The 54,315-nt window shown below is 67.3% G+C and carries 62 protein-coding genes, 3 tRNA genes and 1 pseudogene (2 of these 66 running past the window's edge); 38 read left to right on the forward strand and 28 right to left on the reverse strand.

Annotated elements, in window-relative coordinates; all coding sequences use genetic code 11:
* The 10 genes and pseudogenes from dnaN to ACZY1G_RS00585 all read left to right on the forward strand — a co-directional run.
* Positions 1-960 carry the 3' portion of a DNA polymerase III subunit beta gene (gene dnaN, locus ACZY1G_RS00540; protein ID WP_463821237.1) on the forward strand. 234 nt of this gene lie to the left of the window's left edge, so only the last 960 of its 1,194 coding nucleotides appear in the window; its start codon lies beyond the left edge, outside the window; the stop codon is at positions 958-960.
* A 19-nt stretch (positions 961-979) separates the two neighbouring features.
* Positions 980-1,885, forward strand: a pseudogene (gene gnd / locus ACZY1G_RS00545) (phosphogluconate dehydrogenase (NAD(+)-dependent, decarboxylating)); the annotation flags it as partial.
* 13 nt (positions 1,886-1,898) lie between these two features.
* A complete protein-coding gene (gene recF, locus ACZY1G_RS00550) occupies positions 1,899-3,059 on the forward strand; it encodes a DNA replication/repair protein RecF (protein ID WP_463821239.1) in 1,161 nt (386 codons plus the stop codon).
* Positions 3,056-3,616, forward strand: coding sequence for a DUF721 family protein (locus tag ACZY1G_RS00555; protein ID WP_463813077.1), 561 nt, complete (start codon positions 3,056-3,058; stop codon positions 3,614-3,616). Before recF ends, ACZY1G_RS00555 begins: the two co-directional genes overlap by 4 nt.
* Positions 3,617-3,831: 215 nt before the next feature.
* On the forward strand, positions 3,832-5,859 hold the full coding sequence (gene gyrB / locus ACZY1G_RS00560; protein WP_463813078.1) for a DNA topoisomerase (ATP-hydrolyzing) subunit B: 2,028 nt from the start codon (positions 3,832-3,834) through the stop codon (positions 5,857-5,859).
* A 22-nt stretch (positions 5,860-5,881) separates the two neighbouring features.
* Positions 5,882-8,407 (forward strand): DNA gyrase subunit A, encoded by a 2,526-nt coding sequence (gene gyrA, locus ACZY1G_RS00565; protein WP_463813079.1) that lies wholly within the window; start codon positions 5,882-5,884, stop codon positions 8,405-8,407.
* 10 nt (positions 8,408-8,417) lie between these two features.
* Complete coding sequence (locus tag ACZY1G_RS00570) at positions 8,418-9,380, forward strand: DUF3566 domain-containing protein (RefSeq protein WP_463813080.1); 963 nt, start codon at positions 8,418-8,420, stop codon at positions 9,378-9,380.
* A 70-nt stretch (positions 9,381-9,450) separates the two neighbouring features.
* Positions 9,451-9,524, forward strand: a tRNA-Ile gene (locus ACZY1G_RS00575).
* 134 nt (positions 9,525-9,658) lie between these two features.
* Positions 9,659-9,731, forward strand: a tRNA-Ala gene (locus ACZY1G_RS00580).
* 113 nt (positions 9,732-9,844) lie between these two features.
* Positions 9,845-11,278: an alpha/beta hydrolase fold domain-containing protein gene (locus ACZY1G_RS00585; protein WP_463821241.1), complete on the forward strand. Its 1,434-nt coding sequence runs from the start codon at positions 9,845-9,847 to the stop codon at positions 11,276-11,278.
* 7 nt (positions 11,279-11,285) lie between these two features.
* Here ACZY1G_RS00585 and cwsA read toward each other — a convergent pair whose 3' ends face one another.
* Positions 11,286-11,690, reverse strand: coding sequence for a cell wall synthesis protein CwsA (gene cwsA / locus ACZY1G_RS00590; protein WP_463813082.1), 405 nt, complete (start codon positions 11,688-11,690; stop codon positions 11,286-11,288).
* A 106-nt stretch (positions 11,691-11,796) separates the two neighbouring features.
* Between cwsA and ACZY1G_RS00595 the strand changes: the two genes are divergently transcribed.
* Positions 11,797-12,324: a peptidylprolyl isomerase gene (locus tag ACZY1G_RS00595; RefSeq protein WP_046365545.1), complete on the forward strand. Its 528-nt coding sequence runs from the start codon at positions 11,797-11,799 to the stop codon at positions 12,322-12,324.
* Between the two features lie 3 nt (positions 12,325-12,327).
* On the opposite strand, the gene ACZY1G_RS00600 is transcribed toward ACZY1G_RS00595, so the two are convergent.
* Both ACZY1G_RS00600 and crgA read right to left on the reverse strand, forming a co-directional pair.
* Entirely contained in the window at positions 12,328-12,699 is a 372-nt protein-coding gene (locus ACZY1G_RS00600) for a PH domain-containing protein (RefSeq protein ID WP_463821768.1), read from the reverse strand.
* A gap of 209 nt (positions 12,700-12,908) precedes the next feature.
* Entirely contained in the window at positions 12,909-13,190 is a 282-nt protein-coding gene (gene crgA / locus ACZY1G_RS00605; protein ID WP_046365546.1) for a cell division protein CrgA, read from the reverse strand.
* A gap of 116 nt (positions 13,191-13,306) precedes the next feature.
* On the opposite strand from crgA, the gene ACZY1G_RS00610 reads away from it, so the two are divergent.
* Positions 13,307-14,068 (forward strand): DUF881 domain-containing protein, encoded by a 762-nt coding sequence (locus tag ACZY1G_RS00610; RefSeq protein WP_463813084.1) that lies wholly within the window; start codon positions 13,307-13,309, stop codon positions 14,066-14,068.
* A gap of 22 nt (positions 14,069-14,090) precedes the next feature.
* On the forward strand, positions 14,091-14,765 hold the full coding sequence (locus ACZY1G_RS00615; RefSeq protein ID WP_463821243.1) for an aminodeoxychorismate/anthranilate synthase component II: 675 nt from the start codon (positions 14,091-14,093) through the stop codon (positions 14,763-14,765).
* Here ACZY1G_RS00615 and pknB read toward each other — a convergent pair.
* The 7 genes from pknB to ACZY1G_RS00650 form a co-directional block, all read right to left on the reverse strand.
* Complete coding sequence (gene pknB, locus ACZY1G_RS00620; protein ID WP_463821245.1) at positions 14,743-16,602, reverse strand: Stk1 family PASTA domain-containing Ser/Thr kinase; 1,860 nt, start codon at positions 16,600-16,602, stop codon at positions 14,743-14,745. The two genes, ACZY1G_RS00615 and pknB, sit on opposite strands and share 23 nt — an antisense overlap.
* Positions 16,599-17,879 carry a protein kinase domain-containing protein gene (locus tag ACZY1G_RS00625; RefSeq protein ID WP_463821247.1) on the reverse strand — a complete coding sequence of 427 codons (1,281 nt, stop codon included), beginning with the start codon at positions 17,877-17,879 and terminating at the stop codon, positions 16,599-16,601. Before ACZY1G_RS00625 ends, pknB begins: the two co-directional genes overlap by 4 nt.
* Positions 17,880-17,945: 66 nt before the next feature.
* On the reverse strand, positions 17,946-19,421 hold the full coding sequence (gene pbpA / locus ACZY1G_RS00630; RefSeq protein WP_463813088.1) for a D,D-transpeptidase PbpA: 1,476 nt from the start codon (positions 19,419-19,421) through the stop codon (positions 17,946-17,948).
* On the reverse strand, positions 19,418-20,830 hold the full coding sequence (locus ACZY1G_RS00635) for an FtsW/RodA/SpoVE family cell cycle protein (RefSeq protein WP_463813089.1): 1,413 nt from the start codon (positions 20,828-20,830) through the stop codon (positions 19,418-19,420). Before ACZY1G_RS00635 ends, pbpA begins: the two co-directional genes overlap by 4 nt.
* Positions 20,827-22,371 carry a PP2C family protein-serine/threonine phosphatase gene (locus tag ACZY1G_RS00640; RefSeq protein WP_463813090.1) on the reverse strand — a complete coding sequence of 515 codons (1,545 nt, stop codon included), beginning with the start codon at positions 22,369-22,371 and terminating at the stop codon, positions 20,827-20,829. Before ACZY1G_RS00640 ends, ACZY1G_RS00635 begins: the two co-directional genes overlap by 4 nt.
* Positions 22,368-22,832, reverse strand: coding sequence for an FHA domain-containing protein FhaB/FipA (locus ACZY1G_RS00645; RefSeq protein ID WP_463813091.1), 465 nt, complete (start codon positions 22,830-22,832; stop codon positions 22,368-22,370). Before ACZY1G_RS00645 ends, ACZY1G_RS00640 begins: the two co-directional genes overlap by 4 nt.
* A 128-nt stretch (positions 22,833-22,960) precedes the next feature.
* Positions 22,961-24,355, reverse strand: coding sequence for a DUF3662 and FHA domain-containing protein (locus tag ACZY1G_RS00650; protein ID WP_463813092.1), 1,395 nt, complete (start codon positions 24,353-24,355; stop codon positions 22,961-22,963).
* A 228-nt stretch (positions 24,356-24,583) separates the two neighbouring features.
* On the opposite strand from ACZY1G_RS00650, the gene ACZY1G_RS00655 reads away from it, so the two are divergent.
* Positions 24,584-24,666: transfer RNA gene (locus ACZY1G_RS00655), tRNA-Leu, on the forward strand.
* 132 nt (positions 24,667-24,798) lie between these two features.
* Here the strand turns inward: ACZY1G_RS00655 and ACZY1G_RS00660 are convergent.
* The 3 genes from ACZY1G_RS00660 to ACZY1G_RS00670 form a co-directional block, all read right to left on the reverse strand.
* On the reverse strand, positions 24,799-25,197 hold the full coding sequence (locus ACZY1G_RS00660) for a DUF6841 family protein (RefSeq protein WP_463821249.1): 399 nt from the start codon (positions 25,195-25,197) through the stop codon (positions 24,799-24,801).
* 107 nt (positions 25,198-25,304) lie between these two features.
* Positions 25,305-26,315: a serine hydrolase domain-containing protein gene (locus ACZY1G_RS00665; RefSeq protein ID WP_463821251.1), complete on the reverse strand. Its 1,011-nt coding sequence runs from the start codon at positions 26,313-26,315 to the stop codon at positions 25,305-25,307.
* A 78-nt stretch (positions 26,316-26,393) separates the two neighbouring features.
* Positions 26,394-26,762, reverse strand: a complete 369-nt coding sequence (locus ACZY1G_RS00670; RefSeq protein ID WP_463813095.1) for a MerR family transcriptional regulator — start codon at positions 26,760-26,762, stop codon at positions 26,394-26,396.
* A gap of 84 nt (positions 26,763-26,846) precedes the next feature.
* Between ACZY1G_RS00670 and ACZY1G_RS00675 the strand changes: the two genes are divergently transcribed.
* Entirely contained in the window at positions 26,847-27,557 is a 711-nt protein-coding gene (locus ACZY1G_RS00675) for an SDR family oxidoreductase (protein ID WP_463813096.1), read from the forward strand.
* A 33-nt stretch (positions 27,558-27,590) separates the two neighbouring features.
* Here the strand turns inward: ACZY1G_RS00675 and ACZY1G_RS00680 are convergent, their stop codons facing one another.
* The 3 genes from ACZY1G_RS00680 to ACZY1G_RS00690 all read right to left on the reverse strand — a co-directional run bounded on the left by ACZY1G_RS00680 (position 27,591) and on the right by ACZY1G_RS00690 (position 29,705).
* A complete protein-coding gene (locus tag ACZY1G_RS00680; RefSeq protein WP_463821253.1) occupies positions 27,591-28,034 on the reverse strand; it encodes a MarR family winged helix-turn-helix transcriptional regulator in 444 nt (147 codons plus the stop codon).
* Positions 28,035-28,103: 69 nt separating this feature from the next.
* The gene (locus tag ACZY1G_RS00685) at positions 28,104-29,171 is read right to left on the reverse strand and encodes an FAD-dependent monooxygenase (protein ID WP_463813098.1); all 1,068 of its coding nucleotides are present in this window, start codon (positions 29,169-29,171) and stop codon (positions 28,104-28,106) included.
* 72 nt (positions 29,172-29,243) lie between these two features.
* Positions 29,244-29,705 carry an Lrp/AsnC family transcriptional regulator gene (locus ACZY1G_RS00690; protein WP_463821255.1) on the reverse strand — a complete coding sequence of 154 codons (462 nt, stop codon included), beginning with the start codon at positions 29,703-29,705 and terminating at the stop codon, positions 29,244-29,246.
* A gap of 93 nt (positions 29,706-29,798) precedes the next feature.
* On the opposite strand from ACZY1G_RS00690, the gene ACZY1G_RS00695 reads away from it, so the two are divergent.
* Together ACZY1G_RS00695 and ACZY1G_RS00700 are read left to right on the forward strand one after the other, a co-directional pair.
* Complete coding sequence (locus ACZY1G_RS00695; protein ID WP_463821257.1) at positions 29,799-30,242, forward strand: rhodanese-like domain-containing protein; 444 nt, start codon at positions 29,799-29,801, stop codon at positions 30,240-30,242.
* A gap of 78 nt (positions 30,243-30,320) precedes the next feature.
* The gene (locus tag ACZY1G_RS00700; RefSeq protein ID WP_463821259.1) at positions 30,321-31,070 is read left to right on the forward strand and encodes a dienelactone hydrolase family protein; all 750 of its coding nucleotides are present in this window, start codon (positions 30,321-30,323) and stop codon (positions 31,068-31,070) included.
* Positions 31,071-31,075: 5 nt separating this feature from the next.
* On the opposite strand, the gene ACZY1G_RS00705 is transcribed toward ACZY1G_RS00700, so the two are convergent.
* Positions 31,076-31,741 carry a cyclase family protein gene (locus tag ACZY1G_RS00705; RefSeq protein WP_463813102.1) on the reverse strand — a complete coding sequence of 222 codons (666 nt, stop codon included), beginning with the start codon at positions 31,739-31,741 and terminating at the stop codon, positions 31,076-31,078.
* A gap of 137 nt (positions 31,742-31,878) precedes the next feature.
* On the opposite strand from ACZY1G_RS00705, the gene ACZY1G_RS00710 reads away from it, so the two are divergent.
* The 6 genes from ACZY1G_RS00710 to ACZY1G_RS00735 are packed head-to-tail and all read left to right on the forward strand — an operon-like array spanning position 31,879 to position 35,247.
* A complete protein-coding gene (locus tag ACZY1G_RS00710) occupies positions 31,879-32,409 on the forward strand; it encodes a GNAT family N-acetyltransferase (RefSeq protein WP_463821261.1) in 531 nt (176 codons plus the stop codon).
* Positions 32,410-32,430: 21 nt separating this feature from the next.
* On the forward strand, positions 32,431-32,880 hold the full coding sequence (locus ACZY1G_RS00715; RefSeq protein ID WP_463813104.1) for a helix-turn-helix transcriptional regulator: 450 nt from the start codon (positions 32,431-32,433) through the stop codon (positions 32,878-32,880).
* A gap of 5 nt (positions 32,881-32,885) precedes the next feature.
* Positions 32,886-33,296, forward strand: coding sequence for a VOC family protein (locus ACZY1G_RS00720; RefSeq protein WP_463813105.1), 411 nt, complete (start codon positions 32,886-32,888; stop codon positions 33,294-33,296).
* Positions 33,293-33,664: a DUF1801 domain-containing protein gene (locus ACZY1G_RS00725; RefSeq protein WP_463813106.1), complete on the forward strand. Its 372-nt coding sequence runs from the start codon at positions 33,293-33,295 to the stop codon at positions 33,662-33,664. Before ACZY1G_RS00720 ends, ACZY1G_RS00725 begins: the two co-directional genes overlap by 4 nt.
* 33 nt (positions 33,665-33,697) lie before the next feature.
* The gene (locus ACZY1G_RS00730; RefSeq protein ID WP_463813107.1) at positions 33,698-34,276 is read left to right on the forward strand and encodes a hypothetical protein; all 579 of its coding nucleotides are present in this window, start codon (positions 33,698-33,700) and stop codon (positions 34,274-34,276) included.
* Positions 34,273-35,247 (forward strand): dipeptidase, encoded by a 975-nt coding sequence (locus tag ACZY1G_RS00735; protein WP_463821263.1) that lies wholly within the window; start codon positions 34,273-34,275, stop codon positions 35,245-35,247. Before ACZY1G_RS00730 ends, ACZY1G_RS00735 begins: the two co-directional genes overlap by 4 nt.
* An 18-nt stretch (positions 35,248-35,265) precedes the next feature.
* Here the strand turns inward: ACZY1G_RS00735 and ACZY1G_RS00740 are convergent, their stop codons facing one another.
* Both ACZY1G_RS00740 and ACZY1G_RS00745 read right to left on the reverse strand, forming a co-directional pair.
* Entirely contained in the window at positions 35,266-36,333 is a 1,068-nt protein-coding gene (locus ACZY1G_RS00740; protein WP_463813109.1) for a GGDEF domain-containing protein, read from the reverse strand.
* Between the two features lie 8 nt (positions 36,334-36,341).
* Positions 36,342-36,704 carry a hypothetical protein gene (locus tag ACZY1G_RS00745; RefSeq protein WP_463821265.1) on the reverse strand — a complete coding sequence of 121 codons (363 nt, stop codon included), beginning with the start codon at positions 36,702-36,704 and terminating at the stop codon, positions 36,342-36,344.
* A gap of 142 nt (positions 36,705-36,846) precedes the next feature.
* On the opposite strand from ACZY1G_RS00745, the gene ACZY1G_RS00750 reads away from it, so the two are divergent.
* Together ACZY1G_RS00750 and ACZY1G_RS00755 are read left to right on the forward strand one after the other, a co-directional pair.
* Positions 36,847-37,476 carry a pyridoxamine 5'-phosphate oxidase family protein gene (locus tag ACZY1G_RS00750; protein WP_463813111.1) on the forward strand — a complete coding sequence of 210 codons (630 nt, stop codon included), beginning with the start codon at positions 36,847-36,849 and terminating at the stop codon, positions 37,474-37,476.
* A gap of 4 nt (positions 37,477-37,480) precedes the next feature.
* Positions 37,481-37,750, forward strand: a complete 270-nt coding sequence (locus tag ACZY1G_RS00755; protein WP_463813112.1) for a YdeI/OmpD-associated family protein — start codon at positions 37,481-37,483, stop codon at positions 37,748-37,750.
* On the opposite strand, the gene ACZY1G_RS00760 is transcribed toward ACZY1G_RS00755, so the two are convergent.
* Both ACZY1G_RS00760 and ACZY1G_RS00765 read right to left on the reverse strand, forming a co-directional pair.
* Entirely contained in the window at positions 37,747-38,166 is a 420-nt protein-coding gene (locus ACZY1G_RS00760; protein WP_463813113.1) for a ChaB family protein, read from the reverse strand. The two genes, ACZY1G_RS00755 and ACZY1G_RS00760, sit on opposite strands and share 4 nt — an antisense overlap.
* Before the next feature lie 82 nt (positions 38,167-38,248).
* Positions 38,249-38,920 (reverse strand): cutinase family protein, encoded by a 672-nt coding sequence (locus ACZY1G_RS00765; RefSeq protein ID WP_463814792.1) that lies wholly within the window; start codon positions 38,918-38,920, stop codon positions 38,249-38,251.
* 114 nt (positions 38,921-39,034) lie between these two features.
* On the opposite strand from ACZY1G_RS00765, the gene ACZY1G_RS00770 reads away from it, so the two are divergent.
* On the forward strand, positions 39,035-39,643 hold the full coding sequence (locus tag ACZY1G_RS00770; protein ID WP_463821267.1) for a hypothetical protein: 609 nt from the start codon (positions 39,035-39,037) through the stop codon (positions 39,641-39,643).
* Between the two features lie 7 nt (positions 39,644-39,650).
* On the opposite strand, the gene ACZY1G_RS00775 is transcribed toward ACZY1G_RS00770, so the two are convergent.
* On the reverse strand, positions 39,651-39,857 hold the full coding sequence (locus ACZY1G_RS00775) for a DUF3072 domain-containing protein (RefSeq protein WP_463821269.1): 207 nt from the start codon (positions 39,855-39,857) through the stop codon (positions 39,651-39,653).
* Between the two features lie 191 nt (positions 39,858-40,048).
* Here ACZY1G_RS00775 and ACZY1G_RS00780 point away from each other — a divergent pair, with 191 nt between their 5' ends.
* Positions 40,049-40,546 carry a pyridoxamine 5'-phosphate oxidase family protein gene (locus tag ACZY1G_RS00780; protein WP_463821271.1) on the forward strand — a complete coding sequence of 166 codons (498 nt, stop codon included), beginning with the start codon at positions 40,049-40,051 and terminating at the stop codon, positions 40,544-40,546.
* 3 nt (positions 40,547-40,549) lie between these two features.
* Here ACZY1G_RS00780 and ACZY1G_RS00785 read toward each other — a convergent pair whose 3' ends face one another.
* From ACZY1G_RS00785 to ACZY1G_RS00800, 4 genes are read right to left on the reverse strand one after another with little or no spacing between them, the layout of a single operon-like run.
* Positions 40,550-40,882, reverse strand: a complete 333-nt coding sequence (locus ACZY1G_RS00785) for a GNAT family N-acetyltransferase (RefSeq protein WP_463813117.1) — start codon at positions 40,880-40,882, stop codon at positions 40,550-40,552.
* Positions 40,879-41,181: a GNAT family N-acetyltransferase gene (locus ACZY1G_RS00790; RefSeq protein ID WP_463813118.1), complete on the reverse strand. Its 303-nt coding sequence runs from the start codon at positions 41,179-41,181 to the stop codon at positions 40,879-40,881. Before ACZY1G_RS00790 ends, ACZY1G_RS00785 begins: the two co-directional genes overlap by 4 nt.
* A 7-nt stretch (positions 41,182-41,188) precedes the next feature.
* On the reverse strand, positions 41,189-42,166 hold the full coding sequence (locus tag ACZY1G_RS00795; RefSeq protein ID WP_463821273.1) for a pirin family protein: 978 nt from the start codon (positions 42,164-42,166) through the stop codon (positions 41,189-41,191).
* The gene (locus ACZY1G_RS00800) at positions 42,163-42,606 is read right to left on the reverse strand and encodes an EVE domain-containing protein (protein WP_463813120.1); all 444 of its coding nucleotides are present in this window, start codon (positions 42,604-42,606) and stop codon (positions 42,163-42,165) included. The genes ACZY1G_RS00795 and ACZY1G_RS00800 overlap by 4 nt, the downstream gene beginning before the upstream one ends.
* Before the next feature lie 81 nt (positions 42,607-42,687).
* Here ACZY1G_RS00800 and ACZY1G_RS00805 point away from each other — a divergent pair, with 81 nt between their 5' ends.
* Together ACZY1G_RS00805 and ACZY1G_RS00810 are read left to right on the forward strand one after the other, a co-directional pair.
* On the forward strand, positions 42,688-42,957 hold the full coding sequence (locus ACZY1G_RS00805; RefSeq protein ID WP_463813121.1) for a DivIVA domain-containing protein: 270 nt from the start codon (positions 42,688-42,690) through the stop codon (positions 42,955-42,957).
* Positions 42,950-44,494, forward strand: a complete 1,545-nt coding sequence (locus ACZY1G_RS00810; protein ID WP_463821275.1) for an acyl-CoA carboxylase subunit beta — start codon at positions 42,950-42,952, stop codon at positions 44,492-44,494. Before ACZY1G_RS00805 ends, ACZY1G_RS00810 begins: the two co-directional genes overlap by 8 nt.
* A gap of 148 nt (positions 44,495-44,642) precedes the next feature.
* Here ACZY1G_RS00810 and ACZY1G_RS00815 read toward each other — a convergent pair whose 3' ends face one another.
* Positions 44,643-44,936, reverse strand: coding sequence for a WhiB family transcriptional regulator (locus tag ACZY1G_RS00815; RefSeq protein ID WP_463813123.1), 294 nt, complete (start codon positions 44,934-44,936; stop codon positions 44,643-44,645).
* Between the two features lie 313 nt (positions 44,937-45,249).
* On the opposite strand from ACZY1G_RS00815, the gene ACZY1G_RS00820 reads away from it, so the two are divergent.
* The 3 genes from ACZY1G_RS00820 (at position 45,250) to ACZY1G_RS00830 (ending at position 47,829) form a co-directional block, all read left to right on the forward strand.
* Complete coding sequence (locus ACZY1G_RS00820) at positions 45,250-45,978, forward strand: transcriptional regulator (protein WP_463821277.1); 729 nt, start codon at positions 45,250-45,252, stop codon at positions 45,976-45,978.
* A gap of 74 nt (positions 45,979-46,052) precedes the next feature.
* Positions 46,053-47,057, forward strand: coding sequence for a methylenetetrahydrofolate reductase C-terminal domain-containing protein (locus ACZY1G_RS00825; protein WP_463821279.1), 1,005 nt, complete (start codon positions 46,053-46,055; stop codon positions 47,055-47,057).
* Positions 47,058-47,061: 4 nt separating this feature from the next.
* On the forward strand, positions 47,062-47,829 hold the full coding sequence (locus ACZY1G_RS00830) for a class I SAM-dependent methyltransferase (protein WP_463821769.1): 768 nt from the start codon (positions 47,062-47,064) through the stop codon (positions 47,827-47,829).
* Here the strand turns inward: ACZY1G_RS00830 and ACZY1G_RS00835 are convergent.
* A complete protein-coding gene (locus ACZY1G_RS00835; RefSeq protein ID WP_463821281.1) occupies positions 47,811-48,956 on the reverse strand; it encodes a MinD/ParA family ATP-binding protein in 1,146 nt (381 codons plus the stop codon). The genes ACZY1G_RS00830 and ACZY1G_RS00835 overlap by 19 nt on opposite strands.
* 289 nt (positions 48,957-49,245) lie before the next feature.
* Between ACZY1G_RS00835 and ACZY1G_RS00840 the strand changes: the two genes are divergently transcribed.
* The 6 genes in view from ACZY1G_RS00840 to eccB are tightly spaced (at most 23 nt apart) and all read left to right on the forward strand, a layout consistent with a single transcriptional unit that may run on beyond the window.
* Positions 49,246-50,394 carry an EspA/EspE family type VII secretion system effector gene (locus ACZY1G_RS00840; protein ID WP_463821283.1) on the forward strand — a complete coding sequence of 383 codons (1,149 nt, stop codon included), beginning with the start codon at positions 49,246-49,248 and terminating at the stop codon, positions 50,392-50,394.
* Positions 50,395-50,417: 23 nt separating this feature from the next.
* On the forward strand, positions 50,418-50,720 hold the full coding sequence (locus tag ACZY1G_RS00845; RefSeq protein ID WP_463821285.1) for a type VII secretion target: 303 nt from the start codon (positions 50,418-50,420) through the stop codon (positions 50,718-50,720).
* A complete protein-coding gene (locus tag ACZY1G_RS00850; RefSeq protein WP_463813129.1) occupies positions 50,720-51,577 on the forward strand; it encodes an ESX secretion-associated protein EspG in 858 nt (285 codons plus the stop codon). Before ACZY1G_RS00845 ends, ACZY1G_RS00850 begins: the two co-directional genes overlap by 1 nt.
* A 15-nt stretch (positions 51,578-51,592) precedes the next feature.
* A complete protein-coding gene (locus tag ACZY1G_RS00855; protein WP_463821287.1) occupies positions 51,593-52,120 on the forward strand; it encodes a hypothetical protein in 528 nt (175 codons plus the stop codon).
* On the forward strand, positions 52,113-53,837 hold the full coding sequence (eccA, locus tag ACZY1G_RS00860) for a type VII secretion AAA-ATPase EccA (RefSeq protein ID WP_463813131.1): 1,725 nt from the start codon (positions 52,113-52,115) through the stop codon (positions 53,835-53,837). The genes ACZY1G_RS00855 and eccA overlap by 8 nt, the downstream gene beginning before the upstream one ends.
* Positions 53,838-53,840: 3 nt before the next feature.
* Positions 53,841-54,315, forward strand: the beginning of a protein-coding gene (gene eccB, locus ACZY1G_RS00865) for a type VII secretion protein EccB (RefSeq protein ID WP_463821289.1). 995 nt of this gene lie beyond the right edge of the window; the window shows 475 of its 1,470 coding nt (coding positions 1-475); the start codon lies at positions 53,841-53,843; the stop codon falls past the right edge of the window.

A 54,315-nucleotide genomic window follows, 5' to 3' on the forward strand; every position in this document is an offset into this window, starting at 1 on the left:
GTGTCCGGTCGGTTGTTGTCCGACATCGTCCGGGCCTTGCCCGCCAAACCTGTCGATGTCAGCGTCGAAGGCACCCGCGTCGCGTTGACCTGCGGAAGTGCCCGCTTCTCACTGCCGACCATGGCAGTCGAGGACTACCCGACGCTGCCCACCCTGCCCGACGAGACCGGTGTCGTCGCCACAGATGTCTTCGCCGAGGCCATCGGCCAGGTCGCCGTCGCCGCCGGCCGCGATGACACGCTGCCGATGCTGACCGGGATCCGCGTCGAGATTTCCGGTGAGAAGGTGGTTTTGGCGGCCACCGACCGGTTCCGCCTCGCCGTTCGCGAACTGACATGGTCGACGGCCACCCCCGGCGTGGAAGCTGCAGTCCTGGTGCCCGCGAAGACTTTGTCGGAGGCCGCCAAAGCGGGCAGCGACGGCAACGAAGTGCATCTCGCGCTCGGATCCGGCCCCACCGTCGGCAAAGAAGGCCTGCTGGGTATTCGCAGCAAGGGCAAGCGCAGCACCACTCGCCTGCTCGACGCCGAATTCCCGAAGTTCCGCCAGCTCCTGCCGACCGAACACACCGCGGTGGCCACCATCGGGGTCGCCGAGTTGACCGAGGCGATCAAGCGTGTCGCCCTGGTGGCCGATCGTGGTGCCCAGGTGCGGATGGAATTCTCCGATGACGTGCTGCGGCTCTCGGCCGGCGCCGACGACGTCGGTCGCGCCGAGGAGGATCTGCCGGTCGAGTTCTCCGGTGAACCACTGACCATCGCGTTCAACCCGACGTATTTGACCGACGGGCTGGGCTCGCTGCATGCCGACCGGGTCACTTTCGGTTTCACGACGCCCAGCCGGCCTGCGGTGCTCCGCCCCGCGGGCCAGGATGATGTGAGTAGCGACGGTGCGGGACCGTATCCGGCGGCACAGACGGATTACGTCTATCTGCTGATGCCGGTGCGCCTCCCCGGCTGATCGCACTCACCGACTACAGGAGGGCGCTGACATGCAGCTCGGTCTCATCGGCCTGGGCAAGATGGGCTTCAACATGCGGGCTCGCCTGCGTGATGGCGGACACGAGGTCATCGGGTACGACCCGCGGCCCGAGGTGTCCGACGTGGCCACGCTGGCCGACCTCGCGGCAGCATTGCAGGCTCCTCGGGTGGTCTGGGTGATGGTGCCATCCGGATCCATCACCGATCAGACCATCACCGAGCTGGCCGGCGTGCTCTCGCAGGGTGACCTCGTCATCGACGGCGGCAACTCCCGCTACACCGAAGACAAGCCGCACGCAGAACTGTTGGCGCAGAAGGGCATTGCCTTCATCGATGCGGGTGTATCCGGCGGTATCTGGGGTTTGACGGAGGGCTACGGCCTGATGGTGGGAGGCAGTGACGACGATGTCGCGCGGGCAATGCCCATCTTCGACACGCTGCGTCCACCGGGACCGGTGGAAGACGGCTTCGTCCATGTCGGTCCCGTCGGTGCCGGGCACTTCGCCAAAATGGTGCACAACGGCGTGGAGTACGCCCTCATGACGGCATACGCCGAGGGTTACGAGATGTTGGCTGCCGAGGATTTGGTGAAGGATCCGCAGGCCGTTTACCAGGCGTGGACCAACGGCACCGTGGTCCGCTCGTGGCTGCAGCAGCTCCTCGCCAAGGCGCTGAAGGAAGATCCGAACCTCAACGAGATCAGCGGTTACACAGAGGATTCCGGTGAAGGGCGGTGGACGGTCGAAGAAGCCATCCGGCTGCGGGTACCGGTTCCGAGCATCGCCGCGTCGCTGTTTGCGCGGTTCCTGTCCCGCCAGGATGACTCGCCGACGATGAAGGCCGTCGCGGCACTGCGGAACCAATTCGGTGGGCATGCGGTGAAGAGGGTGAGCGAGTCCGGGTGAGCGAGGCGAACCGGTGTACGTACGTCGCCTCGCGCTGACGGATTTCCGGTCGTGGCCGCGGGTGGAGTTGGATCTCGACCCGGGACGCACCGTCTTCGTCGGATCCAACGGCTTTGGTAAGACGAATCTCATTGAGGCACTGTGGTATTCGTCAACCCTCGGCTCGCACCGTGTGGCCACTGACGCCCCGCTGATCCGGGAGGGCGCCGACCGCGCGGTGATCTCCACCATCGTCGTCAGTGACGGGCGTGAGCTCGCCATCGACCTCGACATCACCTCGGGGCGCGCCAACAAGGCACGCCTGAACCGCTCCCCCGTCCGATCGGCCCGCGAGATTCTCGGTGTGTTGCGCGCTGTGCTGTTCGCACCCGAAGATCTGGCGCTGGTCCGGGGTGACCCGGGGGAGCGCCGGCGCTATCTCGACGAGCTGGCCACCATCCGTCGTCCTCGTATCGCGGGCGTCCGCGCAGATTACGACAAAGTCGTGCGGCAGCGCACCGCGCTGCTGAAAACCGCGTCAGCAGCCCGCTTTCGGGGAGATCGTGGGGCGTTGGAGACTCTCGACGTATGGGATGGCCACCTCGCGTCGCACGGGGCGCAGCTGATCGCGGCGCGGGTCGACCTCGTCAATGAATTGGCGCCCGAAGTAGAGAAGGCCTACCAGTTGTTGGCCCCTGCGTCGCGGCCAGCGGCGGCTCGGTACCGCAGCGGCGTGGAGGTCGTGGAAGCTGAAGCGGCTGTGGGGAACACCGATGTGGGGGTGTTCGAAGCCGCGTTGCTCGATGCGCTGAGTCGGCGCCGCGACGCCGAATTGGAGCGCGGCGTCTGTCTTGTCGGACCCCACCGGGATGATCTGGACCTGAGGTTGGGTGAACAGCCTGCGAAGGGTTTCGCCAGTCATGGCGAGAGCTGGTCGATGGCGTTGGCGTTGCGGCTGGCCGCCTACGAGCTGCTCCGGACAGAGGGGGGAGATCCCGTGCTGCTGCTCGACGATGTGTTCGCCGAACTCGATACCGCACGCCGTGACGCGCTCGCTCGTGTCGCGGCGACCGCGGAACAGGTTCTGGTGACAGCGGCGGTGCCGGAGGACATTCCGCGAGAGTGGGACGCGCGGCGTATTGAGATCACGATGGGCGACGGCGATCAGGGGCGGGTATCGGAGGTGGTGTCATGACCGACGCAGAGGATCAGCCTGTCGAACCGCCCGCACATCTGGCCCATGTCAAAGGGATGGATCTCGTACGGCGGGCACTGGAAGAGGCCCGGGGCGCCGCTCGGGAACAAGGAAAGAACGTGGGTCGCGGCCGCACCTCCTCTGCGCCGCGGCGCACCGGGGCCTCCAGCCGTCGTCGATGGTCAGGTCCCGGACCTGATGAGCGGGATCCTCAGCCGCTGGGGGCGGCGACCAGTGCTGTGGCGCGCAACCGCGGATGGACGGGCCGGGTTGCCGAGGGTGCGGTGTTCGGTCGGTGGCGTGAGGTGGTCGGGGCCCAGATCGCCGACCATGCGGTACCGGCGTCACTCACCGAGGGTGTGCTGACGGTGACGGCGGAATCGACAGCATGGGCGACACAGTTGCGGATGGTCCAGGCACAGCTGTTGGCCAAGATCGCCGCGGCCGTCGGAGACGGCGTGGTCACCTCGGTGAAGATCGTCGGCCCGGTCGGCCCGTCATGGCGGAAAGGCCCGTATCGGGTACCGGGTCGGGGGCCTCGCGACACCTATGGCTGAGAGCCGCGAGAACGCCATCGGCGGCTCTGCGAAGCGTCTCGACCTATCTTCTGTCGGAAAAATCGGCGCACGGCGCGATTAGGTGTGTCAAAACGTGGTTCCAGTATCAGTCCTGATGCCATGTTTCGGTAGACTGATCAGAGTGATTCACGAGGGGGTCGTCAGATTCCCCGTGCAGGCCCCTGCCTGCCCAAGACCAAGGAGACCCGCTCAACGTGGCTGCCCAGAAGAAGAATGCTCCCAGTGAGTACGGCGCCGAGTCGATCAAAGTTCTCGAAGGTCTGGAAGCGGTTCGCAAGCGCCCGGGTATGTACATCGGTTCCACCGGTGAACGCGGCCTGCACCATCTGATCTGGGAAGTCGTCGACAATGCAGTGGACGAGGCGATGGCCGGCTTCGCCACCAAGGTCGACGTGCGCATTCTCGAAGATGGCGGAGTGCAGGTCACAGACGACGGCCGCGGTATCCCGGTGGCCATGCACTCCACCGGCATCCCCACCATCGATGTCGTCATGACAGTCCTGCATGCCGGTGGCAAATTCGAAGAGGGCGCCTATCAGGTCTCCGGCGGTCTGCACGGCGTGGGCGTCTCCGTCGTCAACGCGCTCTCCACCCGGCTCGAGGCCGACGTGCACAAGGACGGTTTCGAATGGCATCAGACCTACGACAGGTCGGTGCCCGGGACCCTGCGCAAGGGCGAGCCGTCGTCCAAGACCGGCAGCACCATCCGATTCTGGGCGGACCCGGACATCTTCGAAACCACCACCTATGACTTCGAGACCATTGCCCGTCGTCTGCAGGAAATGGCGTTCCTCAACAAGGGGCTGACCATCGAGCTCACCGATGAGCGGGTCGCACCCGAAGAGGTCGTCGACGACGTGGTCAGTGATCACGCGGAAGCGCCCAAGTCGGCAGAAGAGAAGGCCGCCGAGAAGGCCGCCCCGCAGAAGGTCAAGCATCGGGTGTTCCACTACCCCGGCGGACTGGTGGATTTCGTCAAGCACATCAACCGGACCAAGACGGCGATCCAGCCCAGCGTCATCGACTTCGACGGCAAGGGTCCGGGTCACGAGGTCGAGATCGCGATGCAGTGGAACGCCGGTTACTCCGAGTCGGTCCACACGTTCGCGAACACGATCAACACGCACGAGGGCGGCACCCACGAGGAGGGCTTCCGCGCCGCACTGACCACGGTGGTGAACAAGTACGCCAAAGACAAGAAGCTCCTCAAGGACAAGGATCCGAACCTCACCGGCGACGACATCCGTGAGGGGCTGGCCGCGGTCATCTCGGTGAAGGTGTCGCAGCCTCAGTTCGAGGGTCAGACGAAAACCAAGCTCGGCAACACCGAGGTGAAGTCGTTCGTGCAGAAGATCTGCAACGAGCAGCTCACCCATTGGTTTGAGGCAAATCCAGCCGAAGCGAAAACCGTTGTGAACAAAGCGGTGTCGTCGGCACAGGCCCGTATGGCCGCGCGTAAAGCGCGCGAGCTGGTGCGCCGTAAGAGTGCGACCGACATCGGTGGCCTGCCTGGCAAGCTCGCTGACTGCCGCTCGACGGATCCGACCAAGTCGGAACTGTATGTGGTGGAGGGTGATTCGGCCGGGGGCTCGGCCAAGAGTGGTCGGGATTCGATGTTCCAGGCGATCCTGCCGCTGCGCGGCAAGATCATCAACGTCGAGAAGGCCCGTATCGACCGCGTGCTGAAGAACACCGAAGTGCAGGCGATCATCACCGCGCTGGGTACCGGTATCCACGACGAGTTCGACCTGAGCAAGCTGCGCTATCACAAGATCGTGTTGATGGCCGACGCCGACGTCGACGGTCAGCACATCTCGACGCTGCTGCTGACGCTGCTGTTCCGATTCATGAAGCCGCTGGTGGAAAACGGGCACATTTTCTTGGCCCAGCCGCCGCTGTACAAGCTGAAGTGGCAGCGCTCCGAGCCGGAGTTCGCCTACTCCGACCGGGAGCGCGACGGTCTGCTCGAGGCCGGCCGCGCGGCGGGCAAGCGCATCAATGTCGACGACGGTATCCAGCGCTACAAGGGTCTGGGTGAGATGGACGCCAAGGAGCTGTGGGAGACCACGATGGATCCGTCGGTGCGGGTGTTGCGCCAGGTCACCCTCGATGACGCCGCCGCCGCCGACGAGCTGTTCTCCATCCTGATGGGCGAGGACGTCGAAGCGCGACGCAGCTTCATCACCCGCAACGCCAAAGACGTTCGCTTCCTTGACGTTTAATCACAGAGGCTGAGGAAACTCCATGACTGACACCACCCTGCCGCCCGGCGACGAAGCCGGCGACCGGATCGAACCGGTCGACATCCAGCAGGAGATGCAGCGCAGCTACATCGACTACGCGATGAGCGTGATCGTCGGCCGCGCACTGCCCGAGGTCCGCGACGGCCTCAAGCCGGTGCATCGCCGCGTGCTGTACGCGATGTTCGATTCCGGGTTCCGGCCCGACCGCGGCCACGCCAAGTCCGCGCGCTCGGTGGCCGAGACGATGGGTAACTATCACCCGCACGGTGACTCGTCGATCTACGACACCCTCGTGCGCATGGCGCAGCCGTGGTCGCTGCGCTACCCACTGGTCGACGGACAGGGCAACTTCGGCTCCCCGGGCAACGATCCGCCGGCCGCGATGAGGTACACCGAGGCGCGTTTGACTCCGCTCGCGATGGAGATGTTGCGTGAAATCGACGAGGAGACAGTCGATTTCATTCCGAACTATGACGGCCGGGTACAGGAGCCGACGGTTCTGCCGAGCCGGTTCCCGAACCTGCTCGCCAATGGTTCGGGCGGTATCGCCGTCGGCATGGCCACCAACATGCCACCGCACAACCTGCGCGAGCTCGCCGACGCGGTGTACTGGTGCCTGGAGAACCACGAAGCCGACGAGGAAGCGACCCTCGCCGCGGTGTGTGAACACGTCAAGGGTCCGGATTTCCCGACCCACGGCTTGATCGTTGGCTCGCAAGGGATTTCGGATACCTACCGCACCGGCCGCGGCTCGATCCGCATGCGTGGCGTCGTGGAGATCGAAGAGGATTCGCGCGGGCGGACCTCGCTGGTGATCACCGAACTCCCCTACCAGGTCAACCACGACAACTTCATCACCTCGATCGCCGAGCAGGTGCGCGACGGCAGGCTCACCGGGATCTCCAACATCGAGGACCAGTCCAGCGATCGCGTGGGTCTGCGAATTGTCGTGGAGGTCAAGCGCGATGCGGTCGCGAAGGTGGTGCTGAACAACCTCTACAAGCACACCCAGCTGCAGACCAGCTTCGGCGCCAACATGCTGTCGATCGTCGACGGGGTGCCGCGTACGCTACGCCTCGACCAGCTGATCCGGCACTACGTCAACCACCAGTTGGACGTCATCGTCCGGCGCACGCGCTACCGGCTGCGGAAAGCCAACGAGCGGGCCCACATCCTGCGTGGCCTGGTCAAAGCCCTCGACGCCCTCGACGAGGTGATCGCGTTGATCCGTGCGTCGGCCAACGTCGACGTCGCGCGTCAGGGCCTGATCGAGTTGCTCGACGTCGACGAAATCCAGGCTCAGGCGATCCTGGACATGCAGCTGCGGCGCCTGGCCGCCCTGGAACGTCAGCGCATCGTCGACGACCTGGCCAAGATCGAGGCCGAGATCGCCGACCTCGAGGACATCCTGGCCAAGCCGGAGCGGCAGCGCGCCATCGTGCGCGACGAGCTCAAGGAGATCGTCGACAAGTACGGCGACGACCGCCGCACCCGCATCATCGCCGCCGACGGTGAAGTTGCCGACGAGGATCTGATCGCCCGCGAAGACGTCGTCGTCACGATCACCGAGACCGGCTACGCCAAGCGGACCAAGACCGACCTCTACCGCAGCCAGAAGCGCGGCGGCAAGGGCGTGCAGGGCGCGGGGCTCAAGCAGGACGACATCGTCAACCACTTCTTCGTCTGCTCCACCCACGACTGGATCCTGTTCTTCACCACACAGGGCCGGGTGTACCGCGCGAAGGCGTACGACCTGCCCGAGGCGTCGCGCACGGCCCGCGGTCAGCACGTCGCCAACCTGCTGGCGTTCCAGCCGGAGGAGCGCATTGCCCAGGTAATCCAGATCAAGGGCTACGAGGACGCGCCCTACCTGGTGCTGGCGACCCGCAACGGCCTGGTGAAGAAGTCGCGTCTGGTCGACTTCGACTCGAACCGGTCCGGCGGCATCGTCGCGGTCAACTTGCGTGACGGCGACGAGCTCGTCGGCGCGGTGCTGTGCTCCAGCGAGGACGATCTGCTGCTGGTGTCGGCCAACGGCCAGTCGATCCGGTTCTCGGCCACCGACGAGGCGCTGCGGCCGATGGGTCGCGCGACCTCCGGCGTGCAGGGCATGCGGTTCAACGCCGATGACGCACTGTTGTCGCTCAACGTGGTCCAACCGGACACGTACCTGCTGGTGGCGACATCGGGCGGCTACGCCAAGCGCACCGCCATCGACGAGTACCCCGTCCAGGGCCGCGGCGGCAAGGGGGTGCTGACCATCATGTTCGACAAGCGTCGTGGCACTCTTGTGGGCGCGTTGATCGTCGACGACGAGACCGAGCTGTACGCCATCACCTCAGGTGGCGGCGTCATCCGGACCGCCGCGCGACAGGTTCGCAAGGCCGGCCGCCAGACCAAGGGCGTCCGGTTGATGAATCTCGGTGACGGCGACACCCTGATCGCGATCGCGCGCAACGCCGAAGAGGGCGACGGTACCGACGAGGTCGACACCGACATCGGCGACGAGCCGACGACGCAGGAGTGAGGAGCGGTCAGTGAGCTCACCGAACGAGCCGGGGCACCCGCGTACGGGTGAGGCCTCCGGCGGGGCCGGCAACGGATCGGCGGCGGGGACACCGGCGCCGAGCCACAGCGGTCCGCCGCCCCAGGCGCCGGCTCGCGGGGCCGAGCACAGCGATGTGCCGCCGTGGCAGCGGGGCCCGCAGACGCGGGCGCGTCAGCAGCAGGCACCTGACGCTCCGGGCGGGCTCGATGCGCGGCTCAACCGCTTCATCGCGGGCGGCCCCGAGACGGAGCAGGCGCCGCGGGGTGACCGGCCCGAGGCGCAGCGTCCCGACTCGCGTCCCGACGGCAACCGTCCGGAACCTCGTCCTGAGTCGCGTCCCGAAGCTCGGCCGGAGGGCAACCGTCCCGAGGCTGCGCGCACCGATGTGCACCGCCCCGAACCCCCGACCCGCGTCGACGGCCCCGGGGGCGCCGCGTATGCCAGCGAGCTCCCCGATCTCTCGGGTCCTCTCCCCCGGTCGGCGCAGCAGCGCAAACCTGCGGAGCGACCGTCTGAGTCGACGGCGAAGCCGCCGCAGAAAACCTCGACCAACCGGGGCGTACAGGTGGGTCCGCGTCAGCACACCGGGCCGGTGCGGGCGAGCATGCAGATCCGCCGCGTGGATCCGTGGAGCGCGCTGAAGGTGTCGCTGGTGCTGTCGGTGGCGCTGTTCTTCGTGTGGATGATCGCGGTGGCGTTCCTGTACCTGGTGCTGGGCGGCATGGGCGTGTGGAGCAAGCTGAACAGCAACGTCGGTGACTTGCTCACCAGTGCCAGCGGCAGCTCCGGTGGCGAGCTGGTGTCGGCCAGCACGATCTTCGGTGGTGCGGCGCTGATCGGCCTGATCAACATCGTGCTGCTGGCCGCGGCGGCGACGATCGGGGCGTTCATCTACAACCTGACCACCGACCTCGTGGGCGGTGTCGAGGTCACGCTGGCCGACCGCGACTGAGCTGGTTTGGGAGTCGGGTTGTCGGTGAGGTAATCTCGCTGCTCGGCCGTGCGATTGATGGCGGCGGAACGGGGCTATAGCTCAGGCGGTTAGAGCGCTTCGCTGATAACGAAGAGGTCGGAGGTTCGAGTCCTCCTAGCCCCACGGAAAGGTTCACATCGATGAAGGTGATGCTGCTTCTCGTGGCCGGCATTGCCGCGGCCGCCGCGCTGATGGTGTGGCGAACCCAGCACAGTCCCGAAATTTGGCACACCATCGCCGATGCACCTTCCTGACGAGGGGCCTTAGCTCAGTTGGTAGAGCGCTGCCTTTGCAAGGCAGATGTCAGGAGTTCGAATCTCCTAGGCTCCACTCCTATCGCGCGGCGGTCTGAAGCCGCTCTCCTCCAATAAGTGCAGTACTCCTCTACTGACGACATCGGCTGATTCAAGAGCGCACTCTGCTGTTGTCGAGGGAGATCTGCCATGACGACAACGACCTGTGCGGCCGTCACCTACGGAAAGCACCTCAGTCTGGCCGGGGCCCTCGCGGTCACTGTCGGCATCGGGATCGCCGTCGCCGATCAGTGGACGGCATCGGCCGCACCCGCCGATTCAGCGGCTTCGTCGGCATCGGAGACGCCGCACTCTGCAACCCGCCTCACCAGACGCAGCGAACGCGCCTCCGATGGCCGGCCGACCGCACGGCGACACACCGACCGACCGGACGCCCGACCGGGGCGCCGATCGCTGCAGAACTCCGAGATGATATCGAAAGACACTGCTACGACCAGACTTTCACCACGCACGCTGACCCGACGCGCGCCCGAGCGCAGGTCGAGCAGCGACGCGCCTGGCCTCCCCGCGGACGGTCCCACCGCGCTGACGTTCCTCGCCCTCGCCCGACGCGACACCGAGGAGTCCGTCTCGACCGATCCTGTGGTGAGGGAGCCGGCGCGAACGGTCGTTGCCGAGGTTGTCGTCGCCGAAGCACCCGCGCTGGATGCACCGGTGTTCACCGGAAGGCCGTCTTTGTTGTCGAAGGCCCTGTCCGCAACCTTCGGCGTGGTCGGAAAGATCGGCTCACTGATCCACGTGGACCTCACGCTCCCGGCCACGGGGCTGCTGCAGAGCGATCATCCGCCACGGGGATCGTTGAGGGGGCTGACCGCCGAGCAGACCGAATTCGAGGGCATGCCGGTGTGGACACTGCAGTCCCGCCGGCTGACCTCGGACAAGGCCGTCGTGGCCGTTCACGGCGGCGCTCTGGTCCTGCAGCCGACGCTGTTCAACTGGCTCTTCTACAGCGCGATGGCGCGCAAGACCGGGGCGACGGTGATCGTGCCGTTGTACCCGTTGGTGCCCGAGGGGACGGCGCGAGAGGTCGTGCCGACGGTGGCCGACCTCATCGCCGCTCAGATCGACCAGCGAAGCGCAGCGAACGTGAGCGTGTTCGGCGACTCTTCCGGCGGCAACATCGCACTCGCGGCGGTGCAACTGCTCGTGAAGGACGGGCGTACGGTCCCTTCGTTCATGGTGCTGAGCGCGCCCGGGGTGGACAGCACGCTGAGCAATCCGGCCATCGCACTCGTCGACGACCCGGTGTTCACGCCGGAAGTACTCGCAGACCTGCAGAAGAATGTCGGTCAGTGGGCCGACGGACTGGACCTGAAAGACCCGCTGCTGAGTCCGCTGTACGGATCGCTGGAAGGGCTTCCGCCCACGGCCATCTACGTCGGCAGTCGCGACGTCGTCGCACCCGATCTGCTGGTGCTGAGGGAAAAGGCCGCGGGGACACCCGGCGCCGACTTCACCTTCGTGCTGCGCGCAGGCGAACCCCACGACTGGGCGATCTTCACGATTCTTCGGGAGACCAGGGCGATTCTCCCCGACATCTACCGCCAGCTCGGCCTCGTCTAGTTCCCGGCTACGGCTTGGGGTCGACCTCGACACTGGGCGGCAGCGGCGAGGGCTCCGGCTGCGTCGAGCGGCGGGCGATCGAGAACGCCGCCGCTCCCCCGGCCAGCACGGCCACGCCGACAGCCACCACGAGTAGGCGTGGCCGGCGGCGCCGCTTCGGCGCGCGCAGGTTCTCCAGCGTGTCGGGCAGATTCACCACGACCTCCTGGGCCGCGGCGAGCTCGTCCTTGAGCTGCTGAGCCACGTCACTGCTGCGGTACTTCTGGCCGATCCACGACGCCGACGACCGCACCGAGTTCACCCCGATACCCACGGCGCCCCGGGTGACGTCCACGGGCCCGACCGTCGAGTACTTCAGGCCGCGGCTGAGCCGTTGGCTCGGGGTCAGTCGGACTCGGGTCTTGGAGCTCATGGCCCACCTTTCTCGGCACCGGATGACAACGAGCTTCAGCCTGCCATCTCCGCCAACCGCACGGTGCCCGGTTGGGCTTCAGAGGCGCGTGGCACACTGACTTTCCGTGACGAGCCCCATTCAGACAGCGACCGCGACCCTGCACACAAACCGCGGTGACATCAAGATCGCCCTGTTCGGAAACCACGCCCCCAAGACCGTGGCCAACTTCGTCGGCCTGTCCCAGGGCACCAAGGACTACAGCACCGAGAACGCCTCGGGCGGCTCGTCGGGGCCGTTCTACGACGGCGCCGTCTTCCATCGCGTCATCGACGGATTCATGATCCAGGGCGGCGACCCGACCGGCACCGGTCGGGGCGGCCCGGGCTACCAGTTCGCCGACGAATTCCATCCCGAGCTGCAGTTCGACAAGCCCTACCTGCTGGCAATGGCCAACGCCGGGCCGGGTACCAATGGCTCGCAGTTCTTCATCACCGTCGGCAAGACCCCGCACCTGAACCGCCGCCACACCATCTTCGGCGAGGTCGTCGATCCGGAGTCGCAGAAGGTGGTCGACGCGATCGCCACCACGGCGACCGACCGCAGCGATCGCCCCACCGATCCCGTGGTCATCGAGTCGGTCACGATCTCCTAGCCATCACCGACCGGCGCCGCGCGCGAAGCCGGCGTCGGTCAGAACATCGAGCACGCGCACCGGGTCCGTGCCCACATCCCACCGGCTCAGCACCAGGAGCCGGCCATCGATCGTGTCGATCTCGAGTAGTCGTACTTTTCGCCCGATGCGGCGGAACTCCGTGATGCGGACCAGGCTGATGTCGGCCCGGGTGAGCCGTCGCGTGCCGATCCAGCCGCGGTAGATCAGGGTGTCGCCGTCGATTGCCAGTTTCGGACGAGCGCGCCACGACAGGATGGCGAACACGAGCAAACCCACAGCCGCGGTACCGATCAAAATACGCCCCGGCACGTCTGTGACCAGCGTCACAACGCCGACAGCCAGCAGAATGCCCATTCCGGCGGCACCGATGATGCCTGCCGTCGGCGGACCCCATGTTGTTTGCTGGGAGGACAATTCACACCCTCCTACCGGGACTTACCCCGTTATCCACAAGTGCTATCCACAGTGGGGATGAATAACATCGATGTGATCCGGTTACGAGCAGGTTGCATGTGATCGAACGGCGGACGACCGCCAGGACACGCGGACAGGGTCGGCGCCCGTCACCGCCAGCGCATCGTGAGCAGCAAACCGGTGATCATGAAGCCGAACGCAATGGCGTAGTTCCACACATTGAGGTTGCTCATCCACTGCAGGAAGCTCGGCACGTCCGGGCCGCTGCCGGCCAGCTGGAACACGATCAACCACGCCAGCCCGATCAGCATCAGGCCGCAGAACAGCACCACGAACCACACGCTCGACGGGCCGGCCTTCACCTTGACCGGCGTACGGCTCACCGGGTTGATGGTGAAGTCGTTCTTCTTGCGGACCTTGGACTTGGGCATGGGTACCTTCGGACGATTCGGTGCGACGATATTGGGGCGACAGTGTTGGGCCGACGATGTTGAGCCAAAGCCTAACGCAGCCGCGATCAACACCGACTCCCGGAGAGATGCAACCGATGGACGCCCGTGACCGAACCGTTCGCTCCCGCTCGGCTTGGCGCTGGGGTGTTCCCGTGGTTTGCGCGGCGGCCGGCCTGCTGCTCGGTGCCACCTACAGCGTCTCCGGCGGAGACGAGATCCGCCGCAGCGACGCCCCGCGCCTGGTCGACCTGGTCCGTGAGACCCAGCAGTCGGTGGACCGTCTGACCGCCGAGCGCGACGCGCTGACCCCGCAGATCGAGAACCACCACGGCGGCTCCCCCAGTGCCGCAGCCGCGCTGACGGCCATCTCCGGTCGCGCCGACGCGCTGGCCCCCGACGCCGGGCTGACCCCGATGCGGGGCCCCGGCCTGGTCGTCACCCTCAACGACGCCCAGCGCGACGCCCAGGGCCGCTTCCCCCGCGACGCGTCGCCCGACGATCTCGTCGTCCACCAGCAGGACATCCAGGCTGTCCTCAACGCCCTGTGGAGCGCCGGCGCGGAAGGCATCCAGATGCAGGATCAACGCCTGATCGCGACCTCGGCGCCGCGATGCGTCGGTAACACCCTGCTGCTCAACGGACGCACCTACAGCCCGCCCTATGTCGTCACCGCGATCGGCGACGCCGCGGCCATGCAGCGCGCGCTGTCCGAGGCGCCGCTGGTGACGCTGTACAAGCAGTACGCGGTCCGGTTCGGCCTCGGCTATTCAGAGAACGTCCGCGACGTGGAGCTCGTCGGCTACACCGCGCCGGTCACGATGAAGTACGCCCAACCGATGGGACCCCTGGGGTACTGACGTGCGGCGGTAGCCTGAGCGCATGCAGGTTCTCGTCGTCGACAACTACGACAGCTTCGTGTTCAACCTCGTCCAGTACCTGGGCCAGCTCGGGGTGGACGCGCAGGTCTGGCGTAACGACGACGAACGGCTGTCCTCCGAGGCGGCTGTCGCCGCGGTGGCCGATGAATTCGACGGGGTGCTGCTGAGTCCGGGCCCCGGTACCCCCGAGCGCGCCGGGGCATCCATTCCCCTGGTCCACGCCTGCGCAACGGCCGCCACTCCCCTGCTCGGTGTGTGCCTGGGCCACCAGGCGATCGGCGTGGCGTTCGGCGGCACCGTGGATCGGGCGCCGGAGCTGCTGCACGGCAAGACCAGCACGGTCTTTCACGCCGACCGCGGGGTGCTGCACGGCCTGCCGGATCCGTTCGTCGCCACGCGCTACCACTCGCTGACGATCCTGCCTGAGACGATGCCCGCCGACCTCGAGGTCATCGCGCGCACCGAAGGCGGCGTCGTGATGGGCGTACGCCACGTGGAGTTGCCCATCCACGGCGTGCAGTTCCACCCGGAATCGATCCTCACCCAAGGCGGCCACCGCATGCTGGCCAACTGGCTCGCCGACTGCGGCACCGCGCCGGATGAGGCGGTGGTGGCCCGTCTCGAAAACGAGGTCGCGACGGCCGTAGCGGCGGCTACGACGCGAAGTTCAGCGTGATCCTGGCGGTGTAGTTCACCGCAGATCCCGCGGGAGGGGTCTGGGACACGACCGCGTTGGTCCGCTGCCCGCTGTTCTGCACGTCGGCACCCTTGTCGAGAACGCCCGTCCAGCCCAGCGCGCGCAACCGCGGTTCGGCGTCGGTCCAGAACTGGCCCGTGAGGTCCGGCATGACGAACTGGTTGCCGCGCGACACCTGGATCTGGATCACCGTGTCCTGCGGAATGGTCTGGCCGGCGGCCGGGTCGCTGCCGATGATCTGCCCGGCGGCGGTGGTGCTGTCTACCTGGACCGGCACCGTCTTGGCGAACCCGGAGGCCGTCATGATCTGCTGGCACACCTCGATGGTCTGCCCCACGCAGTCAGGCACGATGGCCGTCGCCGGGCCCTTCCCGACCACGATCGTGATTTCATTCGTGATCGCCGACGTCTGGTTGGCCGGCGGCACCGTGGACAGCACCCGGTCCCTCTGCTCCGGGAGGGACGCCGACGTGGTCTGCCGGAACCGGCTGAACCCGGCATCGGTCAGCTTGCGCACCGCATCGGCGTAGCTCAGACCCGAGACGTCGGGCACCTCGGCCTGTTGCGGGCCGTACGACAGCTTCAGGGTGATCTCGGAGCCTGCGGGAACGGAGCTATCCGCAGCCGGATCCGTGTCGATCACATGGTCCGGCGGTACCTCGGAGCTGGAGTCCTGCTCGGTGTTGATCGTGAATCCGCGGTTCTGCAGCGTCGCGATGGCATCGGCGGACGCCTGACCACGAACGTCGGGCACCTGGACGTCGCGAGTCTCCCCGCCGAAGGAGTTGATCGCGATCGTGACGAGGACGGTGAGCACGGCGAGCACCGCTACCGCCACCACCCACTTGCCGACCGACCCGGAACGTTCCTTCGGCTGATAACGCGGCTGGTGGGACACGGGGCCGCCGCGTGACGGCGCGGCTGACAGCAGCGAGGTGCGCTCGGCGTCGGTGAAGATCTTCGGGGCGTCGGGCCTCTCCCCGCTGTGCACCTTGACCAGATCTGCACGCATCTCCGCGGCCGTCTGGTATCGGTTGTCGGGGTTCTTCGACAGCGCCTTGAGGACCACGGCGTCGAGATCGGGGGAGATGTCGGCGTGGCGCGCCGACGGTGGCACCGGGTCCTCACGGACGTGCTGGTAAGCCACGGCGACAGGCGAATCACCGACGAAAGGTGGCTCGCCCGTGAGCATTTCGTAGAGCACGCAGCCCAGCGAGTACACATCCGAGCGGGCATCGACCTTCACGCCGCGCGCCTGCTCGGGAGACAGGTACTGAGCGGTGCCGATCACCGCGGCCGTCTGCGTGACGGGGTTGCCGGCGTCGGCGATGGCCCGGGCGATACCGAAGTCCATCACCTTCACGGCGCCGGTCTTGCTGATCATGATGTTGGCCGGCTTGACGTCGCGGTGGATGATGCCGTGCTGGTGGCTGAAGTTCAGCGCCTGGCACGCGTCGGCGATCACCTCGATCGCCCGCTTGGCCGGCATCGGTCCCTCGGTGTGCACGATGTCGCGCAGCGTGACGCCGTCGACGTACTCCATGACGATGTAGGGCAGCGGGCCCGTCGGGGTCTCCGCCTCACCGGTGTCGTAGACGGCGACGATCGCCGGGTGGTTCAGCGCCGCCGCGTTCTGCGCTTCGCGGCGGAAGCGCAGGTAGAAGCTCGGGTCGCGGGCGAGGTCGGCGCGCAGCACCTTGATCGCGACATCGCGGTGCAGGCGCATGTCGCGGGCCAGGTGGACTTCGGACATGCCGCCGAAGCCGAGGATCTCGCCGACTTCGTAGCGGTCGGACAGGTGCTGGGGCGTCGTCATGACAGTTCTCGGTGGGGCGGCGCTGCTGGAGGCGGCGCGGGTTGAACGGCACGGGCTACCCACATGCGCACGACGCCGTCGTCATCGACAGTCAGGGCCGGTGCGGCAGCGGGTGTCTCGGTGGTCGCGGACGGTGTTTCGGTCACCGTGGCCGGCGCGGGAGCGCGGTCTTTGCGGTCCTGTGCGTTGAGGACGATCAGGATCGCGATGACGATCGCGAGCGCCCCGAGCACGCCGGCGGCCCAGAGCAGGGCCCGCTGGCCGGAGGAGAAGGTGCGTCGCGCGGGTGGGGCCGAGCGGTGATGGCTGCCGGTGGTGCGGGTGCGGGGCGCTGCGGCGGGGGCGCGTCCGGTCGGCTGGACGGGGCTGGGCGCGATGGTCGGCTTGACCGCGGCCGGGGCGGCGCGCCCGATCGCGGGAGCCGCGTTGGGCCGGGGTGGACGGCGACCGGCACGCACGGCGGCGACGGCGTCGGCGAACGGGCCGCCGGACTTGTAGCGCATGCCGGGGTTCTTCACGAGTGTGATCTCGATCAGTTCCCGCACGTTCGGCGGCAGGTCGGCGGGCAGCGGGGGAGGAGTCTCCTTGATGTGCTTCATCGCCACCGTCAGGGCACCGTCGCCGGTGAACGGCCGTTTGCCCGAAACTGCTTCGTAGCCAACGACTCCCAGGGAGTAGACGTCGCTGGCAGCCGTGGCGTCGTGACCCAGGGCCTGCTCTGGCGCGATGTACTGCGCGGTGCCCATGACCATGCCGGTCTGCGTGACCGGGGCCGCGTCGACGGCCTTGGCGATGCCGAAGTCGGTCAGCTTGACCTGGCCGGTCGGGGTGATCAGGATGTTGCCCGGTTTGACGTCGCGGTGCACCAGGCCCGCGGTGTGAGCGACCTGCAAGGCCCGTCCGGTCTGCTCGAGCATGTCGAGGGCGTGCCTCAGTGAGAGCCGACCGGTGCGCTTGAGCACCGAGTTCAGCGGCTCGCCGTTGACGAGCTCCATGACCAGGTAGGCGGTGCGGCCCTCCCCGTCCATGTCGGTCTCGCCGTAGTCGTACACCCCGGCAATGCCCGGATGGTTCAGCATGGCGACCGTGCGGGCTTCGGCGCGGAATCGTTCAACGAACTCCGCATCGGTCGAATACTCGGCCTTGAGCACCTTGATCGCGACGCGGCGGCCCAGTCGGGAGTCCACGCCTTCCCACACCTGGCCCATGCCGCCGGTGGCGATCAGCCTCTGCAGCCGATACCGCCCCGACAGCGTGACACCGACGCGGGGGCTCATCTCTCGCCTCGCTTCGCTCGGCTTCGGCGGCTCATCTCTCGCCTCGCTTCGCTCGGCTTCGGGGGCTCACGACGCCTGCCTCAGGGCTGCTGCGATCGTCGCGCGGCCGATCGGGGCCGCCACCGCACCGCCAGTGGCGTCCAGGCGGTCACCGCCGTTCTCGACCAGTACCGCCACCGCCACTTTGGGTGCCTGAGCAGGCGCAAAGGCGATGTACCAGGCATGCGGGGGCGTGTTGCGCGGGTCAGTGCCGTGTTCCGCAGTGCCGGTTTTTGATGCGATCTGCACGCCGGCGATGGCTCCCTTCTGCTGAGTCACCTGCTCGGCGGCGACCATCAAGTTCGTAAGTGTATCTGCGACCGGTTCGGGGATGGCTCGCCGCACTTCGCTGGGCGCCGTGGTGGCGATGTTCGACAGGTCTGGGCCCTTGAGGCTGTCGACCAGGAACGGCTGCATCGTGACCCCCTTGTTGGCCACGGTCGCGGCCACCATCGCGTTCTGCAGCGGCGTCAGCGCAACGTCCTTCTGGCCGATGCTGGACATCCCCAGCGCCGCGGCGTCCGGTACCGGCCCCAACGTCGACTCAGCGACCTGCAGCGGAATCGGCGCAGGCGCGGTGTCCACCCCGAAGCTCTGCGCGGTGTCACGCAGCGCATCGACGCCGGTGTCGATGCCGAGCTGGACGAACGCGGTGTTGCACGAGTGCGCGAAGGCGTACTGCAGCGACGTCGTCGGCGCGCCTCCGCACGAGGAGCCGCCGAAGTTCTCCAACGTCGCGGTGCTGTCGGGCAACGCGATCTGCGGCGCCGCGGTCACCTGGGTGTCGGGGGTGGCGCGGTTCTGCAGCGCCGCAGCGGTGGTGATGACCTTGAACGTCGACCCCGGCGGGTAGGTCTCCGAGATCGCGCGGTTCAGCAGCGGCGAGTTCGGGTCGTCACGGAGGCGCTGCCAGGCCTGCTCCTGCTCGTTCACGTCATGGGTGGCCAGCAGGTTCGGGTCGTAGGACGGCGCCGAGACCATCGCCAGGATCTTGCCCGTCGACGGCTCCAGCGCGACGACGGCGCCCTTGCACGGCCCGTTGCAGCCCTTGTCCATCGCGTCCCACGCTGCCTGCTGCACCTCGGGGCGGATCGTCGTCGCGACGGTGCCGCCGCGGGGATCGCGGCCGGTGAAGAAGTCGGCCAGGCGGCGTCCGAACAGGCGCTGGTCCGACCCGTTGAGCACCGTGTCCTCGGCGCGCTCCAGGCCGGTGCTCGAGTAGCTCAGCGAGTAGAACCCGGTCACCGGCGCATAGGTCTGCGGGTTGGGGTACACGCGCAGGAACCGGAACCGGCCCTCGGTGGACACCGAGTAGGCCAGCAGCTGTCCGCCGGCAGAGATCTGGCCGCGCTGGCGGGAGTACTCGTCGAGCAACACCCGCTGGTTGCGCGGATCCGAACGCAGGCCGTCGGCGGTGAAGACCTGGGTGAGGGTCACGTTGGCGAGCAGCAGCACGACCAGACCCATGATCATGACCGAGATACGGCGCAGTGAGGTGTTCATACTTTCTCGATCACCTCGGTGCTCGCCGCGGCGATCGGGCCCGGAGGAGTGCCGCGGCCGTCCAGCGGGCGGCGCGCGTTGTGCGAGATGCGGACCAGAATCGCGAGCAGCAGGTAGTTCGCCACCAGGGACGAGCCGCCGTAGGACATCCACGGCGTGGTGAGGCCGGTCAACGGGATGAGTTTGGTGACGCCGCCGACGACGATGAACAGCTGGATGCCCAGGGTGGCGGCCAGGCCGGCGGCGAGGAGCTTGCCGAAGCTGTCACGCACCGCGATCGCGGTGCGCATGCCGCGGATCACCACGATCGTGTAGAGCATCAGTACAGCGGCCAGGCCGACGAGGCCCAGCTCTTCGCCGACGGCGGCGATGATGAAGTCGGTCGAGGCGGCAGGCACGGTCCCGGGCTGGCCGTTGCCCAGGCCCGTCCCGAAGATCCCCCCCGTCGCGAAACTGAACAGCGACTGCACCATCTGATAGCCGGCGCCGTCGGGATCGGCGAAGGGGTCCTGCCATGTCTGCACGCGGACGCGGACGTGATCGAAGACGTAGTAGGCGATCACGCTTCCGGCGGCGAACAGGCTCAGCCCGAGCACCACCCAGCTGAAGCGCTCGGTGGCGATGTAGACCAGCACGAGGAACGAGGCGTAGAGCAGAAGCGACGTGCCGAGGTCTTTTTCGAAGACCATCACGCCGATCGAGGCGATCCACGCCGCCAGCAGCGGGGCCAGATCGCGCGGCCGCGGCAGATCCATGCCGAGGACGTGTTTGCCTGCGCTGGTGAACAAATTGCGCTTCGACACCAGCACCGAGGCGAAGAAGATCAGCAGCAGGATCTTGGAGAACTCGGCGGGCTGAATTGAGAAGCCGGGCAACCGAATCCAGATCTTGGCGCCGTTCTGTTCGGACATCGAACTGGGCAGCAGCGCGGGGATGACGAGCAGGACGAGTCCGACCAACCCGCACACGTAGCCGTACCGCGAGAGCAGCCGGTGGTCACTGAGGAAGATCACCACGAGCGAGAACCCGATGACGCCCACGAGGGTCCACAGCATCTGCTGGTTGGCGGTACCGCCCAGTCCGCGTGCGGTGGGCTCACCGGCGGCCAGGTCGAGACGGTGGATCATGACCAACCCGAGGCCATTCAGCAGCGCGACCACAGGCAACAGCAGGGGATCGGCGTAGGGGGCGAAGCGTCGTACCGCGAGGTGCGCGCCGGCGAACAGTGCCAGGTACGCGACGGCGTACTGCGCGAGATCCCACCGCAGACCCTGTTCCTGATTCGCCTCGACGAGCAGCAGCGCCACCGTGGTGATGAACGCGGCGAAGCCGAGCAGGAAGACTTCGGCGTTGCGGCGGTTCGGCAGGGCCGGTGTCACCGCAACCGGGGACTGCGGTTGGGTCGTCATGCCACTTCCCGGCAGTTCGTTCCCGGTTGAGGCGGCGGGGGAGGCAGCGCTGTCACGGTGGGCGACGGCGAGGGCGACGGACTAGGAGCCTGCGCCGATGTCGGTGATGACGTCACGGTGCGCGGTGTCTCCGGCGCGGGTGTCGCCGTCGTCGACGTCGGATCCGCGCTTGGCGCAGGGCTTCCCGGGGCAGGGGTGGTCTGGGTCGTCGACGGCCGGGGGGAGGGCGGCGGCGTGGGACGGCTGGACGTCGCGGGTGCCGGCGGCGCGCACACAGGGAGCACCGAACTGCGCGACAGTTCCTCGATCTGACCGATGGCGTCGTCGAGGGTGCCCGACGGCAACCCGGCGACCACCTGGGCGCGCTCGGACGGCCGCATATCCCCGACGGCCAGCAGTCGGCAGCCCAGATTGTCCCGAGGCTGATCGGCACTGATGAGAGACAACTCGTTGCGGGCGTTCAAGCAGCCCAGCAGATACGGCTCCTGGAGAGCGATCCCGAGAAAGGAGCCTTGAACACCGCGCATGATCGAGACGACGCCGTCGTGTTCACTGACGTAGTAGTTGTTGCGGACGATTTCCCGTGCGACCGCCAAACCGGCGAGCACCGCCAAGACCAATACAGCCACCGCAAGGTAGATGCGGCGTCGTGAACGGGCTCGCGGCGGAGGCTCTTCAGGTTGCTGCACAACAGGTTTGACGGCATTGCGTTTCGGGTTGAACGCCGATGCGCGGCCGGCCGCGGTGTTGGGCGGCGCGGTCTGGTCGTCCGCGCCGGAGACGGCGCCCGCGAGAATCGGTTGGGTCTGCCCGAAGTCGTGGTTGGTGACGTCGACGACGTCGGCCACCACCACGGTGACGTTGTCCGGTCCGCCGCCGCGCAGCGCCAATTCGATGAGTCGGTCGGCGCTTTCGGCGACATCGGGGATCTGCAGTGCCTCGGCGATGGTGTCGTGGCTGACGGGATCGGACAGCCCGTCAGAGCACAGCAGGTAGCGGTCGCCCGCCCGCGCCTCGCGCATGATCAGCGTCGGCTCGACCTCATGACCGGTGAGCGCGCGCATGATCAGCGAGCGTTGCGGGTGGCTGTGGGCCTCTTCGGCGGTGATGCGACCTTCGTCGACAAGGGTCTGGACGAACGTGTCGTCCTTGGTGATCTGGGTGAGTTCGCCGTCGCGCATCATGTAACCGCGGGAGTCACCGATGTGGACCATGCCAAGCCGGTTGCCGGCGAACAGGATTGCGGTGAGCGTCGTGCCCATGCCGTCGAGCTCGGGATCGGCCTCGACGTGCGCAGCGATCGCCGAGTTGCCTTCGCGCACCGCGGCATCGAGCTTGCTGAGCAGGTCGCCACCGGGCTCGTCATCGTCGAGGTGTGCGAGTGCGGCGATCACCAGTTGTGAGGCGACCTCGCCGGCCGCGTGGCCGCCCATTCCGTCGGCGAGTGCCAGCAGTCGGGCGCCCGCGTAGACGGAGTCCTCGTTGTTGGCGCGCACCAAGCCGCGGTCGCTGCGGGCGGCGTATCGAAGCACGAGGGTCACGGGCGCAGCTCGATCACTGTCTTGCCGATTCGCACCGGTGTGCCCATCGGAACGCGTACTGCCGTTGTCACCTTCGCCCTGTCGAGGTATGTGCCGTTGGTCGATCCTAGGTCCTCGACGTACCATTCCGGACCTCGAGGCGAGAGTCTGGCGTGGCGCGTCGACGCGTAATCGTCGGTCAGCACCAGTGTGGAGTCATCGGCGCGGCCGATCAGCACCGGTTGGGTGCCCAGCGGAATCCTGGTGCCGACCAGTGCGCCCTCGGTGACGACCAGTTGTCGCGGAACACTGCGGTCTTTGGTCGGTAACAGCGTGCCGCGCAGTGCGAGGCCACGGCGCATCATCACCGCGCCGGTCGGCGCATAGATGTCAGTGCGCAAGATGCGGAGCACCGACCAGATGAACAGCCAGAGCAGCAACAGGAAACCGACGCGCGTCAGCTGCAGCATCAGCCCCTGCATCTGACGTCCTCTCCGTCCGGGTCATGCTCCTCGCGCGAGCGCTCGTCGGTGCCCTTTCGGCCCCGCCACCATACGCAGACGGCGGTCGACGTGATCGCCACGTCACCGCCGTCCCCGCGCAGCGATCCTCAGTGAACGCGAACGATGATCTCAGAGTGGCCCAGCCGGATCACGTCGCCGTCAGCCAGCTGCCACTCCTGAACGGGCGCGTTGTTCACCGTGGTGCCGTTGGTGGAGTTGAGGTCTGACAATAGCGCCACTTGGCCGTCCCAGCGGATCTCGAGATGACGACGTGACACACCCGTGTCGGGAAGCCGGAACTGGGCGTCCTGACCGCGGCCGATGACGTTGGCGCCTTCGCGCAACTGGTAGGTGCGCCCGCTGCCGTCGTCGAGCTGCAAGGTGACGGTAGAGCCGGCGGACGGGTACTCGCCCTGGCTGGCGCCGTAGCCGCCGCCGTAACCAGCGGCGCCGTAGCCACCCTGGTCGCCGCCGTAGCCGCCCTGCTCGCCGTAGCCCTGGTCGGCGTAGCCGGCCGGTGCCTCGCCGTAGCGTCCGTAGTCGGGCTGCCCGTACTCCTGGCGGCCGTAGCCACCGCCGTAGCCGCCCTGGTCCGGATAGCCGCCCTGGTCGGGGTACGACGGACGACGCCCGTAGTCGTAGTCACCGGCGGGAGCCCCGCCCTGGGGTCCGTAACCCTGCTGACCACCCTGCGGCGGGCCGTAGCCGCCGGGACCGGGCCGGTAGCCCTGGTCGGGGTATCCGCCCGGGGGAGGGCCGTAGCCGGCCGGAGGGCGCTGGTCGTATTGCGGAGCCGGGTAACCGCCCTGCTCGGGGTAGCCGCCCTGGTCCGGGTAGCCGCCGCGTTGGGGGTAGCCCTGCTCGCCGGGTGGCGGGTAGCCACCCTGATCTGCCGGCGGGTAGCCACCGGGCTCAGCCGGCGGATAGCCACCCTGGTCGGCCGGCGGGTAGCCGCCGCGATCGTCCTGGCGGGGGTAGCGGTCATCGTCGGGACGGGGGTAGTAGTCATCCCCGGGCCGCCCCGGCCCCTGGCCGCCGCGATAGGTCGGATTGTCGCTCATCGGTCGTACTCCTGGTTCTGCGTGGGACGAGTGATCTCGAGGTGGTGGGGCTGGTGGATCCGAGGTCGAGTCGGGATTGACCGCACCGCGCGCGCGAAACTGTCCGGTGTGCAGGCTGGGCGATTGTTCGAATCGGACAACCACATCACCATACGTTTGCCATCCCTGCTCATGGATGAAGCCCTCCAGGTGCTTGGCGAACGTGGTCGGGGTGATGTCCGGGTCGGCACTCACCTTCTGATAGTCAGGCACACTGAGGGTAATGACGTAGTCGTTCGGCGCCAAAACGTAGCCGCCGTGCACTTCACGTGCCCCGGTCTCGGCTTCACGCCGCAGAAGCGATTCGACTTCAGCGGGCACAATCGAGCCGCCGAAGACCCGGGCGAAGGCATTGCCGACCGAATCCTCGAGCTTGCGCTCGAATCGATCGACCAGACCCATGTTCCGGCTCGCCTCCCTCGATGGTGAAAAGCCGCCAGCGTGTCGGCTGGCAGCGATGCTTGCAAGCATGCTATCGGCCACCTGTACCCCGTCGTGACTCTCAGAACTCTGAGAATTGCATCGCTCCTGGTCACAGGATTGTGAGCAGCGGTTTTGGTGTTCAGGGGCCTGCCGACGTACGGTTGGAGCCCGGGGTTGCCTGCGTGATAGGCTCCCCCGGTTGTTTTCGGGCGAGTGGCGGAATGGCAGACGCGCTGGCTTCAGGTGCCAGTGTCCTTCGGGACGTGGGGGTTCAAGTCCCCCTTCGCCCACACTGAGCGGTTCTACGAACCGCAACCGCAAAGGTCACGAATCAGAAATGGTTCGTGGCCTTTGTCGTTGGCGGGCCTTTCAGGCTCGGGCGCTGCGGAAACCAGCAGTGGAGAGATGTCGATCCGCAGACCTCAGGTGGCGGGGTGCACTGCCATCAGAACGATGCGGAGGCGGGTCTGATCGCGGGCGACCAGATACGTCATGCCCAGGGTGGCGATCTCACCGCCGTCCGCTGCGCGCCGGACCAGTCGGGTGTGCAGGATCGCTGACGTCGCATTGAGCACTGTCGCTTCGAAGGCGAGCACGTCAGTGGTGCCGTAGCCCTGTGCGTGTAGCGCATCCACCTGCTGCTGAATCGCGGAGGCTACCTGTTCGCCGCTGGTCACCGTCATCACTTCTTCGTCGGTGGTGATGGTCAGCGGCACCGTGTAGTGGTCCAAGAGTGTCGCGATGGGTCCGTCTCGGCGGGAGCTCGCGGCAAACGCCATCAAGTAGCCGTCGAACCACTGACGAAGGACATCCGGAGTCACAGGCGCATTCAACCCCACCCGATCGAGCGGCTCATCACTTGACGACGACTCGAGCTCCCCGTCCTGAGAACGGATCTGGGTCGCCTTCATCCTCGAACGGGGCCTCTTCAGACAAGCGACCGGCCTTGGAGTAGGAGTTCGAGTGCGATCTGGTCGACAGCGATGGCTGTGTTGGCCAAGACGAGTACGGCCGATGCATTGTCGCGATCAAGGGCCAGCATGCTGGCGAAGCCCCCTGTAGCTCCGTTGTGCCAGTTGATGGTCGCATCGCCGATCTGGTTGGTGAACCACGCGTAGCCAACACGCGCGCCGCCGTCTGCCTGCCACCGTGGAGTGAGCGCGTCCATCCCTGGGGCATCGGAGTCGAGAAGAGCGCGCGCATACCTGGCCAAGTCGGCGGGTGTCGAACGAACTCCGCCGGCAGGCGCGTAAGCGCCCATGGTCCATGCCTGTTCGCGGTGGCCGCGGGCGTTGAAACCTGTCGTCACATCGGTGAGTAGTTCGCTAGCGGTGAGAGGTGTCGTGGACCCGGTCATGCCATGACGGTCGAGCATCTGGTCCCGCAGCAGTTGCGGGTAGGTTGTACCGACGTGCGCGGCGACTGCCTGCCCGAGCAAGGCAAAGCCGAGGTTGGAATACGAAAACCGGCCTCTTCCGGACACTTTCGAGGCACGCGCCTGCTGTAGCAGTGTCTTGAGATCGGCGGTGTACGGGTTCCGGTGACGCAGGACCGCGAGGCCGGCTGCAATGCGATCCGTCAGTCGAGGTGCGATGCGGGGCAGTCCTGATCGGTGGCCGGCCAGCTCTTCGAGAGTGATGTCGCTCGCCGGGCTGCCGCCGAGATCGAGGACGCTTCCGAGGGTGGTGTCGGCGTGGAGCTGACCGCATTCCACGGCATGAGCAAAAAGCTGCGCGGTCATGGTCTTGGTGATCGAGCCGATTTCGTAGACCGTGTCGGGCTGCGCACCGTAGTGCGCCTCCAGGCGCGCTCCGCCCACCAGAGCAACGACACTCACCCTGTCGGTGAGCCCACGAGAGCGAAGCAGCGGTGCCACCCGGGCAATCAGATCCGCGTCACCTGTCGCGGTTCTCGGCTCGCGCGGCGACAAGGAACCCACGCATCAATACTCCACCCAGGGGCCCCACACCCCGCACAAGCTTCTGCCGTTCACCACGTCGATTGACCGTGCGACGTCTCACGCGGACGATGCGGCGGCGGTCGGGACGGCGGCACGCGTGGTCACGATGAGTCGGTCCAGACGGTCGCGCGTGGCTGCGAGCCTGCGTACTTCGGTGTCGATGCGCGCGCGTTCCTGCGCCAGGAGTTCCACCATTGCTGGTGTCGCTGTACCTGTGTGAATGCAGGGCAGCAATTGCACGACGGCATCGCTGCCGACTCCCGCGGCGAAGAGTTCTCGGATCAGTGCGACCCGCTCGACCGCGTCCTGATCGTAGATCCGCTGGCCGCCGGCAGTGCGGCGCGACAACAGCAGCTGCCGCTCCTCGTAGTAGCGCAGTGACCGCACGCTGGCGCCGGTGATCCGGGCGAGCTCTCCGATCTTCATGTCGACTCCCGGTGAGACGTGTGGGCTACGTCACGGCATGTGGACCTTGAACCTGACATCGATGTGAGATTCTAGGCTCGGGAAATGGACCTGAACAACTCGACAGCCCTGGTCACCGGTGCCAACCGCGGAATAGGCGCGGAGTTCGTGCGCCAGTTGCTCGCGCGAGGTGCCGCCAAGGTGTACGCCGCCGCGCGGCGGCCAAAAACACTGCCCGACAACGACTCCCGCATCATTCCGGTCCGATTGGACATCACGGACGACACCATGGTGGCTGAGGTGGCCGACGCAGCTGCCGACGTCGACGTGCTGATCAACAATGCCGGGGTCGCGACGCTGCAGAACTTGGTGAGCGGAGACCTGGACGCCATTCGGCTGGAAATGGCCACCCACTTCTGGGGCACGTTGTCGATGACTCGTGCCTTCGCCCCGGTCTTGGCGCGCAATGGCGGCGGCGCGCTTCTCAACGTGATGTCGGTCGGTTCTTTCCAGGTGTACCCCGGCAACGGTGCATACGCCGCGGCCAAGGCTGCCGAATGGCAACTGACCAACAGCACTCGGCTCGAGCTGGCAGCGCAGGGCACCCAGGTGCTCGGATTGCACTTATCGGCCACCGATACCGATATGGTCGCCGGCTTCGAGATCGAGAAGAACGACCCAGCCGACGTGGTACGCCTCGCGCTGGACGGGATCGAGTCAGGTGCCGATGAGGTGTTGGCGGACCACGACACCAGGACGGCGAAAGAACTTCTGTCTCAACCGCCTTCAGCGATGTACGACGGCATCAGCCTGTGAGCCGCCTGCCGGCAGTCCGTTGTCATGTGATCGCTACCAGTGCCACGCGTGGCCTCCGACGTTGGTGATCGTCCGCTGCAGCACCTCGATGGTGGTCGCGTAGTCACTGTCGGATATCCCCTGGCGCCGCTCATCATTCAGCTGCCGCTGAACTTCGGCGGCCGCATGGAATAGCCGCCGGCCGGCATTCGTCAGGCGAACACGGTCGCCCGAGCGAGCGATCCACCCTTTGCCGACGCCGGCGACGATCGCCTGCACGATGCTCTCGTCAGACTCGTTCGGTCCGACGATGGAGACGATCTCGCTTTCCGTCATACCCGTCGGGTGCATCGCGAGCTGGTGCAGCACCCACCACTCTGGCTGGGTCACCCCCAGTTCTGACAGTCGTCCGCGGGTGCGTGCACGGATGGCTTCTCCAGCTCGTATAGTCCAGAATCCCAACGGTTGTAGCTCGGGGGGCTGCATCTCGGATGTCATGCCCACACGCTAGGAACTCAAGCGCTATTGAGGTCAAGACATCGGTTCCGGCAGTCCGATGGGAGATAGTCACAGACGCTCTGCCGGTGGTCGCCATCGGCTGACAGATCCTGCCAATGCACCGAATACAGGGTCTGGGGTGAGGGCCAGCGCTCCGTTGCGCACCCTTTCGGCCGCCGGAGCCTTCGGAGTCGCGAAGTAGGAGCCGGCTTTCGATGCCGCATAGAGCAATTGGAGGCGAAGCCTGCGCCGCACGAGCGACGCTACACCGCCCCGGACCAGCGTGATGGCGTCCTCCATCGCCAGCGCAGCCCCCTGGCCAAAAGTGGGGCGCATGGCGTGGGCGGCGTCGCCGATCACCACGACCCTTCCGCGGACCAAAGACCGAGGAGGTCGGGCCTCGAAGATCTCCGGGGTGGATACGGCGCAGGAGCGCCCATCGTCGATGAGGTCAGGAAGGGGATCCGGCCATGAGCAGTAGTCAGTGAGCAGCGCTTGCGAGAGTGATGTTCCACCGTAGATGTAGGTCCGCCCATCGTGAAGCGGAAGAATGCCGAAATCAGTTGTGCAGCCCCAGATTGTGCCGTAGCCGGTAGACAGCTCTCGGTCGACGATCCAGGACCATCCGTTGATGCCGGTGGATCGCACGGGTGATGCATCCGGCCACAGCTGTTGTCGGCAGATTCCGCGGGCTCCGTCGGCTGCAATGACCAGGTCGAACCGGTGTTCTGCGCCGCCCACCGTCAGCACTCCGTCGGCGCCGACGTGGGTCACGGCAGCGGAGTAGTGCAGGCAACCGGAGGGAATCTGATCGGTCAGCCAGCTCAGCAGCAGTCGCCGAGGCACCGCTGAATACTCGGTGCCACCCGTCAGTTGGGCCAACGTCCTGCGGACCAGTATCCGCCCCGTCGGCGTCCGTATGGTGGCCGGCAGGTGTGACCACGGATTGGTGACCACGCGTTCCCGGATGCCGAGAATGGACAGGCATGCGAGCGCGTTCGTCGACAGGGAGATTGCGCCGCCCGCCTTGGTGGGGCCGGGCGCCTTCTCGAAGACCTTGACCTCGTGTCCTTCTCGGGATAGCAGGACTGCCGCGGCCAATCCGGCAAATCCACCTCCGACGATCCCCACCCGCATACCTCGACTCTACGACGATGTGTAGTAGACGTCTAGGGTCGCCCCGAAATCTCTGCGGCCAGAGTGCGCTCGTCACCCCGGTGGCAACACCGGCCTCGGCGGGAGCGGCGATGAGTAGACCACGTTGGTGGTGACACTGCCGAGGGTCCCGATCCTGCCGCTGATCTGTTCGAGGTGTTTCATGCTCGTGGCGACGACTTTCATGATGAAGCAGTCATCCCCGGTGACGTGGTGGGCTTCGGTGACCTCCGGGAGGTTCGCGAGCAGCCGGTGCAGCGGCTCGTAGGTGCTGCTGGGGTAGCGCAGTCGGAGATAGGCCAGGATCGTGAAGCCGAGTCGTTCGGGATTGACATGCGCGCCGTAGCCGCTGATCACACCGGAGTCCTCGAGGCGCCGCACACGCTCGGCGGCCGCGCTGTGGCTCATGTTGATGTGCCGCGCTAGCTCCGCGATGCTCTGTCTTCCGTTGGCCTGCAACGCTTTCAGAATGGCAGTGTCAACCTTGTCGGGTTCGAAGGGGATATTCGCGGCCACGTTGCGAGATTGCCATAAAAATGCGGCTGAAGCGGCCGAGATGCAGTGAAATTGCCCTGTCGCTCCGGACGGGTCGTCACTACCGTTTTCCGTATGACGACCACGGCCGCCTCGATGGACCTCCGCATCGCCCATTTCGCCGGCAAGCTGGCTTTCGAAACGGACGCTTCTGACGTGTACGCCGACCAGGAACGCGGCGTCAGTTTCGTATTGATCGACTCCCGCGGTGACGGCGCATGGCTCCAGGGCCGGGCCTTCGGGGCGGTCCACATCCCGACTGACCAGATCGCTGCCCGAGCGACCAGCGAGATCTCACGGGAGACGCCGGTCGTGACGTACTGCTGGGGGCCGGGTTGCAACGGCGCGACGCGTGCTGCGCTGGAATTCGCCAGGCTGGGGTACGAGGTCAGAGAAATGATCGGTGGGTTCGAGTACTGGGCCCGCGAAGGCTATCCCGTCGAGAACGACCACGGCCCCGTCGTTCGCGCCACAGACCCACTCACCGCACCCGTGGACGCGATCACCTGCGAATGCTGAAGCCCTTGCGCGGACGTGAATTTGTGCCGAGGGCGAAAGACGACACAGAGAGCTGCTGCCCGTTCCTAATCTGAGTTCATGAGTGCCACGCACGATGTCGCGTATGTCGTCGACGGGATGACGATGGTCGGCTACCTGGTGCGGCCCGATGGCGAGGGGCCGTGGCCCGCGGTGCTGATCGGTCACGACGGGGTCGGCCTAGACTCCTATCAGCGCACGCGTGCCGACATTCTCGCCGAGCACGGGTACGTCGCCTTCGCCATGGACTATCACGGCGGACGTACGTACTTCGGGCACCCGGAGGCCATGCTGGCCCGCGTCATGCCGTTGTTGGACGACACGGCGCGCATGCTCGCCATCGGACAGGCTGCCCTCGACGTCCTTCTGGCGGAACCCGGCGTCGATCAGCGCCGTCTTTCTGCACTCGGATACGGCGCAGGCGGCCGGATCGTGCTCGAACTCGCCCGCACCGGAACACCTTTCGCTGCACTTGCCGTCGTTCACCCCGGTCTACCGCGCGAGGCCCGCCCCGAGGACTGGACGAGCGTCGGGGGAGCGGTGTTGTTGTGTACTGGCTCCGAGGATCCCCTGTGCACACCCGCGCAGCTCCTCACCTTCGGGGCCGCTTTGCAGGGCGCCGGTGTGGATTGGCGCGTCACCGTCCTCGGCGGTGCCCAGCACGCCTTCTGGGCCGTCGAGGCGTCACCCGGGGCCGATACGGGCGCCGAGCCGATGGCCACCGTTCCCGGGGTGGGTTACCACGCCGTCCAGTCCCGACGAGCGTGGCAGGCAGTGCTCGAAATGCTCGATGACGAGATGCCGGCGTAGAGACCTCAGTCCGGGACGCTTGCGTACGCGCGGACGGGAAACGTACCGAAGCCTTCGACACGTGGAGGGACCGCGGTGAAACATGCACCGTGGTCGGGCAGGGCGGCCAGATTCGTCAGATGTTCCACCACGTGGATGCCATGCCCCAGCAGTGTGGTGTGAATGGGCCGTCGCCCCGCGGCGGCAGCGCTGGTGTCGTCGATGTTGACCGAGTCGATGCCGACGAGCGCAACGCCGCATTCGACCAGCCGCTCGGCGGCAGCCACACTGACAAACGGGGCGTCGGTGCCGTAGGCAGGGGTGCCGAAGTGCCGGTCCCACCCGGTGTCGATCAACACGGCGCTGCCGCGCGCGATCGTGTCGGGAAGTTCGTCGGCGTCGACCGATCTCGCTGACGTGGTGCGGTGGCGTACGACCACGGTCGGGAGATCGACCAACGTGGCCAGGTCGAGACCGGCAAGGTCAGCACCGTCAGCGAAGCGGTGAAACGGTGAGTCGATGTACGTACCGGTGTTACCGATCATGGTGATGGTGTCCATCGCGAATTCGGTTCCCGCGGCGTACACCTCGCGCGAGGCTTCGCGGGTGAGGTGCGGCTGGATCGACGGGGCCGGCAACCCCGGATACGTCACCAATCCCGCCCGTATCGTGTGCGACAGGTCAACGAGCACGTGCGCCTCCTTCTGCCGGCCAGGTGGCGGCCCTCTGCAGGCTGAACAGTAAACGACGACAAGAGGATGCGGCTTTTCACCCTCAGGGGTAGGCGTGGTGTGTATGAACTCGTGACGCCCTGTGCCACGCTGCTCCTATGGTGGAGGTCGTGATCGCCGAGCCCGGGCAGCTCAGCGAGGCGGAATTGGATTCCGCGGAAGAGTTGGTGCGCTCGGCGTTCGGCTCTGGGTTCCGTTCTCACGACTGGCTTCATGCCGTGAACGGCGTACACATCGTGATCAAGGATGCTGATCAGGCTTTGGTCGGGTTCACTGCCGTCGTACCGAGGACGCTGTGCCACAACGGTAGTGCTTTCAACACCGGCTATGTCGAAGCGGTCGCGGTTCGCAGCGACCACCAGGGACGCGGACTGGGCCGGATCGTGATGGACAACGCTGAACACATCATCACGTCGCGCCATCAACTCGGCGCGCTCAATGCTGTCGAGGCAGCAGCGCCCTTCTATGAGGCACGTGGCTGGCGCCCGTGGACTGGGCCCACTCGAGCCGCCGGTCCAGCCGGCATCGTCGACACATATGACGTCACTGACAAGATCTACCTTTTCAGAGGAGATCTCGACGACGCTGCTCCTCTCGTCTGTGACTGGCGACCAGGCCATCTCTGGTAAACGCGTGGCAGGCTGTCATGCGTGAGCAGTGAGACCGCCGAGGAGCGACATCTCGCCGACCTGAGGTTGCTCCGACGCGTTCGCGACAGGATGGACCGCGATTACGCGCAGCCACTCGATGTCGAGACCCTCGCACGGGGAGTGAACATGTCGGCCGGTCATCTCAGCCGCCGCTTCAAGGCCGCCTTCGGCGAGTCGCCCTATGCGTACCTGATGACGCGGCGCATCGAGCGCGCGATGGCGTTGCTGCGGCGCGGCGACCTCAGCGTGACAGAAGTGTGCTTCGCTGTCGGGTGTTCGTCGCTCGGGACGTTCAGCACGCGTTTCACCGAGCTGGTCGGGGTGCCACCCAGTACGTACCGCGATCGCACGGCGGGCGCGACCGACGGGTTGCCCTCCTGCATGGAGAAGCACGTGAGCAGACCGATCAGGAATCGAGAAGCACCCGCCGCTGCACTCGATTTAGCGTGACACTCATGGACTTGACTATTCACACCACGTTCCTGCCCCACGAGGACCCGGAGGCATCGCTGGCGTTCTACCGCGACGTCCTGGGTTTCGAGGTCCGTCTCGACGTCGGGGGAGGCGCGATGCGCTGGATCACGGTCGGCCCGCCGAACCAGCCCGAGACGTCCATCGTTCTTCACCCGCCGGCGGCTGATCCCGGCGTCACCGACGACGAGCGCCGCCTCATCGCCGAGATGATGGCAAAGGGCACCTACTCGATCATCGTGCTGGCTACAAAAGATCTGGACGGAACGTTCGAACGCCTCCAGGCCAGCGATGCCGATATCGTCCAGGAACCGATCGAGCAACCCTACGGCGTACGCGATTGTGCACTGCGCGATCCCGCGGGCACGATGATCCGCATCCAGGAGGTTCGGTGAGCACGGAACAATCCCCGTCCGAGAAGATCGACGCGAGGATCGCGGAGCTCGGCGATTGGCGCGGCGACACGCTTGCGCTCGTCCGCGCGCTGATCAAGAAGGCCGAACCCGACGTCACCGAAGAGTGGAAATGGCGAGGTGTGCCTACGTGGTATCACGACGGAATGCTCTGCACCGGTGAGACTTACAAGGACAAGGTCAAGCTGACGTTCGCAAAGGGCGCATCGCTGGACGACCCGACGGGGCTCTTCAACTCCAGCCTTGGCGGCAACACCCGACGGGCGATCGACATCGGCGAGAACGACGTGCTCGACGAGGATGCCTTCGTGGCGTTGATCCGCGCGGCGGTGGCGCTCAACGCGCGGTGACACCGCACGCCCGAGATCTGGTCAGATAGGTCCATGGACATCATCTGGCGGGAGCAGCACGTGCAGCGTTTACGACCAGTGGTCGTCGGCTGGGACGGCACCGAGGTGGGGGCGCCGTGCTTCCCTCCGGACTGGGACACACACCCCGACGACGTGCACCTGCTGCGTATCGCCACTTCCTACGGCACCTGCCCGGCGGGCGGGTATCCCTACCGGCGTCCTCCCGAAGACGTCGAATTCTCCCCGTATGTGCAGGGATTGGCTGAAGAGAACCATTTCGAGTTCACCGATTGGCACCGCACGTTGTTGACGGCGATGAGCTGGGAACTGACCGATCCCTACGACGTCGAGGACATCCCCGGTGCCGATCCCAAACGCCCGTACGGGGACTTCACCTTTTATCAGCTGGAGATGGCGCTACATCTTGGCCTGATCCCCGCGCAGAAGCCCGCCGACTACGACCCGATGACCCCGGAGATCATCGACGCGATGACGCAATTGCACGCACAGATGCAGCCGGCATTGCAGGTGTTCCTCGAGAACTTCGACATGGCCACCGGCCGGGTGTTCGTCGGCGAGGACTGGGGTGGTTGGACGGAGGCCGTTTCGTGACCGGGGGCCGTCACCGAGATGTGTTGCTGTGGGACCAACACACCTGCCTGCCCCTGCAGGTCGGCACGAGCGTCGAACCGCTGACCCGCTTCCAGCGCCCCGGCGGAGCTTTCCTGTCGGTCAACGTGGGATATTCGCCGCAATCCTTCTCCGACTCGGTGGCGCTGCTGAGGCACTTCCGCTCCGCCGTCGAAGGCCATCCTGATCTCGAACTGGCCTCTGGCATAAACGATGTCGACCACATCACTTCCACCGGGCGGATCGCGGTGGTGTTCGACCTCGAAGACTCCGGCCCGCTCGACGACGATCTCGACAACGTGGCGCGGCTGGTCGGGCTCGGGGTGCGGACCCTGCTCCCGACCTACAACCACGCCAACCGCGCGGGCAGCGGATGCCTGGACGCACACGACGAAGGCCTGACGGCGTGGGGTGAGCAGATCGTCGCCGAGATGAATGCGGCGGGAATGGTCGCCGACGGATCGCACTGCAGTCGCAAGACCGGCCTGGACCTGTGCCGTGTCTCGATCATGCCTGTGGTGTACAGCCATTCGTGTATGGCGGCGGTTTGGGACCACCCCCGCAACATCACCGATGACCAGGCCCGCGCCTGTGCGGACACCGGCGGTGTCGTCGGCATCACCGGGGTCGGCATCTTTCTCGGCCCGAACACCCCGACGTTGGAGGCCATGCAGCGTCACCTGGACCACGCCATCGACGTGGTCGGTATCGACCACGTCGGGATCAGCAGCGACTTCTCCTTCGATCACGCCGACTTCAACGACGAGATGGCGCGCAACCCAGACTGTTTCGACGACAGCTACACCCGATGGGGGCCCATCCAGTGGATGTCCCCCGAGACGTTCATCACGCTGGGAGATCACCTGCGCGGGCAGGGCTGGAGGGACCCCGACATCCGCGCCGTCCTCGGCGGCAACTTCCACCGAGTCGCCACTCAGGCGTGGTCCGGATGATCGGCGGGCTCGAGGCGGTCAGATCACGCTGCCGTGATGACGGCACTGGTTGCCGCCGTCGTTCTTGGCGTCGTACATGGCCTTGTCCGCCGCGGTGATGAGCTGGTCCATGGTCAGGTCGAACGATTCCTCGCTCAACAGGCTGACGTCCAGGAATGCGGTCCCGATGCTGCCGGTGAGCTCACAGGGCAGCTGGGCAATCGCCGCGCGCACGTCCTCGTAACGCAGGACAGCGTCCTCGGAGGCCACGACGTCGGCGAAGAGGAACTCCTCTCCGCCGCTGCGTGCAATGACGGTGGTGGGGGTGGCTGTCGCACGCAGTGCGTCGGCGACCGCAACCAGAGCCCGGTCGCCGGCTGCGTGGCCGCGAGTGTCGTTCACCACCTTGAACCGGTCCAGGTCCAGCAGCGCGGTCAACAGATAGCCCTCTTGGACGCCATGATGGAAGAGGTTGGCCCGCAACATATTTCGGAACGCACGCCGGTTGAGCAACCCGGTCAGCGGGTCGAGGTCGGCGATCGCGAGATCGCCACGCAACGTTCGCACCAGCGTGTAGAACACGAGGCCCACTCCGACGCTGCACTGCAGTATCAGGAACAGATCGACCAGGGCCATCGCCGGGCGCCCCTGGGCCGCGACCGCCACGGTCTGACTGACGGCGACCACGGTGATCACAGAGAGGACGCCGAGCACCACCCGCGGTGAATGAAAGAAGGCGGCGTAGCTGACGATCGTGGTGAAAGCGATGCAGCCCAGCAGCGCCGCCAGCGGATCCGGGTAGGCCAGACAGGCCAGCGTGATCGACAGGGTGGTCGCGACCACGAAGGCCAGCGACCAATGCCGCGACGGCCAGCGCCACACGAAGAGCATGGTCCCGAAGACACCGCCGGCCACTGCCGCCCACATCATCGTTCGACCGAGCGTGCTGTTCGGGTGACCGGTGCCGAACAACAGAGCGAGAACACCGCCCGCCATTGCGGCTGTGGTGGCCGCCAGCCACCATCGTGCCCGATTCTTCAGGCCGCGCGAGTCGAGGAAATCGGTGATCCAGTCGAAGTGCTCGACGGATCGTAGGAGCCGTTCCACGCTCCTGCCTACCGCTGGTTCGGCGGGGCGTTGCCCCCGGCCGGCGGCCATGAGGGAGGCGTGGCTTGCTGCGGCCACGGGCCCGGCGGCGGCTGCTGGGGTGGCCAGTAGCCGGGCGGCGATGGCGGAGGCCAGTATCCGGGCGGCGGGGGTTGCTGTGGCCACTGACCGGGCGGGCCCTGCTGGTAGTACGCACCGGGGTAGGGCTGCTGGGGCGGTATCGGGCGTTTGGGCGCTCGTGACTGACGAACAGCCCACACGACGAGCCAGATCAGGCCGCCGACCACGGCTACCTGCGCCACCATGTAACCCACCCAGCGCCACGGATGTGCCGCTGCGGCGAGTTCGAGCGCCAGGTAACTGGTCGACACAGACAATTCCCCCTTGTCGGCCCACACGGCAGCGCACAGGCGTGCCGCCCAGCATATGGCCGAAGTTCGACGCGGCGGACAGCAATTCGTCTTCTGTGGAAATCCGTTGCCGGTCGGACCGGCACAGGCTTGACTGGCGGGCGTGAGCGATGTGCTGAGTGACTTGACGCGTAAGCCCGACCGGCGAGGCGATCGGCCTGTGCTCGATGCCGTGTTCGACGAGTGCGTGGTTGCCACCGTGTCGACGGTCATCGATGGTCAGCCGTGGGTCATCCCGGTGCTGGTGGTCCGCGACGGCGACCGGCTGCTGATCCACGGCTCGACAGGAGCGGGCGCGCTCCGGCACGCCGCTGCCGGTGCGCCGGTGGCGATCAGCGCGTTCGTCCTCGACGGCATCGTCGTCGCCGAGCGACAGTTCGACCACTCCGCGAACTACCGTTCGGCGGTGGTGCGCGGCACCTGTCGCGTGGTCGACACGGCCGACCGCGCCGCGACACTCGACGTGTTCACCGACGCCCTGCTGCCGGGCCGCCCCGCCGAGTGTCCGCCGCACACGGCGAGTGAAGTGGCCGCCACGGTGGTGTTGGAACTGCCGATCGCCGAGGACAACTGGGTGGCCAAGCAGCGCAGTGGGCCGCCCGCCCGCCCTGAGGGTGAGGTGTGGACGGGCGTGATCCCCGTCAGGCAGACCTACTCCGCACCAGAGTCGACGTCGGGCCGTGCCGTTCCTGCGTCGGTGGCGGCCGTTGTCGCCCGACACGGATTACCCTGACGCCATGACGGTCGGCGAGATCCTCGGTGGGGTGGTGCACGAGCTGCCGGACGATCTGAAAGCCGCGCTTGAGAACAACCCCGCCGCGCTGACCGCGTGGAACGACATCACCGAGCTGGCGCGCAACGAATTCATCTGCTGGGTCACCGATGCCAAGCAGGCGACGACGCGCGAACGGCGCATCCGGCGAACACAGGAAGAGCTCGAGGAAGGTAAACGTCGGCCGTGCTGCTGGCCTGGGTGCAAGCACCGTGAGCGCACCGGCAAGCCCTAGCTGTCGCGTCGGCTCTCCCGCCGGTTCGCCTTCTTGATCTCCTCGACCAATTCGGCCTTGGTCATCCTGGAGCGGCCGGTGATGTCGAGTCGGCGCGCAAGATCCACGAGGTGCTTCTTGGTGGCGTTGGCGTCGACACCCTCGGCGGTCTCACCGGACGCGTTCGGCCCGCCACTTTCCGCGCGTTCATCGGACGGACCGCGGTGTTCCTTCTCTTCCCAGTGGTCGCCGACCTTCTCGAAGCTGTGCTTCAGCGCGCTGTAGGCGGTCCGGTAGGCACGCTCGCCCTCGCCGTACTCCTCGGCGGCCGCGTCATGCGTCTTGGCGAACGTGCGCTGAGCTTTGTCGTCCGACTTCTGCAGCGTGCTGGGCAGCTCGCTCTGCTTGGGCTCACCCGACTTGGTGACCTTCGGCATCGTGTCCGACCTCCCCTCAAACCGGTGTGATCTGCCGGCCCGAGTACCCGAGTGGGAGCGATCGACACGCGCCGGTGGGCGTTCAGCGCGTGGGTTGGCTCGCGGGGTGGTCGGCGATCTTGCTGGCCGCGAAGTCGGCCGCCTGGTCGACGAGTCCGTCGGAGATGTAGCGGGCGTGGGCGCCGATGTCGTTGCCGGCCGAACAGACGAAGTCCTCAGGCACGCACAGCTCGACGGTCTTCGGCTGGTACAGCGATCCGATCGTGATCGCGGGCTGGTTGATGACGCCCATGAACCGCTCTGACGGCGTCCCGAGCAGTGCGACGGCGGCGACGTGGTCGGCGACGGCGGGCGGCATGACCTGCGGAACATTGGGGTCTGTTACGCCGTCAGGGATCACGTCGGAGGTCACGAAGCCCATGACCGCGGCACCTTGTGAATATCCGCCGAGCACCATCGAGGTCTTCGGGCACGCGTTCGCGGTGTTCTGGATCTGGGTGCTGGCGTCGACGACACCCTGCAGTGCGGTCGGGAAGTCGGGGCTCGCCGGGTAGTTGACGGGGTAGACGGCGACAGACTTGGGCGCCACGCGAGTCTTCAGGTCTTCGACGAATGCATCGCCCACCGCGCCGAGGCCCGGCGGTTCCGTGGTTCCGCGGGCGAAGAGCACCTGCACGTCCGGACATCCCGGTGGCGGCGCGGGCGCCGGCGGCGCGTCGGGTTGGGCTCCCGCAGACGGGGCGGGACCCAGCATCAGACAGGCGGCGATCGTTACGGCAACGCGGAGCGTGTGAACGGAGATCACCTAATAATCGTGGCACGGATGGCAGCGCTTCGCCCACCGCTGCGGCCCCGGTATGAAGGAATGATGGGGATCACGCAGCCACCCGACCTGATCGCCGGAGTCCGTGCGGTGCGCGACACGGCAACGGCGGCGGTCGGTTTCGCGGGGGACGTCTTCGGTGCCGACGGTGAGTACTTCACGGCGATATTGACGATCGACGAGGCCGTGGCGGTGCCGGCCGCCGAGGTCCTGCACCCGGGAGCGACCTACAACGCGATAGTGCAAGCCGGGCCCGACGATCGTGGGCAGGCAGCCAGAAAACTGTGCATCACCCTGCCGGATGTGTACGGGCGGGGCCGCAGCCAAGACTTCCTGCTCGCGTCGTCTGCGGACGGCGCACCGTTGCACCACGCGGTGTTGCCGAGTGATCCGGTGGCACCGCTCTACTCGTCGCTGTGGCTGTATCTGGCCGGACTACAACCTGTCCTGTTCGGTGCGCGCCCGCGCACCACGGGCAGGGATCTGCGATTCGCGCCGGGGAGCGAACTCAGCTTCATGATCAGTGCGCCCGTCGGACAGTTCCGCCGCATCGGCACCCTGACGCTGACCGGGCCGCACCACGGAACCGTCCGGTTCGCGGGCAGACACAGCGGCGGGGGACTACGCGCGCTGCCGCCCGTGACCTTCTACTGAGCCGTCCTCACGCGCCGCGGCTGGTCTGCTGCTGTAACTGATCGATCATCTCCGACGCTTGCGCTTTCGTGGCGTCCTCGGGAATCTCGGTGTCTGCTTCCTGGGCCAACGTGTGCAGATAGCTACGTTGTGCGCCTGTCATCGGCTCGTCGCCGGTCACCCACTGCGACGGATCCTTTTCGGCATTCTCATGTGGCGCTTGGTTATCGGTCATGCACGCGGGATGCCCGTCGCACAGATGTTCGAAACCTGAGATTCCAGACGGCCCCGCGGGCTGTTTGCTTAACCCGCGGGGCCTTGGGACTACGGCCGCCCCGTAGCTACCCCATTGGTCGCGTACCTCCACAGCTCATGTTCAAACGACCCAACCGTTGTCTAAGTGGGCGACCTGGAAGTATGCGAGTCGTGGGCAAGAACGAACGCGCGAAAATCGTGATGACCGACGACGAGATCACCGAGTTCATCGACCGACACCGCACAGCCACGCTGGCGACCGTGCTGCCGAACGGGCGGCCGCACCTGGTGGCGATGTGGTACGCCGTGATCGACGGTGAGATCTGGTTCGAGACCAAAGCCAAGTCGCAGAAGGCAGTCAATATCCGCCGTGATCCGACCGTCACCGTGATGATCGAGGACGGGCTGACCTACGACACCCTGCGGGGCGTGTCCATCGACGGCACCGCCGAGATCCACGACGATCCGGAGACCAATCTGCGGGTCGGGATCAGTGTGTGGGAGCGCTACACCGGGCCCTACACCAAGGACATGCGCCCGTTCGTCGATCAGATGATGAACAACCGCATCAGTGTGCGCGTGGTCCCGTCGCGGACCCGCAGCTGGGACCACCGCAAGCTCGGCATGGGCGCCATGCCGGTCTCCGGGAGCACCGCGCAGTACCTCTGAGGTTCAGCGGCGCGACAGCACGCGCTTCACGTCGGTGGTGATCGGATCGACGATGTCGTTGAACTCCGGGTGCTTGTCGATGAAGCCGGCGACCATGGAGCAGACCGGCACGATCCGCAGCCCCGCCTCGCGGGTGGACTCCAACGCCTCGCCGACGAGGATCGTCGCCAGGCCGCGCCCCGAGAACTCCTCGTCGACGACGGTGTGCGGGAAGATGCGCTGACCGTCGTGGTCGATGAACTCGGTGAAGCCGGCGGTGCGGCCGTCGACGGAAATGGTGAAGCGGTCCTGCTCGGCGCTCACCTCGGTGGGTGCGCCCGTCTTGTCGGTGGTCACGAAGCCTCTCCTGTCATGTCCGCGAACTCGGGGTTCTTCTCGATGAATTCGGCGACCATCCAGCACTGCGGTACCACGCGCAGACCCGCGGCGCGGGTGGCCGTGAGCGCTTCACGGACGAGGATGGTCGCCAGCCCGCGGCCTTGATAGCGCGGATCGACCTCGGTGTGGGGGAAGACCCGGGCGCCGTCGCGGTCGTAGAAGTCGGCAAGGCCCACCTGCCGGCCGTCGACGTTGATCGTGAAGCGGTCCTGCTCGGCCACCACCTCGGTGGGTGCGCCGGTTCTGTCCTCGGTCATGGCCCCTCTATACCCCAGGTTGGGGCCGTGGCTTCAAGGTGGCGTGCGGCAGTGGCGGCGCCGGCAGCCGGGTGCCCGCACCCTCGTAGCCCGTCACCGCACCGAATCGGGCGTCGTGGTTCTGCCATTGCTCCCGGTAGGCGACGATCTCGTCATGGCTGCGGCCGACGAAGTTCCACCACATCACGAGTTCCTCCCGGAACGGCACGCCGCCGAGCAACACGACGCGGGCCGGGCCGTCGCCGCGGTTGATCAGCTGCAGGCTGTCGTGCCCGGTGCCCTGGAACCCGAGATCCGCGGTGGCGAGCTCGGCACCACAGGCATCGACCCGACCCTGGTCGACGAGGACGCCGTGCTCGAAGCCCGCATCGACATCGAGCACCACCTGCGCCCCGCGGTCCAGATCGAGCTGGGCGCCGACCAACGCGGTGAACGTGTGCACCGGAGACCGATCGCCCTCGAGTTCGCCGAGGAAGACCCGTGTGGTGAGCCCGCCTCGGGTCCGGGAGCGGGGCACGTAGTGGGCGAAATCGCGTGCGGAGTGCCGGTCGGAGTCGGGGAGCGCCACCCAGAGCTGCACCCCGTGCAGAATCGGACTGCTGGGCACCGACACCTCGGAGTGACAGATGCCTGCCCCGGCCGTCATCAGGTTCAGCTCGCCCGGGCGCACCATCGCATGCACACCGTTGCTGTCCCGGTGTTCGATCAGTCCGCTGAACAGCCAGCTCACGGTCTGCAGTCCGGTGTGGGGGTGTGGCGGCACGTCCATGCCGGGCCCGCCCCGCAGGTCGTGCGGACCGTAATGGTCGGCGAAGCACCACGCCCCGATCAGCGACCGTTCCCGCTGTGGAAGCGTCCGTCGCACCTGGATCGCGCGCGGCCCGCCCAGCGGGACCTGCCGTGGATGCAGCACGCCTCCGAAGCCGGCACCGAATGCCGAAGGGCCGCAATCCAGTTCGGCAGGCGCCGCATCGGTGTTGCTCACCCGTTCACCGTAGCCTCCTCCCGGTCGGGCTGAACCATCGTCGACCGGATGATCTCCAGGTCGTGGTCGTCGATCCGGAACACCCCGAAGCGGAACTTGTACCCCCACCGGGATTTGTCCTCGATGAAGTCGAGATCCTCGATCAGGGGCCGGATGGGAACTTCTCGGCACGCGAGGAAATCGACGTTGCGCCGCCAGGGCGTGACACCCTCCGACTGCTCCAGCTGGTACGGCTCGTCGTCGGCGACCTGACCGATGGCCGTGAACGCCTGCAGCGGCGGTCCGTCGGGATAGACCGTCCTGGGGGAGTAGAAGACCAGCCAGTCTCCCCGGGCCATCTTGCGCAGCATGTGCGGTTTGCCGTGGTTGGCCTGCGTGAAGCGCCCGCGCACTCCACGCTCGACATGGTCGCGGCTGACCGTGTTGATCCAGTTCGTCATGAGGCCAACGTAGGGACACCCACCGACGGTCGAGGCGTTTTGTGCACAGGCCCTGTGGATAACTCGCTAGAGTCGGACGCCATGGGCGAGCATGTGCTGACGGCCGACGAACTGCGCAACGTCACCTTCGACAAACCGCCCTGGGGCAAGCGCGGTTACGACGAGAAAGCAGTGCACGACCTCGTCGCACTGGCCGCACGCCGCCTCGACGGCCGCGGGCATCTGTCGGCCGACGATGTGCGCGCGGTGCGCTTCAACAAGCCGAAGCTCGGTAAGCGCGGCTACGACGAGAACCAGGTCGATGCGCTGCTCGACGAGATCGCCTCGGCCATCAGTCTTCTCGATGGCTGATCACGGCGAACTGCGTCCCGACCTGGCCGAGCTGTTACGTCGGGGAGCGCTGACCGAGGACGCTGCGCGGCCTGATGCCGTCGCGCGTCGGCACGCCCGCGGGGGACGCACCGCACGAGAGAACGTCGCCGATCTCGTCGACCCGGAATCGTTCGTCGAATACGGGCGGTTCGCGATCGCGCCGCAGAGAATGCGGCGCGATCTCGACGATCTGATCGCCCGCACCCCGGCCGACGGCCTGATCGGTGGGACCGCGCGCGTCGGGGGCAGCCCGTGCGCCGTGCTCTCCTACGACTACACCGTGCTCGCGGGAACGCAAGGGGCACTGGGTCACCGGAAGAAAGACCGGTTGTTCGAACTGATCGAGCGGATGCGGCTGCCGACGGTGCTGTTCGCCGAGGGCGGAGGCGGCAGGCCGGGGGACACCGACTACCCGGTCGTCTCCGCGCTCGACACGCGGGCGTTCGCGCTGTGGGCACGACTCTCGGGCGTCGTTCCGCGGATCGCCGTGGTGAAGGGCCGCTGCTTCGCCGGCAACGCCGTGCTGGCCGGCGCGTCCGACCTGATCGTGGCGACGCGTGACGCGTCGTTGGGGATGGGCGGGCCTGCGATGATCGCCGGCGGTGGCCTCGGCGATGTGGCACCGGACGACGTCGGCCCGATGAGTGTCCAGGAACCCAACGGCAACGTCGATGTCGTCGTCGATGACGAAGCGGCCGCAGTCGCGGTGACCAAGCAGCTGCTCACCTACTTCCGGCCTGGCCGCAGAGAGTGGACCGCCCCGGATCAGACCGCGCTGCGCACCGCCGTGCCCGAGCGGGAACGTCGCGCCTACGACGTCGCGCCGATCATCGAGACGCTCGCCGACACCGAGTCGGTGACACTTCTTCGCCCGAGATTCGCGCGCGAGATGGTCACCGCATTGGCCCGTATCGAGGGTCGTTCGGTCGGGATTCTGGCCAACGACACTCGGTTCATGGCCGGCGCCATCACCGCCGCCGCTTCCGACAAGGCCGCCCGCTTCCTGCAGCTGTGCAACGGATTCGGGCTTCCGGTCATCTCGCTCGTCGACTGTCCGGGATACATGGTGGGGCCGGCAGCCGAGGCGGATTCGCTGGTGCGGCGGGCGTCGCGCATGCTCGTCGCGGGGGCAGCGCTGCAGGTGCCGATGATCGCGGTGGTGCTGCGGAGGGGATACGGCCTGGGTGCCCAGGCGATGGCGGGCGGGAGCCTGCACGAACCGGTGCTCACCGTCGCATGGCCCGGGGCGCATCTGGGCCCGATGGGTCTGGAAGGCGCCGTGCGGCTGGGGTTGCGCAAAGAGCTCGAGGCGATTGCCGACGAGACAGAACGCGAGGACCGAGTCCGGGCGGCGACCGCCGCGGCTCAGGACAACGCGAAAGCGCTCAACGCAGCGATGCTGTTCGAGATCGACGACGTCATCGATCCGGCCGAGACGCGATCGGTGATCGCCTCGACGCTCACCGCGGCCGACACCCCGCACCGCATCAGCGGGCGGTTCGTCGACACGTGGTGAGCGTCGGGCTTTCGGTGGGCGGTACCGTCATGGCGCCTCTCGGCGAGTGGTCGCTCGAAGCGACGGAAGTGGTTGGAGCCCGGGGCATGTCCGGCACCGCCGAACTCCTCAACGGGCCGGGCGGCGGTGCTATTCCCCCGGCAGACGCTCAGGCGATGTCGGCGTAGTACACGCGACGCTCGCCGACAGGATGGCCGTTCAGTTCGGCCAGCGACTTGAGTTGGCGCAGCGCGAAGGTGCGGCCGCGGCCCGCCTCGGGCACGTAGATCCCTGCCCACAGCCCCTCGGCCCGCGGGGACTCGCACGCCTCCTTGGCGCACAGCCACCGCCGTGGGCAGGACCGGCAGATCGCCTTCGCTTCGTCGTCAGCGGTGGTGGTCCAACGCTCGGGATCCCGGGTGCATTCGCCGATCGGGGTGTCATCCCATGGGGTTGCGGTCATCGGGTAGCTCCTTGTGCCTGGGCGGCGCATCCGCCGCGATGGAAGGAAAGCTAACCGAGAAACCGTAGCGTTGCAACAGTTTGAGCTTCAAAACTGTCGCGGCGCCCCCCTCGCCAGTCGTGGATGGCCACGAATACGCATGTCAGGGCCAATTCGACGGGTGCTGCGGCGTCACAAAAATTGCATCGCGATGATGCGGTTTCTCCGCCCCGGACGGTGTAGCTTTACTGGGAAACCGTTGCAGTGCGAGCTCGAGCCGTAGCGCCGCGCCCACGCGACACCGCCGCCCACTGACATCGAGGACTGCTGATACATGACCAACGCGGAGTCGGTCGGCGCGTATGCCGATGCTGCCGACCCCGGGATGGTCAGGGCCGGCGCGGCGGCGGCTGCGCGTCGGCGTGAGCTCGACATCAGCCAGCGCCGCCTGGCGGCCGAGGGCATCATCAACGCCGGCGCGCTCATCGCCTTCGAGAAGGGGCGCAGCTGGCCGCGTGAGCGGACCCGAGCCAAGCTCGAAGAGGTACTGCAGTGGCCGCCGGGCACGATCGAGCGGCTACGCAGCGGTGCCCCCGAACGCCGTCGGGAATCCCTCACTCCCCCCAGCGGTGACGAGACCTCGTTGATCGCCCAGGCGGTTCTCACAGCGGTGGGGACGCTGTCGGGCACCGTGTCGTCGCTCCCGCTCGACGACGACCCAGCGTTTCCCGCCCGGATCTCTGCCATGCTCGCCGACCTGCGCCAGCTCGAGGCCGTCGCCGCCAGGGCAGCGCGCATCGGCCGGGTCACCCCGCCGCTGATCAAAGCACTGGGCACGGTACGCAGCCTCTACGACGAGCTGATGGTGCGTGCAGCCCGCGCGCCCGCCGCCGGTCTGGGTCCGCGCCTGTACACCGCGCGCCGCGGGGCCAACCTCACGGTTGCGGAAACAGCGCAGGCCGCCGGTGTCGCCGAGCAGGTGGTGTCCCAGGCAGAGGCCGGTGAGCCGATAGCGCCCACCGAGGCCGAGGCTCTGGAAGCGCTGATCGCGCAGATCGTCTGACGGCGGCGCCGGAAGACATCTCCGGGTTTCGTCCGCGCCAGGATGGGCACGATGCGGACCGGGACGGAGGGCGGATGGCACCAGGGACAGGCGAACTCTGCACGGACGACTGCCCGAAGCACATGCAGTACGGCCCGTGCGGCGGTGTTCGCCCTGATGGCCAGTGCGAAATGCGCTCAGGTCCATGCGCATTCCCCGACGTCGTAGTGTGGGACGGCGCGGTGACGCCCTCCCGTGCGGCGACGGCGCCGCTGATACTCACCGACTTCAGCTGCACGCCCTTCGATCCCGACGATCTGTCGGCGACGGCGTCGCTACTCGCGGGATCCTGCGATGCGGTTCTGGTGGGGGAGCATCAGAACCGCCCGGATTTCCCGCCGACGGTGATGGCCGCGCTTCTCCTCGAAGCCGGGGTGTCTCCCTGGATCACGCTGTCGTGTCGCGACCGGAACCGGGTGGTCCTCGAGCAGGAGCTGCGCGGTCTCTCCCTGCTGGAGGTGCAGACAGTGCTCTGCGTGACGGGCGACGGGCGCGCCTACGACGTCCGTCCGGATGTCACCCAGACCTTCGATCTCGATGGCCCGCGCCTGGTCTCGCTGGCCGCATCACTGGGGATCACTGCTGCCGTACCCGAAACCGTGACCGCACCACCGGTTTCCAGGCGGCCCGCGCGGCTGGTTGCCAAGCAGCACGCAGGAGCTGGCCTGGCGGTGCTCAATCATGTGTCGACCCCAGCCGTGGTCGACGAATTCGTGACGGCCGCGCGAGCGGCAGGCCTGACGATCCCGCTGCTGGGGGCGGTCGCGGTGGTCACCGACGATGTGTCGGCAGCTGTCCTGCAGGGGTTGCCCGGCCTCGAGTTGGACCCCGCCGTCGTCGAGGGGATCCTGACCGCGCCGGACCCCGTGCAGGCCGGCATCGATGCCGCGGTCGCCGAGGCACGCGCACTGTTGGCCATCGACGGCGTCGACGGCGTGAACATCTCGGGCTCGGCCTCCGCCTACGGCACCCGGGCGGGTGCCGAGATCAAGGCCGAGGTCGGTCGGCGCGTACGAGAGGAGGCTGGGCGTGGGCGATGACGCGATGTCGGCCGAATTCGACACCGTCGCCGAGTGGACGGCGGAGGTGGCCACCGATCTGGGGCCGGCCTATCACGTCCCCGCCGGATGCCGCGGTAGTGGCAATCCGGCCGCGCTCGACTGGCTGGTCGAGCACCTCGGGCTGCGTGCGGGGGAGACTCTGCTGGACTGTGGCGCGGGCGTGGGTGGGCCCGCTGCATACGCGCGGGAGCGACGGTCGGTGCGGCCGATCCTCGTGGAACCGGAGGGGGGTGCCTGCCGCGCTGCCGTGTCGCTGTTCGGCTACCCGACCGTGCAGGGCAGCGCCGACGCCCTGCCGCTGGCTGACGAATCCGTCGATGCGGCATGGTCTCTCGGCGTGCTGTGCACGATGCGGGCACACACAGCCGTCCTCGCCGAGTTGCGTCGCGTGGTTCGCGCCCCCGGCCGCATCGGGCTGCTGGTGTTCGTCGCAGAGAAGCAGGTGGGAGCCTCGGACCGGCCCGAGGGGAATCACTTCCCGACACCTGCCTCCCTGCGAGGCTCACTCACCGCGGCCGGGTTGGCCGTCGATGCGCGGGTGCAGACATCGGATCTTCCTGCGATTCCCGACGATTGGCAGACGCGGGTCGGCAGGGTCGACGACGAGCTCGTTCGCCGCCACGGCGGAGATCCTGCGTGGACGACGTCGGAGCGCCAGTCCGCTCGGATGGGCGAGCTACTCGCCGCGGGCCGCATCACCGGCGAGGTGTTGAGCCTGCGACGTGCCGGGGCTCAGCGCGGCGGGAAGTGAGTGGCGAGTGCGGCGCAGATCTCGATGAACTTGACGCGTGCGGCGTCGGACATGTCAGTGGTGCCGTCGATGATGCCGCCGGGTCGGAGGTTGCCGTCGAAGGGGACCTCCACAACCAGCTGGCCGTGTCCTGAGAACTGTTGTGCGAGAATGCTTCTCGTGCGCTTGCTGGCGTGGCCGTCGGAGTCGTTGAGCACCACGACGGTGCGCTGGAGCAGGCTGTTCATCCCTCGTGCGGCCAACCAGTCCAGCGTCTGACCCGCCGCGGCGGCGCCGTCGACCCAGGGTGAGGACACCACCACGAGCGCATCCAGGTCGCGCAATGCCTCCTGGGTCACCGGCGCATCCATCGTCGAACTGCAGTCGACGACGGCGATCGTGAAGTACCGATCGAGCCGCGCCACCGCCTCGCGGTATAGGGGTGGGTCGAGCACACGGCGCCGGGCCGGAGTCGCCTCGCCGGCGAGCACGAACAACCCCGCGGCATTGCTCCCGACGCGATTGCGGACGTCGGCGAAGGTCTCGAGATGCCGATCGGTGGCCAGCTCCCAGAAAGAGCCCTGCACGCGTGGGTCTACACGGCTGCCCAGCTTGCCGAACGCGGTGTCGGCGTCCACGGCGACCACGCGGTCGTCCTGGCGGAGTTCGGCGAACACCGAGCCGATGCAGGCCGAGACGGTGGTCTTCCCGACCCCGCCCTTGCCGAGGACCCCGACCTTGAAGTGGCCCCGCATCGGCGCCCGGATCGCCGCTTCGAGCGCGGCGATCCGTCGCTCTGCCGGGGACGGGCCCACGTTGACCGTTCCGAAGGTGATCTTGTAGAGCGCCCGCCGCCAACCCCGCGCCGGCACGCTCTTGCGCGTCGGCACCAGGTCTGCCGGCCGGATGCGCTCGGCGTAGGAACTCGGCTGCGCGTGCAGCACGGTGGTATCGGGGTCGGGAGGACCGGCGGGCCACGGAGCAGGCGGCGCTCCCTGCGGCGGCCTCACGGGCATGTGGAGTCGCGGCACCGGTCCGGTCGAGCCGTCGACCGGCGGTTGCGACCCGAACACGGGTGGTTGCGGCGCCGGCGGTGTGTCGTCGGGCCGGCTGGGTTCTCTGCGCACGATGTCATCGCGGTCGGTCACAGCGGGTCTCCTCCTCGATGCGGTCCGCGGCAGCTTCTCAGGGTACGGGGCGGCCGCACGAGCAAAGAAGTCTGTGAGCGCCGGCCGTTGCTGGTCCGGAGGGGGCCGGTCACCGGGTGTGGCCCTGCCTTCCGCGGTCCAGGATGTCTGCGGTGTCGGAGCGGAGCGGCCTGTTGTGCCAGGTCCGCAGGCTGCAGCCGGGTTGTGGCAGCGCTGTCGGCGGGGAAAAATAGTGTCCGAGGAGGGGGTTGAGCGCTGGTAGGCTGCCCGTGGGAAGGGGTGGTCGAGCATGGATGTGTCCAATGCTGCCGGTGCGCTCGGCAAAGTCGCCGATGGCGGCTGGGAGGCCGTCGGCTCCGACATCCTCGGTGCTGGGCAACGCCTGATCGCCGGGATGCGGTCGACGACGGGACAGGGCCGGCCCGATTCCGGTGAGACCTTCGCGCAGGGCGCCACCAGCTTCCTCGGCGCGGTCCAGACCCTGCACTGGGCCTACCCGCGCGACCACTGGGAGGGCGCCGGGGCCCGGTCGTACACCGGGGCCACCCGCCGCGTGGTCGGCGCTGCAGAAGCGCTGGCGGTGCTCGATCGTGACGTCCACATGGTGATCGACCGGGAGGCCACCCAGATCGTCCGCCGCCGCGAGGCGCTCGACGACCAGGCTGATCACCTGTCCTCGCTGCGCCGAGTGACGGGGTCGCTCGCGGCGATTCCCGGCGTCGGGCCCGCAATGACGTCGTCCATCGAGCTGGCCGCCGTCACCGCAGCGGTGAGCGTGTGCAGTACCGAGCTGCACGATCTCGCGACCGAGACGGCGGACAACGCGAGCAGGCTGCGACGCATCGCCGGCGACTACGAAGCACTCGTCGACGAGGCGGCAGATGCGGCTGCGCCGACCGACGAGGCCGAGCCTGCCGAACCCGTCACTGAGCCGGCACCCACCGACGAGGCCGCGGCACCGGACGACCTCCCCGAGCCGACCGCAGGCATGCCGGCGCCGGTCCCGTCGCCGGTTCTTTCCCCGCCGGTGTGCCCGGCCTCCACTCCGGCCAGCGCCGCCGAGCAGTCACCGATGCAGGGAGACTTGATGTCGGGGCTGACCTCGGCGTTCGGCGCGGTGGGCGGGATGATCGGTACCGCGGTGGCCCCACTGGCCGCGGCGTTGGGTGGAGTGGTCAGCGCCGCCGGGCAGCTCCCGTCGCTGGCTTCGCAGGCGGCCGCGCCGCAGACACCTCAGGTCGACGTGTCGACAGACACGAAAAACGAGGACGACACGGCCGACAGCACCGAGAAGGCCGACGATCGTCCCGCCGCGGCCGCCACCGACCTCGCAGACTCCGCGGGCGCCGCGCCGCCTGAGACATCGGCTCCGCCGGAACGGGAGCCGAGTCCGCCACCGTCGCCTCCGGCGCCGGCCGCCACCCGCCCACCGCAGTGACTACAGCAGGAGACGAATCGGTCATGTCCCACGTCGAGCTCGGAGTGACCCCGGCGCACCTGCGCGAACTCGCAGCCGTGCAGCAGCGGATCGTCGCGGAGGTGATCTCTGCCGGTGCTCGGGTGCTCGACGCCGACGTCCGGGTGCTGGCGTCCCACGGCCCGATCGCGTCGCTCACCGCCGGTGCGTTGCAGACCGTGCAGCATGCCCGTGCGCTCGCCGCGTCGGCCGTCGCTGAACGGGCGGGATCGCTGGGCGAGCACCTGGTCGGTGCGGCGCACCGCTACGAGGCCACCGACGACGCATCGGCTCGACGGCTGCAGTGATGGCGAGCCCGCTGTTCGGCGACGCCGAACCCACCCACTTCGACGACGTGGTCGGCGTCGAAGTGACCATCGACGGCATGCTCGTCATCGCGGATCTGCTGCACCTGGTGGACTTCCCGCTGGCCCTCGGTATCCGCCCCAACATTCCCTACGAGGATCAGCGCCGCATCGTCGCCGAGCAGGTCACCCGCGACCTCACCGCGCAGGGAATCCTCACCGCATTCGGCGATCCGCACCCCGAGGTGGCGGCCATGGTCGACGCACTGAGCCGGCCCGACCGCACGCTCGACTGCCGGTGGTGGCGCCGGGACGTCGGCGGAAAGATGGTCCGTTTCGTCGTCTGCCGCAAGGGCGACCGCCACGTGGTCGCCGCGCGCGACGAAGAGATGCTGGTTCTCCAGCGGGTCGCCCCGCAGATCGGCCTGGCCGGCATGGTGAATGTCGTGATCGGGGCGGCGGAGCCGGCCGCCGTCGAACCGCTCACCGGCATCGCGAAGCGGCTCGCCGAGGTGCGCACGGCGGATCAGCTGGCGAGCTACGGCCAACCCCCGCTGTCGGCGAAGATCTACGCCGAGGCGCTCGCGCATCCGTCGAGCTGGGTCGAGATCACCGCCAACGAGCGGCACCCGGGCGGAACGTACTCTCAAGCCGGGGTCGGAGCAGGGGTCCTCGACTCGTCGCACGGTCGCATCGTGTCGATCCCGCGCCGCGTCAACGGTGAGCTGTACGGGAGCTTCTTGCCGGGCAGCCCGGAGAACCTGCAGCGCGCGCTCGACGGGCTGATGGAGTTCCTGCCGTCGGCGGCATGGTTCGAACGTAACGACTCCGCAGGCGCGCACGCCGCGTATCCGGACTGAGAAAGGCAACCGTAGGTGACACACTCCCCGCACGGTCCCTCCGACGGCGAGGACCACGATGACTTGGCGGCGCTGGACTTCAGCGCCGCCGATTCCGATGCGGGTGAGACGGATCTGTCCGCGTTGCTTGCCGACTACCCGACCGAGGAACCTGGCGCCGACGACAGCGTCGAGTTCGAGATCGACGCCGAGCCCGACGCCGCGGCGTCCATGCCGTTGTTCACGGTCACCAACCCGCCGGGAACGGTGACGGTGACGACCTACATGGACGGTCGCGTCCACCGGGTCGACCTCTCGCCCGGCGCTGCGGCGCTGGCCGAGGCCGTGCTGGGCGAGGAGATCGTCGTCATCGCCGGGCTGGCCACTCAGGACGCCCGGTCTGCGCAGTACTCGATCATGCTCGAGGAGATGCGCGAGCAGGGCCACGACAACGCCACCACCCGGGACTTCCTGACCCGCGACCTGGACCTACCCACCCCCGAACAGGCGCAGGCCGCACGGGCCGAGCTGTTCACGACCCGGTATGCGAGCGAGCATGACTGACCATCTGGCAAGCGTTTTCGGCACCGCGGTGGGCATGCTGCCCACCTCTCCGGCGCGGTCGCTGGAGATGTTCACCGAGATCACCGACTACGACGAGACCGCCTGCGACGCCTGGGTGGGCCGCATCCGATGCGGCGACACCGACCGGGTGACCATGTTCCGCGCCTGGTACTCGCGTACCAATTTCGGACAGCTCGCGGGTGCCGCCGAGCTGTCGATGAACAGCCTCGGGGCCCGGGTGCCGATCGGGGGGATGTTCGGCCAGATCACCTATCCGGTGAACTCGCCGCTGGCCATCACGATGGGCTTCGCGGTCACCGAGGCCGGGGTGGGCAACTACGCCGACGCGATGGAGGCGCTCGACGACGTGCCGTCCGCCGGCGCCGAACACCTGGTGTCCTGGGTGAAAGCCGTCGTCTATGGTGCCGCGCAGCGGTGGACCGACGTCATCGACGAGGTGCGCAGCGCCGCCAACACCTGGCCCGACAAGTTCCTGGCCGCCGCCGCCGGAGTGGCCCACGGAGTGGCGGCAGCCAACCTGGGACTGTTCACCGAAGCGGAAAGTCGCCTGGTGGAGGCCAATTCGTCGCCGGCGGGGGAAGCGTGCAACCGCGCGATCGCGTGGTATCTGGCCATGTCGTATCGCGGCCTGGGCAACGAAGAAGCCGCGGTGCGGTTGCTCGAGTGGCTGCAGGCGTCCTACCCGTCGCCGGACGTGGCTGCCGCGCTGCGAGATCCGGCATACCGACTACAGACCACGACCGCCGAGAAGATCGCCTCCCGCCGGGATCCGTGGGATCCCGCCAGCGTCGAGGCCGACACGTCCGGGCGGGAGGCGCTGCTCGCCGAGGCGCAGGCCGAACTGGACCGCCAAATCGGCCTGACCCGCGTCAAAGAGCAGATCGAGCGCTACCGGGCCGCCACGCAGATGGCCAAAGTGCGCGCCGCCCGGGGCATGAAGGTCGCCCAGGCGTCCAAGCACATGATCTTCACCGGGCCGCCCGGCACCGGAAAGACGACGATCGCCCGCGTGGTGGCCAACATCCTGGCCGGGCTCGGGGTCATCGCGGAGCCCAAGCTCGTGGAGACCTCGCGCAAGGACTTCGTCGCCGAATACGAGGGGCAGTCGGCGGTCAAGACCGCCAGGACCATCGACCGGGCGATGGGCGGTGTGCTGTTCATCGACGAGGCGTACACGCTGGTGCAGGAACGCGACGGCCGGGCTGACCCGTTCGGCACCGAGGCGCTCGACACGCTGCTGGCCCGGATGGAGAACGACCGCGACCGCCTCGTCGTGATCATCGCGGGCTACCGCAACGACATCGACCGGTTGCTGGAGACCAACGACGGCCTGCGATCCCGCTTCTCGACCCGCATCGAGTTCGACTCCTACTCGCCGGAGGAGATCGTCGACATCGCCAAAGTCATTGCCGAAGCCAATGATTCGACACTCAGCGAGGCCGCAGCCAAACAGGTGCTCGACGCGGCCCTGCTGCTGAGCCAGAGCACCTCCGCCGGAAAGCCCGCACTCGACGTGGCCGGTAACGGTCGCTACGCCCGCCAGCTGGTCGAAGCCGGCGAGCAGAGCCGGGACATGCGGCTGGCCCGGTCAATGGATTTCGAGAGCCTCGGTGTCGAGGAGCTCAGCGAGATCAGCGGTGAGGACATGGCGGCGGCGATCGCGTCGGTGCACGGCCGAATGAACATCAGCGGGTAGACGATGGCAGGTTTCCGACTCACCACCAAGGTCCAGGTCAGCGGCTGGCGGTTCCTGCTGCGCCGCGTCGAGCACGCCATCGTGCGCCGCGACACCCGGATGTTCGACGATCCGCTGCAGTTCTACAGTCGCGCCGTCAGTGCCGGCATCATCATCGCTGTCCTGATCTGCCTGGGCGCCGCGTTGCTCGCCTACTTCAAACCGCTCGGAAAGCGCGGCGGGGACAGCCTTCTCGTCGATCGCACCACCAATCAGCTCTACGTCGTCCTGCCTGACAGCGGCCAACTCCGACCGGTGTACAACCTGACCTCGGCGCGGCTGATCCTGGGCAGCGTCGGCAACCCGTCGGCGGTGAAATCCCAAGAGCTCGACAACATGCCGAAGGGTCAGCCGCTCGGCATCCCCGGCGCGCCGTACGCCACACCCGTCGCTGCGGCGCCGGAGACGCAGTGGAGCCTGTGCGACACCGTCATCAAGC

This window comes from Mycobacterium sp. IDUB_5, from assembly GCF_055419565.1.

Bases quoted from the DNA above. Each gene is read 5' to 3' on its own strand.
- ACZY1G_RS00555 (WP_463813077.1), top strand. From the start codon at position 3,056: ATGACCGACGCAGAGGATCAGCCTGTCGAACCGCCCGCACATCTGGCC.
- gyrA (WP_463813079.1), top strand. From the start codon at position 5,882: ATGACTGACACCACCCTGCCGCCCGGCGACGAAGCCGGCGACCGGATC.
- ACZY1G_RS00585 (WP_463821241.1), top strand. From the start codon at position 9,845: ATGACGACAACGACCTGTGCGGCCGTCACCTACGGAAAGCACCTCAGT.
- cwsA (WP_463813082.1), bottom strand. From the start codon at position 11,690: ATGAGCTCCAAGACCCGAGTCCGACTGACCCCGAGCCAACGGCTCAGC.
- ACZY1G_RS00600 (WP_463821768.1), bottom strand. From the start codon at position 12,699: ATGGGCATTCTGCTGGCTGTCGGCGTTGTGACGCTGGTCACAGACGTG.
- crgA (WP_046365546.1), bottom strand. From the start codon at position 13,190: ATGCCCAAGTCCAAGGTCCGCAAGAAGAACGACTTCACCATCAACCCG.
- ACZY1G_RS00610 (WP_463813084.1), top strand. From the start codon at position 13,307: ATGGACGCCCGTGACCGAACCGTTCGCTCCCGCTCGGCTTGGCGCTGG.
- ACZY1G_RS00615 (WP_463821243.1), top strand. From the start codon at position 14,091: ATGCAGGTTCTCGTCGTCGACAACTACGACAGCTTCGTGTTCAACCTC.
- pknB (WP_463821245.1), bottom strand. From the start codon at position 16,602: ATGACGACGCCCCAGCACCTGTCCGACCGCTACGAAGTCGGCGAGATC.
- ACZY1G_RS00625 (WP_463821247.1), bottom strand. From the start codon at position 17,879: ATGAGCCCCCGCGTCGGTGTCACGCTGTCGGGGCGGTATCGGCTGCAG.
- pbpA (WP_463813088.1), bottom strand. From the start codon at position 19,421: ATGAACACCTCACTGCGCCGTATCTCGGTCATGATCATGGGTCTGGTC.
- ACZY1G_RS00635 (WP_463813089.1), bottom strand. From the start codon at position 20,830: ATGACGACCCAACCGCAGTCCCCGGTTGCGGTGACACCGGCCCTGCCG.
- ACZY1G_RS00645 (WP_463813091.1), bottom strand. From the start codon at position 22,832: ATGCAGGGGCTGATGCTGCAGCTGACGCGCGTCGGTTTCCTGTTGCTG.
- ACZY1G_RS00650 (WP_463813092.1), bottom strand. From the start codon at position 24,355: ATGGGTCTGGTCGATCGATTCGAGCGCAAGCTCGAGGATTCGGTCGGC.
- ACZY1G_RS00670 (WP_463813095.1), bottom strand. From the start codon at position 26,762: ATGAAGATCGGAGAGCTCGCCCGGATCACCGGCGCCAGCGTGCGGTCA.
- ACZY1G_RS00675 (WP_463813096.1), top strand. From the start codon at position 26,847: ATGGACCTGAACAACTCGACAGCCCTGGTCACCGGTGCCAACCGCGGA.
- ACZY1G_RS00680 (WP_463821253.1), bottom strand. From the start codon at position 28,034: ATGACATCCGAGATGCAGCCCCCCGAGCTACAACCGTTGGGATTCTGG.
- ACZY1G_RS00685 (WP_463813098.1), bottom strand. From the start codon at position 29,171: ATGCGGGTGGGGATCGTCGGAGGTGGATTTGCCGGATTGGCCGCGGCA.
- ACZY1G_RS00695 (WP_463821257.1), top strand. From the start codon at position 29,799: ATGACGACCACGGCCGCCTCGATGGACCTCCGCATCGCCCATTTCGCC.
- ACZY1G_RS00700 (WP_463821259.1), top strand. From the start codon at position 30,321: ATGAGTGCCACGCACGATGTCGCGTATGTCGTCGACGGGATGACGATG.
- ACZY1G_RS00710 (WP_463821261.1), top strand. From the start codon at position 31,879: ATGGTGGAGGTCGTGATCGCCGAGCCCGGGCAGCTCAGCGAGGCGGAA.
- ACZY1G_RS00720 (WP_463813105.1), top strand. From the start codon at position 32,886: ATGGACTTGACTATTCACACCACGTTCCTGCCCCACGAGGACCCGGAG.
- ACZY1G_RS00730 (WP_463813107.1), top strand. From the start codon at position 33,698: ATGGACATCATCTGGCGGGAGCAGCACGTGCAGCGTTTACGACCAGTG.
- ACZY1G_RS00755 (WP_463813112.1), top strand. From the start codon at position 37,481: ATGACGGTCGGCGAGATCCTCGGTGGGGTGGTGCACGAGCTGCCGGAC.
- ACZY1G_RS00760 (WP_463813113.1), bottom strand. From the start codon at position 38,166: ATGCCGAAGGTCACCAAGTCGGGTGAGCCCAAGCAGAGCGAGCTGCCC.
- ACZY1G_RS00765 (WP_463814792.1), bottom strand. From the start codon at position 38,920: ATGCTGGGTCCCGCCCCGTCTGCGGGAGCCCAACCCGACGCGCCGCCG.
- ACZY1G_RS00770 (WP_463821267.1), top strand. From the start codon at position 39,035: ATGGGGATCACGCAGCCACCCGACCTGATCGCCGGAGTCCGTGCGGTG.
- ACZY1G_RS00775 (WP_463821269.1), bottom strand. From the start codon at position 39,857: ATGACCGATAACCAAGCGCCACATGAGAATGCCGAAAAGGATCCGTCG.
- ACZY1G_RS00790 (WP_463813118.1), bottom strand. From the start codon at position 41,181: ATGACCGAGGACAGAACCGGCGCACCCACCGAGGTGGTGGCCGAGCAG.
- ACZY1G_RS00800 (WP_463813120.1), bottom strand. From the start codon at position 42,606: ATGACGAACTGGATCAACACGGTCAGCCGCGACCATGTCGAGCGTGGA.
- ACZY1G_RS00805 (WP_463813121.1), top strand. From the start codon at position 42,688: ATGGGCGAGCATGTGCTGACGGCCGACGAACTGCGCAACGTCACCTTC.
- ACZY1G_RS00810 (WP_463821275.1), top strand. From the start codon at position 42,950: ATGGCTGATCACGGCGAACTGCGTCCCGACCTGGCCGAGCTGTTACGT.
- ACZY1G_RS00815 (WP_463813123.1), bottom strand. From the start codon at position 44,936: ATGACCGCAACCCCATGGGATGACACCCCGATCGGCGAATGCACCCGG.
- ACZY1G_RS00820 (WP_463821277.1), top strand. From the start codon at position 45,250: ATGACCAACGCGGAGTCGGTCGGCGCGTATGCCGATGCTGCCGACCCC.
- ACZY1G_RS00825 (WP_463821279.1), top strand. From the start codon at position 46,053: ATGGCACCAGGGACAGGCGAACTCTGCACGGACGACTGCCCGAAGCAC.
- ACZY1G_RS00830 (WP_463821769.1), top strand. From the start codon at position 47,062: ATGTCGGCCGAATTCGACACCGTCGCCGAGTGGACGGCGGAGGTGGCC.
- ACZY1G_RS00840 (WP_463821283.1), top strand. From the start codon at position 49,246: ATGGATGTGTCCAATGCTGCCGGTGCGCTCGGCAAAGTCGCCGATGGC.
- ACZY1G_RS00845 (WP_463821285.1), top strand. From the start codon at position 50,418: ATGTCCCACGTCGAGCTCGGAGTGACCCCGGCGCACCTGCGCGAACTC.
- ACZY1G_RS00850 (WP_463813129.1), top strand. From the start codon at position 50,720: ATGGCGAGCCCGCTGTTCGGCGACGCCGAACCCACCCACTTCGACGAC.
- eccA (WP_463813131.1), top strand. From the start codon at position 52,113: ATGACTGACCATCTGGCAAGCGTTTTCGGCACCGCGGTGGGCATGCTG.